Here is a 57671-nt window from a genome sequence, read left to right on the forward strand (position 1 = left end):
GGTTGCTAACACCACAGTAGTAGGTAAGGCAGATACGGTAAGTTTTAAAACTACCGGAAAAGAAATTTTAGAAAAAGGTTGGCGTGTAGTTTTTGAAAATCCTGATGCTAAAAACAAACCAGAAAAAGGCATTTTACCAACATTTGTAAAGGGCGAAAAAGGACCGCATGAGCCATCGTTTTTAGAAAAGGAAACAAAGCCACCAAATCAGTTCACAGAGGCTAGTTTGCTGCGTGCAATGGAAACCGCAGGTAAGCAGGTAGATGATGATGAAATGCGAGAGTTGATGAAAGAAAACGGTATTGGAAGACCGTCTACCAGGGCAAATATTATAGAAACACTTTTTAGACGCAAATACATAGAGCGTAAAAAAAAGCAGTTGTTGCCTACGCAAACCGGCATACAACTTATAGCGATTATAAAAAACAAATTGTTGACTTCTGCCGAGCTTACTGGTATGTGGGAAAAACAATTAAAACAAATTGAAAGTGGCAATTACCATGCTGGTGTTTTTATAAAGAACATGAAGCAAATGATTGATGATTTGGTGTACGAGGTGCGTACAGAAAAAAGGCACGTAAAAATATCGCATGCAGCAGCAAAAGCAGCAGCTCCAAAACCCAAAAAGGAAAAGAAAACGGCAGCAATGCAGGGCAAAACTTGTCCTAAATGTAAACAGGGGCAAATTTTAAAAGGAAAAACAGCTTACGGTTGTAGTGCTTATAAAACGGGATGTACATTGGTATTGCCTTTTGTTTTTAAGGATAAAAAAATATCAGAAAAACAATACATACGTTTACTAGATAAAGGCTGTACGGTAAACTTAAAAGGTTTTAAAACAGATAACGGAACCACAGAGGGCTTGTTGCGTTTTAATGATGATTTTAGCTTGGTTTTAGAAGAAAAAAAGACTGTTGTAAAACAGAAAAAAGAGCAACAACAAGAGGTTCCAGACCCAATGCCGTGCCCTGTTTGTACTACAGGTAGTGTGCTAAAAGGCAAAACAGCTTATGGTTGTAGTAATTATAAAAATGGCTGTGATTTTAAGTACCCTTTTAGTTTGCTAAGAGAAAAAGCAGCAGACAAGCCTTTAACCAAAGAACTGGTGTATAAATTATTAAGCAAAAAGTAGTAATGCTTTTTTAAGCATTACTAGCAGTAGTTTTTACAAGCTTGTATTTTGTCATTAAAAATATGCCGTAAATAAAACAAGGCAAGGCTAATACTGTAATTAGTGCAGCAGTCTCTAAAGACATAAGTTCGCTTATTTTTTCTTTAATAGGCATACCTACAACATCTAAATCTGCTACAAAATCTATTATGGTGTGCACAATAATTAAAGGGTATAGTCTTTTTGTTATTACTAATAAAAAGCCAAACATTACACCAATAAAAGTAGCGTAAATAAGCTGTGCCAACTCGCCATAAATACCGGTATCAAAATTTAAAAGATGAATAACACCAAAAAAGAGTGCTGCGGTAAAAACAGAGATGATACTATTTTTACGTGTGTTGCCTAAGTAATTTATAAGGTGAGATTGTAAAAAACCTCTAATGCTTAATTCTTCTGCAAAGCCTATAGAAATACAGTATGTTAAAAAAAGCAATACGTTTGGCAGCAATGTTTGTATATCTACAACATCTATAATTAGTATGTTTAAGAGTACTAAATATATTAGAGGAAATAGTAACAGGTACCATTTGTTTACTTTTCTTTTTTGAAGCCCTGCTAATTCTCCAAGCTTATTTTTTTGAATAAAAAAGTAAGAAACAACAATTAAAATTAAATTGGCACAAATATTTAAAAGTGTGTGTATGGCATAGGATTCAATTTTTTTTTGAATGAAAAGGTATGATAGGTATTCTCTTATGCTTAAAATTAAAAGTAGAGCTGTAATAAAAAGTAATAGCTGATTCCAGAACTGTTTTTTGGTCATAACAAATGGTCTTAGTAAGGTTGTTTACTTACTAGACGTTAATAACGCTTATAACGTTGCCTAAACAAGGTTGTTTTTAGTGTATTTTGTCTTTAAGTTCTAGTAATGCAGCATACGGGTCTCCTTTTAAACCTAATAATTTAGCAAAAGCGGGTTCTGTTTTTATGCCGCTATTTTTTAATTCTTTTATTTGTTGCTTAAAATCAACTCCCTTTTCTTGTAAAATCTGATGCTCTATAACCATATGCAGGTATGCATTTTGCTTGGTTGTAGGTATATCTTGACCAAATATTTCAAACAAAAAATGCTCTGTTCTAAACTCTGCAATTGTAGCTGTAATGTTGTTTTGTAAAGTGGTATAAACTTTAAAGTTTTTATAAGTAGAAAACTCCTGTTGCAAGTATGCTAAAAACTCAGCGTTATTTTTACATTCACAAATAATATCTAAATCACTCTCTTTAATATCAATATCTATTGGTATTGTACCAGTTAAAATAGGATTGTACTTTTTAAGTTTTTCTAGAATTTTATATTTGTTTAACTCAGAAAAAGCCAATCTTTGTCTTTGGTTTCCGTGTTTAAGGTATGCTATGTTTTTAAAGTTTATTGCCAAGCCTTTATGCTTTAATCGTAATACTCGTTTCCGTTAGCGTCTATATAACCTGTTTTATTATTGGTGGTTGTAAATTTAGCCAATCCGTTAACAAAAGGCTCTACATCTTTGTATTTAACTTTTGTAATGTTGTAATACCCAACCTTATTGTTTGTCTGTACTTTTAAAATGCCGTTTGCGTAGGTTACAGCATCAAAATAACGTACCGTATTGTTGTATAAAACACCTTGTTTTTTGCCTTTGTTAATTAATACAGCATTTAAAAATATTTCTGTAGCGTAAAACATAGATTCGTTAGCATCAAACGTTACTTTTTTTGTTCCATTTGGAAAATTAATTTTATCAATTCCCTCAGCACTTATACTTTCAATTTCTTTGGGTGCAACGTTTTCTTCACCATCGTAACCCACTAATTCTGTTACAATAAATGTATTGTTTTTGCGTAGTATTTTATAGGTGTAATTTGGTACTGTGCCACAAACTTCTGTTATTAAGTTAGCTTCTTTTACTTTAGCGCCATTTTCGTTAATATAAAACATACTATTTTTTTCATCTAAAACTTGTAAAAAACCATTTAAGCGTACAGCTGTTTTTAGGTTTTTAAAAATCACTTTTTCATCATTCTTATGTACCTCAAAAGTGTTTGTATTTAAATTTTTATACAGCTTAAAATTGGTTCCAAAAGCAGAAATTAACGAATCTTTTTTTTGTGCAAAAGAACTCATTGTGCTTATTGTTAAAATAAAAATAAAAAGTGTTTTCATAGGTTGTTTTGTTACACTAAGCTAACAAATTAACAGGAGTAACCATATCATTATTCTTATAGCTTAATACGTAAACAGGTTTTTCTTTTTTTAATGGATTTGCTATTACAAACTCTATAGTGTTGTTTGTATACTTCTCAAATATAATATTAGCTTTTGCAGTAGCTTCTTCTTCGGTTATAGTGTTTGCTTCTAGTTCCTTATTAAGAGCTTCTATTTTAGGATTTACATCTTTATCGTTTACAATAAACTGCTCAAGAGCAATATTTTTTTTAGCTAAAATTTTAGCAGATTTATTAGCAATTATAACACCTCCAATTTGCCATTCTTTTTGACCTTGACCATTGGTTTCAAAAACAATATACCCAACAGTTCCAGATATAGAATATACAGGCGTATTTCGTTCTAATTTAATCTTGTATAGTTTTTTTAAACTGTCTATTTCTTTTTCTGTGAGGACTCTATCATGGGTTAAGTTTTCTAAAATGCTGGCTTGTGTCCTTTTCATATCTCCTTTGCCTTGGTAATAGTTAATGATACTTATAATACCTACAACTAGCATAATAGCAAATAAGATTAATTTAATGTAACCCATAATTTTTGGTTTTTTTAAAGCAGTAATATGCTTTTTTACAGTTTGGTTAAGGTGTAATTTGTATACACTACAGTAGTAACTAACGCTTTTTTAGTAGATTAGTTGTGTGTTAAATGATAAATTTAGGAGATTTTGTTTAAATGTTTTTTCAATTTTTTCTTAATTGATGCTCTCCTTTTACTAATTTCCAAACTCCTAAACCAAAAAGTAATATTGCAGGTATACTTATGCTTCCTTTGGTAAGTAAAAAAATATTAATTAAAATAGAAACAACCAGTAATACAATACCAATTGTTATGTTCTTTTTTCCTTTTTCTCTTAATTTATTTTTTACTTCATTTAAATAATTAGAGTCAACATTAAAGTTTTCTTTCAAATCATTATCTATTGTTTCTTTTGATTCTCCTTCAAGTTTTTTAGATTCAATATAGTTTACAATTATATTTTCTTGTGACTGTTCTTTCTTTATAACATCAAACATATCTATGCCCATTGTATTCAGCTTAAATTTGATATTTTCAATAGATTCTCCAGCTTCTAATTCTTTTTTAATATAATTTTCAGGATCAAAATTGTCTCTTAGTTCTTGCTCGTTCTTTTGGTTTATAAGGTGTTTGGTTATTTTAGAAGCTTCCTCTAACTCATTTCGCTTAATTAACTCTTCTTGTAGTAATACAATAGCTTCAGGTTTTAAACCGTCTATTTCTTTAGCAATATTTAATAGCTTATCGGTAGTGAAAACTGAATAATTTTTCCTTATTTCGTTTAAGTTAGACATTGTAATACGATTATTTTTTGGTTAAGAATTTGAGATCCTAATTTAGAATATAAAAATTAAACCAATTTTAAAGGGTGTAATATTTTAAATGAAGAGCTTAAAAGATAGTAGATTGTTTAGCCAAGCTGTTTTTTACTTCTTAAAAAGCACTTCTTTAAACGTATTTTGGTTATCCTCTGTAATTGGTGGTAGCTCTAGGTGAGCGTGACCTTCATCAAACATTTTACCAGTCACTTTTTTAACTTTATACCATGATTCTTGCGTTTCAGATACAACACTAATGTTGTAATGGTTTTCTTTTTCTAAAATGCGCATACTACCATTAAAATTGGCTATATCTGCGTAATTAAAAGAGTCTATGGCATTACATACAAACGCTACGTTTTTTTTAATTGATTCTGTTTGTAAATAATAAGGTGTTTTTTCTTGAGTATTATAACCTGCAGGATTAGCAACGGTGCTTTTGTAACCAGATCCAGTAGTTAAATTTACACCAACACCGTCATAAAAAACAGTATTTAATGGCAAGTACATAACAGGATTAGAAAAAGCAACATAAACCTCTGTGCCGTTACTTTGTACACTAGTTTTAGAAAAATTTTCTAAGCTTACATTTTTATCGACCAAAGGCAGAGCCAGCTTAATAATAGAATCTCTACCTAATTCTATCAATTGCTTTACTTCTTTAGTCATTTTAAACTTGTTTGTTTTTTGGGCATAACTAGCAGAAGAAATAAGAGTAATTAGAATTAAAATTGATGAAAATTTTATTTTCATAAAACTCTATTTTAAAAGACCTATTCCAAACGGACTTTCTGCATCTTCTGAGTAATCTCTAAAAAATCCCCATCTGGTTTTGCTAGTAATATTTTGCTTTTTAGCTCCACCTTTAAATCCATCATTACAGTCAACATCAAATGAAATAGCTATTAATTCATTATTCTCATTAAAATCAAACGACTTATAAGTAAGAGTAATTCCGTTAGAAGCTAATTTCTTCTTTATATTAATTAAATCATCAGGCTGTAAATTACTATTAAATATAATTTCAATTTTTAGTCCGTTTGGCTTTGTTTCAGAATTTTTTTCATTAGTGTTAAACGCACTAAAGGTTACAAATAATAGTAGAATTGGTAATGTTTTTAATAGGTTTTTCATAATAATTATCGTTTTAAAATTTAAAAAATATGATAATACACACTAGTATTAAAGGCGTGTGCAACGGTTATTTTTATTAGTTATAGCAATTACTCACCAACTAGTCCTAATTCTTTCTTTATATCTGTTCGTTTAGATAATACAGTAGGATTTACACCCCATTTACCAGCAATCTCCATAACTAACATTTCATCTGCATAGGTTAAATCTTGTCTTTCAAAATATGCTTCATTCTCAGCATCTTTAGAGAAAGAATTAAATAGAGTTAATTGGTCCTCGGCATCAGTTGGTTGTCCAAACACTTTAATGTTTTCCATACTTTCACCAAGATACGAATAAATTCGTTCCATTTTTCCATTCTTAGACTTCATCCAACTATGGTATTCTACTACTCGGTTGGTACCAAAGAATTGTGCTTCTCCAAACTCTGCACTTAAATAATTTAAGAGAGTTTCTAATGTAGCCATATTTTCTTTGTTATCTCCTTTGTTTACCAATCTATTTCCGGTAATTAAGGTCTCCATTCTCCAATTTGCGGAGTAATGTAAATTCCGTCCTCATAAGCTGTTTTAATACCACTTTTCCAATTTGCCGGTTTAATGCTTTTTAATTTAATAATTTCAGCAAGTTTTTTTTTCTGATTTGTTTTTACAGCAATCCAAACCATCTTGTATCCAAAATCTAAAGGATTATCTATAGTGTCAGAAACAGTTAGTGCTTTTTGTTTATTGTGAAATTCAGAATTTACACCAGTTTTTTTAGCATACCAAACAGAAATTATAATCAGTAAAACTATTCCAATGATAATTAAAAACTTCATTTTTTTGTGTTATAGCAAGTGGTTAGTATTATAGTTGGTATATGAAATTAGTATTTAACTTAGATTAAATGTCAAAAATTATATCAATTAAGATCATTATTGCCTGTTTTTTTTATTCTAAAAGCACATATCAATACCCAAGTTAAAATTAATAATTCAATAACTCGTTGGTATAGGCCTAAAAAATCTGATTGAAGATTAGAAAATAATAAAAAAACCAAACCAGCACTTAGAGTACCTAAAATAATAGATGAAAAAGAAAGAGCCTTGTAATTAGAGAATTTTGTTAAACCAATACCCGCTATAATAATGCTTATAGGAACAATAGCATATATTAATAAGGCTGATAAATTATGTATTACTTGCGAAATACTTGGGTTTATAAATTCGGGATTACAACCGCTATCACAAGCAAATATAGACGTTACAATAGTTCCAATACCATAGAATACACCAACACCCAAAAATCCAGTTTTTATTAATTTAGAAGAAGGGAAATACTTAATTGCAACAAAGCAAAAAATAGTAAATAAGATGCCACTAGGTATGTAACCTAAGATTCTTAACCATACCCCATATTCTGTATCTACTGCATAAGTTTCACTTATGTATTGGCTAGTAACACTATAATCATCAATTAATAAACCTCCAATAAGAGCGCTACTTATAAATATGATTGTGGCTAATACACCTATTAAAGATACTGTTTTGTTACTCATTTATTATTTTTAAATTGTTGGTAAGGCGTTTATGTATAAAATTTAGTAGGGATAATAAGTACTCTAGTTTTGGTTTGTAACTTAGCTAAAAACAAATATTATGTATTGGGTTTAAATAGCTAATTTCACAAAGGTTAATTTATGTTTAAAGCGGCACTAACTTCAGGTATTACAATTATATAGTCAAAGCCTTTTAATGTTTTTAGCAATACCTTATTGTCTATTTTTATTTTGTTAGAATTTACACCTTTTAAAATTTTAGATGTGTTAAACAAGTGCCATTCTTTTCCTTCTGTATTTTCAAAAAACACGCTATAATGTTTTAAATCTTTGCTATTTAAATCTATTTTTTGAACTTCCTTACTAAAAGGAATTCCTTGTGTTCCATTTTTGCCTATTATCATTACATGTAAAGAAGAGTCAAAATTTGCATCAGTTATATTAGAAACAAAATTACCAATGTCATAACCACCTAATATACTCTCGCCTTTATTTATATGAATTGCTCCATATTTAAATAAATTTTTATGTTCTTTTAAAAGTTCAATATTTTTGAAAACATTATTTTTCATTAATTGAATTCTTAGATAGTGATTTTGTGTAATATATATTTCTCTAGATAACTTTAAATCTTTTATAATCAATTTTTCTTCTAAACTTAATTTAAGTGTTTCCAGTTTTTTAAGGTTTTGTTCAAACTTTTCAGAAAAAAAATAGGGACCTCCTTTTTTATTTATAAATAATTGAAAATGTTCATCAGACCTCTTTTTTATATCTTCATATATTGTTTTAGCAACTTCATTCTTTGTTATCTCAAGTAATTTTATTGCCATTAGTTTATCTGCAGTTAACATAATTTGGTCTGTGCCAATTATGTTTGTATTAGCTTGGACTAAATCTTTTAGCATATTAAATTCAGGTACCATAGAATAAAAAGAAAATGAAAGATTATTACTTAGGTCACTTACATATTGTGTAAGTTCATTTTCATTTAAGGTATGTATCTTTTGTTCAATTATTTTTGCAGAATAAGGATCTATTTCGCAAAAAAAGTTGTCAAATTTTACTTGTGATGTTGCTTTAGAGATAAATAACGGAATTTCATTAAAGAAATGATCTTCACCAATTAGAACATTCTTGTGTTCTTTTATTTGACCCAATATTTCTTCCCATCCATCTCCTTTAAACTGATTATCCTGATAATGAAAAGTTGAAGTATTTTTCTTTATTATTTCGGAGAGCGTTTGCTGAGAATATGCATTAAATAGTGTAAATAATAATGCAATAGTTAAGTATAAGTGTTTCATGTGTTAGTTTATTCATAAGACAATTAACTAGCTAAAATGTTACAGTATATTTTTGTTAATTGTATTTTGTATAAACGTAGCGTGTAAAAAGACACTCATAAGGGTAGCAGAAAAGAAAATAGGATTAATAATGTAATCTTCTTCATAATTGTGTAAAACCACCTAATAACCTCAATGTATTACGTTTATTCTTCTCATATGCTATAAACACACGCACTTAGATTTTTAAGCTTTATTCACTTCACAAATGCAAATAAATGTAAAAGTTCTTTTTTTTTGTTATAGTTGATAAAACGTACATTTTTAAAAACAAAAAATCCAGAGAAGCTAGCTCCTCTGGATTTTGTAATTAAAATTATTAAGCTGTACTAAGTACAGTGTTATGCTTAAAAGGCGTAGCGTTGTGGGCCACCTCTTCTAATTTCTTCATTAGCGTAAGACTCAAACTTGGCAAAGTTTTCGCGGAACGCGTTAGACAATTTAAAAGCAGTTTTGTAGTATGCTTCATCATCATTCCAAGTTGTTCTTGGGCTAAGTACCTCTGTAGGTACACCTGGGCACTCTCTTGGTTGTGCAACACCAAATACAGAGTGTATGTGGTATTTATCATAAGAGTATAAACCTAAATCGCCATTTAATACAGCATTAATCATAGCACGTGTGTACTTCAATTTCATACGTGTACCAACACCGTAAGGTCCGCCTGTCCAGCCAGTGTTAACCAACCATACATTAACCCCAGCTTCTTGCATTTTTGCACTTAGCATTTCTGCATATTTAGTTGGGTGTAATGGCATAAAAGGTGCGCCAAAACAAGCAGAAAAAGATGGTACCGGCTCTACAACACCAGCTTCTGTACCTGCAACTTTAGCAGTGTAACCAGATATAAAGTGGTAAGCAGCTTGTGCAGGAGTTAGTTTAGATATTGGAGGCAGTACACCAAATGCATCTGCTGTTAAAAAGAATATATTTTTAGGGTTAGTACCTATAGATGGTTCTTGTATGTTCTCTATATTATAAATAGGGTAACTAACTCTTGTGTTTTGTGTAATAGAAGTGTTTGCAAAATCTACAACACCTTTATCATCCATTACAATGTTTTCTAAAATGGCACCTTTTTTAATTGCACCAAAAATTTCTGGTTCGTTTTCTGCAGATAGGTTAATTACTTTAGCGTAACAACCACCTTCAAAATTAAAAACAGAATTTTCGTTTGTCCAACCGTGCTCATCGTCACCAATTAATTTTCTGTTAGGATCTGCAGACAGGGTAGTTTTACCTGTACCAGATAAGCCAAAGAAAATAGCAGTGTCACCATCTTTACCAACGTTTGCAGAACAGTGCATAGGCAATGTGTCTTTGTAAACAGGTAAAATAAAGTTTAACGCAGAAAAAATACCTTTTTTAATTTCTCCTGTGTAACCAGTACCACCAATTAAAGCAATTTTTCTTGTAAAGTTTAAAATTGCAAAATTGTGTTGGCGTGTACCATCTACTTCTGGGTCTGCCATAAAACCAGGGGCATTAACAACAGTCCATTCTGGATCAAAGCCATTTAGCTCTTCTACAGTTGGTCTTAAAAACATGTTGTAAGCAAACATATTAGACCAAGGGTACTCGTTAATAACTCTAATGTTTAACTTGTAATCTTTATCAGCGCATGCGTAAGCATCTCTAACATAAAGTTCTTTTTCGTTTAGATAATCAATCACTTTGTCATAAAGTGCATCAAATTTATCTGGTGCAAAAGGAATGTTAATATCTCCCCACCAAACTTTGTCAGCAGTTACATCATCCTTTACAATAAATCTATCCATAGGAGATCTACCTGTAAATTCGCCAGTATTAATTGCTAAAGCTCCAGAAGAGGCTTCTTTACCCATATCTTTTTCCAAAGTTATTTTGTGCAATTCTGACGGAGATAATTGATAATTAATGTCAGTGCTTGTAATACCATATTCCTCCAACGAAATCGTTTTCGTGTCTGGACTATAAGTGCTCATAGTTTTAGTTTTAATGTTAATGCAAAGCTAAAAAAAAAATACAGTTATATGGTTTAATTATCAAATGTTTAGTTAAAATGTTTAAAAATGCGATAACCTAATAAAAACCATCCAATTATTAAAAATAATCCACCAATTGGAGTTGCAAAAGCAATAGATTTTGCATTAAATCCTAAAATAGTATCAATACTTAAAACATATATAGAGAAGCTAAAAAGAATAATACCTATTACTAAAACGTAAAAAATTGGTTTCTTTTGCTTTACTGTAAGCTGCGGTAATAGGCCTAAAACAAGTAAAAGCAAGGCGTGATACATTTGGTATTGAGCTCCGGTTTTGTATGATGCAATAGACTTGGCATCTACTAAATTTTCTAATCCATGAGCACCAAATGCACCAATGATTACAGCCGTAAAACCAAAAAATACTCCTGCACTTAAAATTGTTTTGTTCATAACAAAAAACGTTTGTAAATTTATAAATGTAACAAAACTGATGTTTTCATCAGTATCACTATCAAAAGTAATAAAACATATGTTAAGACAAATACTTGTATTGGGAGCCGGAAAATCTACAGCTTATTTATTAGATTATTTACTTGGTAAGGCAAAAGAAGAAAACTTACATATAACTATAGGAGACCTACAACCGCAAAATATAGCTCCAAATATTGCAAACCACAATGCGTGTACAGTTGTTGGTTTAGATATTTTTAATATTGAAGAGAGACAAAAGCTAATACAAAGTGCTACTATAGTAATATCTATGCTGCCTGCTAGTTTACACATATTAGTAGCTAAAGATTGTGTTGGTTTTAAAAAGCACTTAGTTACAGCATCTTATGTTAGTGATGAGTTAATGGGCTTAGATAAGCAGGTTAAAGAAAATAAACTTGTTTTTATGAACGAGATAGGATTAGATCCTGGTATAGATCATATGAGTGCCATGCAAATTATAGATGATATTAGAGAGCAAGGCGGTAAAATGTTGTTGTTTGAGTCTTTTACTGGTGGTTTAGTAGCGCCAGAGAGCGATACTAATTTATGGAACTATAAGTTTACTTGGAACCCAAGAAACGTTGTTGTTGCGGGTCAAGGTGGTGCAGCAAAATTTATACAAGAGGGTACTTATAAATACATACCTTATAACAAACTGTTTAGAAGAACCGAATTTTTTAATGTAGAAGGTTTTGGTAGGTTTGAAGGCTACGCAAACAGAGACTCTTTAAAATATAGAGAAGCTTATGGCTTACAAGATGTACTTACTTTATATAGAGGAACAATGCGCAGAGTTGGTTTCTCTAAGGCTTGGAATATGTTTGTAGAACTAGGAATGACAGATGATAGTTATACTATTGAAAACTCTGAAAATATGAGTTACAGATCGTTTACCAATTTGTTTTTGCCATATTCACCAACAGATTCTGTGGAGCTTAAATTGCGTCATTACCTAAAAATAGATCAGGATGATGTTATGTGGGGTAAGCTGCTAGAACTTCATATTTTTGATGATTCTAAATTTATAACTTTAAAAAATGGTACTCCTGCTCAAATATTACAACAAATTTTAGAGCAAAGCTGGACGTTAGATAAGGATGATAAGGATATGATTGTGATGTATCATAAATTTGGCTACACACTTAACGGAGAACAAAAACAAATAGACTCTAATATGGTTGCCTTGGGTAAAAACCAAACGCATACTGCAATGGCAAAAACTGTTGGTTTGCCAGTTGCCATAGCAACCTTGCTAATTTTAAATAATAAAGTTAAAAATTACGGTGTGCAAATACCTATAACTAAAGACATTTACGAGCCTATTTTAAACGAGTTACAAGAGTATGGTATTGTGTTTAAAGAATATAATACAGAGTATAAAGGGTACAATTCTACAGTAGAACATAGTTAGCATTTAAAGCTATATTGGTATATTTACGGTTAATTTATAACTAGACTTATGAAATTTGATAACGATAGAATAAAAATTGACGGAATAGACAAGAAAATTATAAGGTATCTAATGCAAGATGCTCGTAAGCCTATTTTAGAAATTGCTCGTAAAATAGGAATTTCTGGTGCTGCAATTCACCAACGTTTACGTAAGTTAGAAACGTCCGGACTTATGTCTGGTTCTAAGTTTGTTATAAACCCTAAAGTTTTGGGCTATACCACAATGGCATATATTGGTATTTTTTTAGATAAAGCTATGAGTAACCCAAGTGCAGTTAAAGAGCTAGAGAAAATTCCAGAGGTTTTAGAGTGTCATTATACTACGGGTAACTGGTCTATTTTAATAAAAGTTTTGTGTAAAGATAATGAGCACCTTATGCAGGTGTTAAATAAAGAAATACAACAAATACAAGGTATTTCTAGAACAGAAACCTTTATATCATTAGATCAGCAAATAGATAGGCAAATACAGATATAATTGTAGCTATTTATGACAAATGTTCTAGTTTTAAACTCATTTTAATAGTAAATTTGCGGCGTGAAACAAACGTTACTCATAATAGCATTTATTATATGTCTTAAACCAATATTCCCGTTTATGGAGTATGTGGTTAATTATGATTATATCTCTAAGGTTTTGTGTATAAATCAAGACAAGCCAGAGTTAGAGTGTAATGGTAAGTGTGCTTTAATGAAATCTATAGAGAAGTCTACCCAGGAAGAGCACAATGAGCAAGGTGTTGTAAAATCTGAGTTTCAGTTGTTGTTTCATCAAAATAGTGAAGATCTTTTTTTGAGTTCACAATCTACTTTAGAAAAAAAATCGAAAATACTTTCTGCAGAGAGTACCTATAACTACAAATCGGTTTTTGGCCTTTTACGTCCTCCTATTTCTTAAATTTTATTAGTTAAGCTTCGTATTAATGTGATTTTTCAGTCTTTGTAAAATCATAATTTCTTTGTGTTGTTTATTATCAACCTAAAGCTTAACAACGCCGCTGTTTATTTTTTTAAAAAAGTCAATACTCCCATTTCGTTTTATAGAAATATGGTGCTGTAATATGATTTTTTTAGAACTAAACGCACAATAAAATCATACAAAATAGAATAAGAAATAAGTAAAAGTTTAAAATGAAAACAAATTTTTTAAAATCGATAGTAGTAAGTTTTAGTTTAATAGCATTAGCATCTTGTTCGTCTGATGATGACGGAGAAATGGATAATGTAAATCCAGGACAGGTTACTTTAGAGTTTGATAGTGGCTTTGCAGGAAATGAGTTAACACTAGGAACAGCTAATACAGCAAATGCAAACGGTGAGGCTTTAACGGTATCTCGTTTAAACTACATAATAAGTAACATTGTTTTAATAGATGAAGACGGTATGGAGTATTCATACCCAAAAGAAAGTAGCTATTTTATTATTAGTGAAGATTCTAATGATGAGCTTGCTGATAATACAGAAATAGTTTTAGAAGGTGTGCCAGCAGGTACATACAAAGCTGTTAAGTTTGGTATTGGTGTAGATAAAGAAAAATACGATCAAGGTTTAAGCGGAGCAGGAGATTTTTGGGATGCTGCTAGTGAGTATGATATGACATGGTCTTGGGCTTCTGGTTACAAGTATATCAATTTTGAAGGAGCTTATACATCTGGTACAACTACAGATGAAAATTTTAAAGTTCACTTGGGTAGAGCTAGTGATGAGGTTACTAATTACACAGAAACTACTATAGAGGTACCAACTGGTTCTGCAATTATTGTAAATGAAGATATGGCTCCAGAAGTACATATTATTACAGATGCAAATGCACTTTTAACAGCTAAACAAGCAGTAAGTTTAGAGGCTTATGGCAATGCAATTATGGGTGGCGAAGGTGCTGTAAAAGTAGCGGCTAACGTACCATTAGTTTTTAAGGTAGATCACGTACATAATAATGAAGCTGGTAACAGTAGTCATTAAAATTTAATAGTGTGTTACGGGCCTGGTTTTAGTTTTGGTTTTAGCTGGGCTTGTAGCTCCTATTTTTTATTTAGTTGATATGAAGAAAATTAGTTTCTTTTTAACTTTGTTAGCTGTTGTGGGTTGTCAAAATAGTGATGATGGTTACACCAATGTTTCGGTAGAATTAGAGGTGCCAGCTCATTTTCCGGAGGTAACGTACAACTTAACTAACAACCCGTTAACAGAAAACGGAATAGAGCTTGGTCGTAAATTGTTTTATGATGGTGCAGTATCTTCTACAGGTACAATTTCTTGCGGATCTTGTCATGAACAAAAATATGCATTTACACATCACGGACATACATTTAGCCATGGCGTAAACGATTTAGAGGGAACAAGAAACACGCCGCCTGTGCAAAATATGGCTTTTTTAGAAAATTTTGCCTGGGATGGTGCAACTGGTCATTTAGACCTTTTTCCTGTAATTCCTATTACTACAGAGGTAGAAATGGATGAGACGCTAGAAAATGTTATAGAAAAACTGAAGAACAAATCTGGTTACAAAAAACTGTTTGCTGAGGCTTTTGAAGATGGAGAAGTGAATTCTGAAAACTTTTTGTTAGCATTATCGCAGTTTATGGTAACTATGATTTCTGCAGATGCAAAGTATGATAAGTATATAAATAAAGAAGTTCAACTAACCGAAGTGGAAGAACAGGGTTTAGCTCTTTTTGAGCAAAAATGTGCTAGTTGCCACGCTACAGCATTGTTTTCTGATGGAAGTTTTAGAAATAATGGCTTGCAACCTAATCCTAAATTAGATGATATAGGAAGAGGAAAAGTAACTGGTTTTGTGGCTGATAATTACAAATTTAAAGTGCCAAGTCTTAGAAATATAGCGGTAACAGCGCCATATATGCATGATGGGCGTTTTGGATCTTTAGAGGCGGTATTGGCTTTTTATAATGAAGGAGTTGTAGATTCAGAAACGCTAGATCCGTTGTTAAATAACAATGGTAATTTAGGTATTGCTACAACAGAGGATGAGAGGGTTGCAATTATTGCTTTTTTAAATACCCTTACGGATAATACCTTTTTAACAGACGAACGATTTTCAGAAAAATAGAATATGAAAAAATTAATAATAATAGCATGTCTATTGGTTGTGTGCAATGTGTTTGCAATACATAAAACGGAGCCAACAGATAGTTTGCAAACGGTGACAACTACAAAGCATTACATTTTTGAGGACTTTTGTGACACTTGTGGTTGTAGTGGTAATGGCGGTAGTATGGGGTTTGGTACTGGTTTAGATACTAATTTTGCAGGAGTGCGTTACATATCTCAAAGTTACCAATCTAGAGATGGTATTTTTAACGACTCTCCTTGGATAGATGAAAACTTTAATACACTACAGGCTTGGGGTAGAGTGCCAATTGGTAAGCGTTTTTTAGTAAATGCAATTGTGCCTTATCATTTTCATAATAGAGAGTTTGCAAACAAATCTTCTCAGAATATTAATGGTTTAGGAGATATAACAGTTTTAAGTTTTTACAAAATATTAGCAAAACAAGATAGTATTATGGTGGTTGGCCCACAACACTCTTTGCAAATAGGTGGTGGTGTAAAAATGCCAACCGGTAGTTTTGATAGAGCTAATAATACAGGCAGTGTAAACACCAGTTTTCAGCTAGGAACAGGGAGTTGGGATTATGTTACGGCGGTAAATTACGGACTTTCTCATAACAATTGGGGAATGTCTGCAATGGTTAATTATACTTTTAAAACAAAAAACTCTAAAGACTACCAGTTTGGTAATCAGTTAAATTATGGGTTAAATACTTATAAAACATATTACTTGTCTACTAATTTTGCGCTAACACCTGCAATTGGTGTTGGTGGTGAAAATTATAGTGAGGATGAGTCTTACAACTTAACGGTTTTAAATACGGGGGGCGATGTATTTTTTGGTAAGCTAAGCGTAGAGGCTAGTTATAAAAAGTACTCTTTAGGTGTTACAAGTATGTTGCCAATAGATCAGGATTTAAACAACGGAAAGGTTGAGGTTAAAAACAGGTTTTCATTGTATTTAAACATTAACATATAGCAAAGTAAAGTTGGGTGTAGTGAGCAACGCTAACTAGAGTTGGTTCTAATGGTTTGGGGAATTTTTTAGAGCAACATTATGCCCAATAAAAAAGGGTGTCTTTTAAAGACACCCTTTTGCTTTTTATGTACTGTAAATAGTTAATCTCTAGCAAATACTTGGTAAGCCCAGTATATTAAAGAGGCTAATGCACCTAAAGCAGCAACTAAATATGTTCTGGCAGCCCATTTTAAAGCGTCTTCAGCGCCAGCATATTCTTCTTGGCTAAGCATATTTTTATTTTTTAACCAAGCTAATGCACGGTTACTGGCATCGTACTCTACAGGTAAAGTAACAAAACTAAATAATGTAGCAAAACCCATCATTACCAAACCGGCAACTGCTATCCAAAATCCTACACCACCAGCAATACCAGACACTGCCATTAAAACAACGCCCCCGTAAACTACCCATTGAGACATACTAGATGTTACACTAACAATAGGCACTAATTTAGAGCGCATTGTTAGCCATTGGTATGCTGTAGCGTGTTGTACTGCGTGTCCGCATTCGTGAGCTGCAACCGCTGCAGCAGCTGCATTGCGTTGGTTGTAAACACCTTCACTAAGGTTTACTGTTTTATTTGCTGGGTTATAATGGTCTGTTAACATACCAGGAGTAGAAATCACTTTTACATCTCTAATGCCATTATCTGCTAACATTTTTTCAGCTATTTCTGCACCACTCATTCCGTTGCGTAATTGCACCTTAGAGTACTTTTTAAATTTGCTTTTAAGTCTATTGCTAACAATCCAGCTAACTAAAGCAACTGCACCAATAATAATATAATATGTATACATAGTTTGTGTTTAAAAAAATAAATATAACAATTAAAAAGCAAAAACCTCGCCAAATTTAGCGAGGTTTATTTTACTGACATGTGTTTAAGTTTATGCTAATGCTTCTTCCCAACCAAAAGCTTCAAGAATTTCATTGTAAACTATTTTACCTAATACAATGTTTAAGCCTTTATGTAAAGAGGCGTCTTTTTTACAAGCAGCTTCCCACCCTAAGTTGGCTAGTTTTAAGGTGTAAGGCAGTGTTACATTGGTTAATGCCATTGTAGAGGTGTAAGGTACAGCTCCTGGCATATTTGCAACAGAATAATGTACAACATCATCTATAATATAGATTGGGTCTTCATGGGTAGTTGGTTTGGTAGTTTCTACACAGCCGCCTTGGTCTACGGCAACATCTACTATTACAGTACCGGGTTTCATTTCTTTTAGCATATCTCTGGTGATAAGGTTAGGAGCTTTAGCGCCTTTTAAAAGTACACCGCCAATAATAAGATCATGTGTTTTAATGTGTTTTCTAATGTTAAACTCGTTAGAAAATTCTGTTGTAACATGTGGTGGCATTACATCATTAACATAACGTAAGCGTTTCATGTTTACATCTAGTATGGTGACGTGCGCGCCCAAACCAGCTGCCATTTTAGCAGCTTGTACGCCAACAACACCAGCGCCTAAAACCAAAACTTTGCCCGGAGCAACACCAGGTACGCCACCTAAAAGTACGCCCCTACCTTTAACTGGTTTCTCTAAGTATTTTGCACCTTGTTGTATTGCCATTCTTCCTGCAACTTCAGACATTGGAGTTAGTAGTGGCAAAGTGCCGTCATTGTCTTCAACAGTTTCGTAGGCAATACATATAGCTTTTTGCTTTATCATAGCTTTGGTTAATGCTTCACTAGATGCAAAATGAAAATATGTAAATAAAATTTGTCCTTCTTTTATAAGCTCGTATTCTTCTTCTATAGGTTCTTTAACCTTTACAATCATTTCACTCATTGCGTATACTTGTGCAATGGTGTCTAAAATTGCTGCTCCTGCTTGTTGGTAGTCTTTGTTGCTAAAGCCACTGCCTAAGCCTGCGCCAGATTGTACGTATACGGTGTGATTGTTTTTTGTTAACTCAAAAACTCCACCAGGTGTCATACCAACTCGGCTTTCATTATTCTTAATTTCTTGTGGGATACCAACAATCATAATTAACTATTTTAGATTTTGGTGCTAAATTAAATTAATTATTAAAATTATTTCTAATTAATCGATAAAATTAAGGGGTGTGTGGTTAAAATTATTATTTAAATAAAAAACACCCCTATAAAAATAGGGGTGTATATAAAATATATTGTTTTTTTAAGGTTTTTACCCCACAATGTTTATTATTTTTCCTGGAACTATAATTACTTTTTTAGGTTCGCGACCTTGTAATTGAGCAATAGTTTTTTCATGTGCCATTACTGTAGCTTCAATTTCGTCTTTAGATAAGTCTAATGGCAATTCTAATTTAAAGCGCATTTTACCATTAAAAGAAACAGGATATTCTTTGCTGCTTTCTACAAGGTGTGATGCATCAAACTTTGGAAAAGGAGCTGTAGCAATAGAAGTTGTGTGTCCTAATTGCTGCCATAATTCTTCTGCTATATGTGGTGCATAAGGAGAAACTAAAATGGCTAAGGCTTCTAAAATTTCTTTACTAGTGCATTTTTGACTAGACAACTCGTTTACACATATCATAAAGGTAGATACAGACGTGTTAAAAGAGAAGTTCTCTATATCTTCTGCAACCTTTTTAATGGTTTTGTGTAATGTTTTTAAGTTGTCTTTTGTTGGTGTAGCATCTGTAAATTTAGCGCCGTTATCATCTAAATATAAACGCCATAGTTTTTTTAAGAAACCGTGAGTACCTGTAATACCAGCAGTGTTCCAAGGTTTAGATTGCTCTAATGGGCCTAAAAACATCTCATACAAACGTAAACTGTCTGCGCCATAATCTTCGCAAATACTATCTGGACTAACCACATTGTATTTAGATTTAGACATTTTTTCTACCTCACGCTTAACCTTAAAAGTACCATCTTCTTCAGTAATAAATTCAGCGTCTTTGTATTCTGGTCTCCAGTTTTTAAAAGCTTCAATGTCTAACTCATCTGAAGCATTTACGAAAGAAACATCTGCGTGAACTCCTTGACGGATACTTATCTTGAAGTTTTCTATATCATTTATTATTTCGTTATAAGCTTTGATTGCATTACTTTTTTCAGGTTTATTTGCTTTTAATAAATCTTTTAGTAATTCTTGATCATTGGAACGACCAGCTGAAATATAAATATCAGATTTTACGTTATAGGCTCCCCCGTAATATCCTTTTGCTCCCCACGTACCTCTCTCGTATTGGAAGCCATCAACTCTACCGACAAAAGCACTAGTACCTGTAATCATTCCTTGGTTAATCAGTTTTTTAGCAAACTCATTTTTAGGAACTACGCCTTTATCAAACAAAAATTTCTGCCAAAAACGTGCATATAATAAGTGTCCGGTTGCGTGCTCACTACCACCAATGTATAAATCTACATCTTGCCAGTAGTTAATTGCATCATCAGAAAATATGGCATCTGTGTTATTTGGATCCATATAACGGTTAAAGTAAAAACTACTACCTGCCCAACCTGGCATTGTGTTTAACTCTAACGGAAATATAGTGTCATTGTTTATTTCACTATTGTCTAGAACTTTATTTTCTTTAGTGCACCAAGCCCAAACGTTAGCGTTACCTAATGGTGGCTCACCAGTTTCGGTTGGTAAGTATTTTTCTACCTCTGGTAATGTAATAGGTAAATGTTTGGCATCTATCATTTGTGGCATACCATCTACGTAATACACAGGAAAAGGTTCTCCCCAGTAACGTTGTCTGCTAAAAACAGCATCGCGCAAGCGGTAGTTAATTTTGCCTTTACCGTGACCTATTTTTTCTAGCTCGTAAATGGCTAGTTTCATTGCTTTTTTATAAGCTAATCCGTTTAAGAAATCTGAATTGGCAATTAAAGTTTTTTCTTTATCTGCATAAGCTTCTTCAGAAATATCTACACCTTCAAAAACATTAGGGATATCAATATTAAAATGTTTAGCAAAATCATAGTCGCGCTGGTCACCACAAGGTACTGCCATAACAGCTCCTGTTCCGTAGCCGGCTAATACGTAATCTCCAATCCAAATAGGAATAAGTTTTTTTGTAAAAGGATGTTCTGCGTAAGCACCAGTAAAAGCACCAGAAATGGTTTTTACATCTGCCATACGCTCGCGCTCACTACGTTTTGCAGTGGCTTGTATATAATCTTCTACTTCTTGTTTTTGCTCTGGTGTTGTTATAGTTGCAACAAGCTCATGTTCTGGAGCAAGAGTCATAAAACTAACTCCAAAAATAGTATCTGGGCGAGTAGTAAAAACATCTATTTGCTCTTTATGGTCTTTTACATTAAAAGTAACAGATGCACCTTGACTTCTTCCAATCCAGTTGGTTTGTGAGTCTTTTAAAGGTTGTGGCCAGTCTATTGTATTTAAATCATCTAATAAACGTTGTGCGTAAGCAGAAATACGCATACTCCATTGTGTCATTTTTTTACGAATAACAGGATGTCCGCCACGTTCTGACACTCCGTTAACAATTTCATCATTAGCTAATACAGTACCAAGAGCAGGACACCAGTTTACTTCGGTTTCTGCTAAGTATGTTAGTCTGTATTGTAATAAAATTTCTTGTTGCTTTTTAGTGTCGTATGCTTGCCACTCATCAGCAGAAAAAACATTAATATCATCATCAGAAACAGCATTTACGGTTGCGTTTCCTTCTTTTTCAAAAACCTGAATTAAAGTAGAAATATCTTCAGCCTTATTGGTGTTGTTATTGTACCAAGAATTAAATAACTGAATAAATATCCACTGTGTCCATTTGTAATAATCAGGATTAGAAGTACGTACCTCACGACTCCAATCAAAAGAAAAACCAATTTTATCTAGTTGTTCTCTGTACCTGTTAATATTTGTTTTAGTAGTAACTGCAGGGTGTTGCCCTGTTTGTATAGCATATTGTTCTGCTGGTAAACCAAAAGAATCGTATCCCATTGGGTGTAACACATTAAACCCTTGGTGTCTTTTATAACGAGCATAAATGTCACTTGCAATATACCCAAGTGGATGGCCAACGTGTAACCCCGCACCAGAAGGGTAAGGGAACATATCTAAAACATAAAATTTTTCTTTATCAGAATTATTTTCTGCCTTAAAAGTTTGGTTTTCTGCCCAATATTTTTGCCACTTGGCTTCAATTTCTTTAAAATCGTAGTTCATATGCTTGTCTTCTGCTATTTAGAATGGGGCAAATTTAAGAATTACAAGCCAAACAGCCTACTATTGCTTTTACTAGTATGTAAAAACTTAAACACCCTGCAAAACAAGGTGTTTAATGATATTTTTTAAAAGATATAGCCTAATGAAATTTGTAGCACGCCGTTTTTAATATCTGGGTTTTCTGCAACTGTAGTAATGCCAAAATTATACCTTGCTTCTGTAAAAATACCAGCACCTAAATTAAGTCCAAAACCGGTGTTAAAACCAAAATCTACACTTTTGGCATCTGTATCTAAAGTGCCAATATTGTCGTCATAAAAAACAGCTTTATCAGAAACTAAAAAAGAAACCTGTGGGCCGGCTTGTAAAAACAACTTAGGTAATACGTTGTATTTAAATTGAATAGGAATAGCTATGTAGTCTAATTTTGCTTTGTACAGACTGTTTAAATCTGCACCTTGCCTAGAGTACAGTAGTTCTGGTTGAATATTTAGCTTTTCTGAAATTTTGATTTGAGTAAATAAACCAGCGTGAAAAGTAACAAGGCTATTTTTGTCTTGATTGTTGCCGTACAAATTAGAAACATTTAAACCTGCTTTTGCGCCATAATTTATTTTTTGAGCAATGGCATTACTGCTGTAAACAAAAAGAGCTGCTAAAAGTAAAAAGGTAATTTTTTTCATAATTATATGTTTTTTGTTTTGTAGGATTTTACAACTACTATGCCAAAAAGTGTTAATTTACAATAGGCTTATTCTTGTTTTTTGTAGATTACTAATTACAAATACCTTTAAAATGTATTATTACAAATTACTTTACTATTTTTACGTATTGTTATAAGTTATGAGTAAATCTTTTGAACGTTATCAAAAAAGGAAATTAATTTCCTCTTATTTTTCTGTAGTGCTTAGTATAGCTTTAGTATTATTTTTACTAGGTATGCTTGGCTTATTGGTGCTTAATACCAAAAAAATGGCAGATCATTTTAAAGAGCAAATTACGGTTTCGGTATTTTTAAAGGACGAGGCAAAACAAGTAGAAATAGACCAATTGCAAAAAAGTTTAGCAATGGCAGATTATACTAAGCAGGCTATTTTTGTATCTAAAGAAGAAGCTGCCGAGCAACAGACAGAGGTAATAGGAGAGAATTTTATAGAATTTTTAGGGTACAATCCTTTAAAAAATTCTATTGATGTACAATTAAAAGCAGACTTTGTATCGCCTACCCAAATTGAAGAAATAGCAGAAAATATACAAGCAAAAGATTATGTTGAGGAGGTAAGTTATGATAAACCCCTTATTTCTTTATTAAATGATAATGTAAAAAAAATTAGTTTGTGGATATTAGTAGCTAGTGGCATATTTGCATTTATTGCATTTTTACTAATTAACAGTTCTATACGTTTGTCTGTATACTCTAAGCGTTTTATAATAAAAACAATGCAAATGGTTGGGGCAACAAAACGCTTTATACGTAGGCCTTTTTTATGGACAAATATAAAGTTAGGAATGTTAGGTGCGCTAATAGCAATGATAGGTTTGGCTATAACTATATATTATGTAAACGATTTTTTTCCGGAATTAACTTTATTTCAAGATCCATTAACATTAGGGTTGTTATTTGCTGCAATTTTTGTTCTGGGTGTATTAATTTCGTTTATAAGTACATTTTTAGCTACACAACGTTTCTTAAATCTTAGGACAGACGATTTATATTATTAGATTTGCACTGTTAAAAATTAGATAAGGATTAAATTTTTTACAAAATGAAAAAAAATAGTAATACCACAGGAGAAGATTCTAAAAGAGAATTTATTTTTCAAAAGAAGAATTATATTTTTATGGCTGTAGGTCTTGCTTTTTTAACGCTTGGTTTTGTGTTAATGAGTGGTGGTGGTAGTGATGATCCAAATGTTTTTAATCCTGAAATATATAATTTTAGAAGAATTCGCCTTGCACCAACTTTGGTGTTAATTGGTTTAGGTATAGAGGTGTATGCCATTTTGTTAAATCCACACAAGAAGAAAAACTAAATTTTGGACATATTACAAGCAATTATTTTAGCAATTGTAGAAGGTATAACGGAGTATTTACCGGTATCATCTACAGGGCATATGATTATAGTTTCTTCTTTTTTTGGGATTGCCCAAGAAGAATTTACAAAATTATTTACCATAGTAATACAATTAGGAACCATACTATCTGTATTTGTACTTTACTTTAAACGCTTTTTTCAGAGTGTAGATTTTTATTTAAAATTACTAGTTGCATTTATACCCGCAGTAGTTTTAGGTTTGTTGCTTAGCGACGTTATAGATTCTTTGTTAGAAAGTCCAATAACGGTAGCCATATCTTTAGTATTAGGAGGTTTTATTTTATTGCGAGTAGACCATTGGTTTGCAGACTCTGAAGAAAAAGAAATTACATACCTAACAGCACTAAAAATTGGCTTTTTTCAGTGCTTAGCTATGATACCTGGTGTTAGTAGAAGTGGAGCAAGTATAGTAGGTGGTATGTCTCAAAAACTATCTAGAACAGTAGCAGCAGAATTTAGTTTCTTTTTAGCGGTACCTACAATGTTAGGTGCAACTTTAAAAAAGAGTTACGATTTTTATAAGCTAGGATATACATTAACAGGGGAGCAGGTTAACTTGTTAATTATTGGTAACGTAGTTGGTTTTTTAGTAGCCTTATTTGCTATAAAAACTTTTATTGGTTACTTAAGTAAACACGGCTTTAAAATGTTTGGTTACTACCGTATTGTAGTTGGGTTAGCAATATTGGCAATTCACTATTTTGTATACCCATTAACAGTAATCTAATTTTTAAAGCGTGACAACCAAAGAAGAATTTTTAGAAGGGCAAATATTGCTTATAGATAAGCCATTAACCTGGTCATCTTTTCAGGCAGTAAATGCTTTAAAATGGGGTATTCGCAGAAAATTTGAATTAAAAAAAATTAAAATTGGCCACGCAGGTACATTAGACCCTTTGGCTACAGGTTTATTAATTATTTGCACTGGTAAATTCACTAAAAAGATACCAACACTACAAGGTCAAGTTAAAGAATATACAGGAACTGTAACATTGGGCGGTACAACACCATCTTATGATATGGAAACTGAAGTAGACCAAAGTTACCCAACAGAACATATTACAGAAGAGCAAATAAACGCTGCTACTGCTAATTTTATGGGGAAAATACAGCAAGTTCCACCCGTTTTTTCAGCATTAAAAAAGAATGGTAAACGTTTGTATGAGTATGCAAGAGAAGGACAAGCTGTAGAAGTAAAATCTAGAGAAGTAGAGATTACAGAATTTGAAATTACAAAGATAAATTTACCAGAAGTAGAGTTTAGAGTAGTGTGTAGTAAAGGCACCTACATACGTTCTTTAGCAAACGATTTTGGTAAAGCATTGCAAAGTGGCGGATACTTATCTGCCCTTAGAAGAACCAAAATAGGTGATTTTAACGTAGATAAAGCAGTAACCCCTGCAGATTTTCATACCATAGTGTTGGGGATGCCTAAACCAAAAGAGTAGTTAAATCTATATTTTTTAAAAAGAGTATAAAATATTTTTTTAAAAAACGGGTTATTAGTTATATGCTTAAAGATAGTAGATACTTATCATTTTTAATCACATTCTTTTCTATGTCTATTGTAGTATTGTCTTTGTACAATATACACTTAGGAGCAAAGGAGAAGGAAGAGTATGTGGTAGAACTAGCAATGCTAGAAGAAGATGAAGAGTTAGAGGAGATGCAGAAAGAAGAAGAACAGCAGCCTACCCAACAAAAAGAGATTAAAAGCCATATGGCGTATAATGAAAAGGCAAAGCCAACTTATGGTAATCCAGAGCCTTTAAAAACGCTAGAAGAATTAATGGAGGAAGCTAAGTCTGATGCAGAAAGCGACCCAAACTCCAAACTAATAAGTTCTGAAAATGGTTACGCAGCTAGTCTAAAAGAATTAGCAAAAAAACGAGAAGAAGCCAAGCAAAAGTTAGGTGAAAAAGATGCAAAAAAAGATGAGGTTTCTCATAACTTAGCAAAACGTAAAACATCTATTTCTTTTTCTTTAGTAAAGCGAAATGCTTATGATTTACCACCACCAACATATACGTGTATAGAAGGTGGTAAAGTGGTTATAAACATAGAGGTAGATAGCTTTGGTAATGTTACAGATGCAGAATTTAATAAAAAGAGTTCTGGCACTAGTAATGGGTGTTTGGTAGATAATGCTATAGAGTACGCATTAAAATCTAAATTTAGTAACTCATCTAAAGAAAAGCAAAAAGGAACAATTACCTACCTATTCCAAGGCAAGTAATTGTGTTAAGTCTTCAATAGTATTTTGGCCTTTATCTTTATTGTACCAAACTTGTAACTCTTGTTTAAATTCTGGTGTTAAACCGCCATTTTTAGCCTTAAAATCTTCAACAATTTTAGTTAGTTTACTAGGTCTTGGTCCCCAATCACCTATAACTTCTTGCGTGTCTTCATTAAAGGCAATAAGTCTAGGAATAGATAATGTGTTATTGTATAAAAAATGATTCATCAACTCTAGGTTTTCATCTCTAAAAATCACTTTTACATCAATATTAGGATTTTGATCTGCAAATTTTTGCATTACAGGCATAGACTGTGCAGCGTCTCCACACCAGCTCTCTGTTAAAACCAACCACGTTGTTTTGGCTTTAACTTGTTTTATTTTGTTAATAGTAGCATCAGGTAGTTTTGTTGTTTTATCTAAACGCTTCATACGTTTATCATTAAGCATAGTGTAATTTGCTAAAGCATCTGTTTGTACAATACCAGTAGATTTGTTGTTAGCAACCAAATTACGCATTAGTTCTCTATACTCTAAGTAAGGCATAGCAGAAGAGATTGCATTGGTTAATAATGTGGTTACTGTATTATTTATTGTGTTTGTAGAATTCATAACTAAAGGCTTTACTTTTTTATTCAAAATAATATAGAAACTATTTTTATAAGCTGATAATCGTCATATTGGTAGTAGAAAATTATAAAAACTTACATACCTTTAAAACATATAACTAATTAAAATTATGGAAAAACATAGATGTGGTTGGTGTGTAGGAGATGACTTGTATGAAGCATACCATGATGAAGAGTGGGGAACTCCTGTAAAAGATGATAAATTGTTATTTGAGTTTTTAATTTTAGAAACTTTTCAGGCTGGGTTAAGTTGGATAACAATTTTACGCAAGCGTGAAAATTTTAGAAAAGCCTTTGATAATTTCGATTATAAAAAAATTGCAAATTACAAACAAGATAAAATAGATGTTTTGCTACAAGATGCAGGCATTATTAGAAATAAGCTAAAAGTGAACTCTGCTATAACCAATGCAGCTGCTTATATAAAAATACAAAAAGAGTTTGGTAGTTTTAGTGTGTACATATGGAGCTTTGTAAACAACAAGCCAATAAAAAATGCGTTAACTAATTATAAAGAAGCACCTGCAAACACGCCTTTGTCTGATGCTATAAGTAAAGACTTAAAAAAAAGAGGATTTAAATTTGTTGGTAGTACAGTTGTTTATGCTTTTATGCAAGCAACTGGTATGGTTAATGATCATGAGGTTAATTGCTTTAGATATAATGAAGTATAGTATGTTTAGATTAAAAAATATTGGTTTCTCTGTTGTTCTACTTTTTTTCTGTGTGATAACAGTTGCAGCTCAAAATAAAATAGAAAGAGAACACAGAATTTTAAAATCTCAGTTCCCAGAAATTAGCTACACCAAAGAATTGTTGGGTAATGATGTAAAAAAAATAAAATATTACAAAGAAATTGGTGCGCAAGAAGTTGTGTACAGAGCCAAATTTAAAAAGGTAAAATTGCAATATCAAATGCAGTATTCTGCAAATGGAGATTTACAAAATATAGGATTTAGAATAAAGCAAGTAGATTTTCCTTTTGAAGCTTTTACCGCCATAAATAATCAGTTAGTAGAATTTTTTGATCAATTTAAAATTAGAAGAATGTACCAGCAGTATCCTGTAAAATCTAAAGAAAACGAAGATTCTGTGTACAAAAGTGCTTTTATGAATTTAATGGTGCCAAATATGGAGTACAAACTATTGGTTAAAGGTAAAAAAGATAATAAAAAAGTATATAAAGAGTATTGGTTTTCTGCAACTGGTAAACTTATAAAAACAAGAAATATGTTACCAGCTAATTTTGATAGGGTTTTATATTAACGACTAAAATAAAAATATGAGAAATAATTTTTTAATGCTTGTTTTATTACTAACATTAATAAGCTGTGGTAATAGTGAGAAATCTGATCTTAGCAAGCGATTAGATATTTCTGATGCAAGCGAAAAGTATTTATCTGGCAATTCTGAAGTTGCTAGTCAGTTAATGGAAACTTATGTTTTAAGCGAAAAAGAGAATGAGTATGCTTGGGCACTTTTAGGTAATACGTATATTGATTTGGAGGAGGATGCTAAAGCTAAAAATGCCTTTGAAAATGCAGTAAGAGTAGATCCAAAAATGGAAGAAGCAATTACAGGTTTAGGAATTGTTGCTCGTATAGAAGGTGATTATGAAAAAGCAGCTGAGTTGTATGAAAAAGCAATAGCAATAAACCCTAAATACGCAGAGGCTTACTCTAGTTTAGTTGTAATTTATTTAAAACAGAAAGAGTTTCAAAAAGCAACAGAGGTAGGAGTTAAAAGTTATGAGTTAGATAAAGGAAATCCTGTTATAGCAGCAAATTTATGCGTTGCCTTTCATTATGCAGGAGATTCAATTTCTAGAGAAAAATATTTTAATGAAGCCAAAATTAATGGATACCCTAATCTGGTAGGGATAAGAAACATTATAGATGGTGAATTAACTGTTTTTGATTAGTTTATAATACTAATAAATTACATCCTCTAATATCAGAATTGTCAAACCTACCAATAATTTCAAAGCTTTGGTCAGGGTGTACTTTACCTAAATCTTGTGTGGCAATAAACGAGCAAGAGTTTACATTGGCTAAATCTATAATATTAATTCCGCCTGTTTTTCCTGTTTTTTGTAGTGTTAGCGGATCTTCTGGGTCTCTAGTTAGTACTTTCATCCATGGTGGAGTATTAAAAATACCATTTCCTTTAGAATACCCTTGAGAAAGTAACTCGGTCATTCCGTACTCAGAATGTATGTTGTCAACGCCAAAACCATTTTTTAATTCTTGGTGTAGCTCTTCTCTAATTAATTCTTTTCTTCTTCCTTTCATACCACCAGTTTCCATAATAATGGTGTTTTTAAGGTGTAGTTTGTATTGTTCAGCAACATCTAATAGAGCAAAAGAAACGCCAATTAAAAGTACTTTTGTGCCTTTTTCTTCTAGTAATTTTAGTTTGCTAACCAGAGCATCAATATTATGCAAGTAAAAGCCGCTATCTGGGTGTTCACTTTTTTTAATAAGATCGTCTGCCATATATATTAAAGAAGATCCTTCTCGTTCTAAATAAGACGGTAATAATGCCAAAACACAATATTCTTTTATGTTACCGTAAAAGTGCTTAAACCCTTTTAAGTAGCTATCTATATAAACTTGCACATTAGTTACGTAGTGTTTGCTGGTGACCATACCAGTGGTACCACTACTACTAAAAGTTATTTGAGGAGTAGTATTATTTATAAGTACCTTTTTACTTTTAAAAAACTGAATAGGTAAAAAAGGAATATCTGTGTAATTAATTACGTTGCTACAATCTTTGTGTAGATGATTACAAAATTCCTGATAGACTAAATTATTGTTGTACTGAAATTTAAATACATCTAATGCCGTTGTATTAAAATCTTCTTTAGTCTGTATGTTAAAAATAGTTTCTGTATTCATTTTTACAAATAATAGTACAAAAGTAAGCAACTACTTAGTTGTAAAAAACAAAAAGCCCTAACAAGTTGTTAGGGCCTTTATGTGGTTGTTTGGGTTTAATTTTTATTTCACGACTAATTTGCGTGTCACTGTTTTTTTATTTTCTGTTACTTGCATTAAATACATTCCAGGAATTAACTTAGAAATATTTAATTGTTTAGCAATTAACCGTTGTTTTAAAACTACTTCGCCAAAAATATTATAAACAACAATGTCTTTAGCTCTGTTTTCTTTAGTAGTAATATAAACGGTTCTGTCCGCTACCGGATTAGGGTATAGTTTAAAATCTGCAATTTGGGGAATATTGCTATTTTGCATAGGTAAGTTAACTACCTTTTCTTGGGCAGAAACTAGCAAGCAAAACGTCATTAAAAACAAAATGTAGATTTTCTTCATTTTTTTTGCTGATTTGGGATTAGCTGTGTAAATGTAGAGTAAGTGTAAGCTTAAAAATATTTAATGTTGTGAAAAAGGTATTATTGTAGGTTAAATCACCTTTTTTAAGTTGTTAAGAAATAAAATTTTGAAAAATGCGTTGCTCGGATGAACTGCAACTCTCTATTTAATAATAAGTTTACGTGTGGCAACTTTATCTTTTTCAAAAATGCGTATTACATATACGCCAGCATCTAAATTAGAAACATTTAACTCTTTGCCAATTAATTTAGTATCTAGTGCTTTTGTTCCTAAAACATCAAAAACTAATATTTTTTTAGGAGCATTTTTTTTAGTACTAATGTAGATTTTGCCATTAGTCACAGGGTTGGGGTAAAGCTTTAAACCTTCAATATCAGACACCTTTTTAGTGTCTTGCCCAAAGGCAACCACTGTAGAAAAAGCAAAGAATAATACAAGGTATAATTGTTTCATATAAAGCTGTATACAATAAATATACTACAAATATACTAAACTGAAGCTTTTAACGTTGCAATAAATTTAACATTTTCGATAAACGGAAAAAACTTTTTTAAAAGAAAGAAAAAACTTCACAAACTATGAGTCTGTTTTAATCATAAAAAAACCGCCTAAACTGTGTTTAGGCGGTTAATCATTTATTCTTTATGTCTCTTATAATCCAACTGTCCAACCGGCTGCCCAGTCAGGAGCAGCAGCACCATTACCAGCACCAGTTGCAGTACCTTCTGTGTAGAAGTCTTGCTTAGCACCTGTGTAATCAGTTTCAACAAAACCAGTTGCTTTTGCATCAAATTGGATGTTAGTAATTACTAAGTTACCAGCTTCAATTCTTGTTGCTGCAGGAGTATCAGAATCTTTTACAGATATTCCTTTGTTTACGCCACTAGTGTAAAAGTTGTCTATTGTAAAGTTTCCTCCACCTTCTTTGTAAAATAATGCCCCCTCTGTTACAGGACCAACAACAGTAATGTTACTTAATGTAGTTGTAGTTACAGGATTTACAGAAGCAGTTTCGTTTTTAAGATTAGAGCCTTCTAAACCAGCTTTAGCAGAACCAGAAACATACCAGAATTCACCGTTGCCATTCCATCCATCAGCAAAGTCAATACCATCATCACCAGCATTAGTAGAAACTAAATATTTACCGTTAACAGTACCACCGAAGAACTCAATACCATCATCTTTACCATTATAAGATTGTACATATTCTACAGTTGTTCCAGAACCAACACCAAATAAAGATAAGCCGTTAAATTGTTTTTCAGCAGAGAATTCAGCTCCAGTATATTCTAAGCGTAAGTATGTAATAGAACCAGAGTTATCATCAGTAACAGTACCACCATAAGTAAGACCAGCAACTTCAGAAGTAACAGAAGCGCCTTTGTTTGTTGGTGCGTTACCACATACAACTAAACCACCCCAGTTACCTGGTTCTGGTGTAGCAGCTCCAGAAGTCATAACTACTGGGTTACTAGCAGTACCATTAACAAATATCTGACCACCTTGTGCAACAGCAATATATGATGCTGTACCGCCAGTAGCTTTAATTACAGTACCAGCAGGAATTATTAATTTACCACCGTCTAATATTTCTAATTTACCTTTTAATTCGTATGCTACAGAAGCATCTAAATTTAACTGATAATTAATTTCTCCTTCTAAGCTAGATTCTGTAACACCGCTGTTATCTAAACCTCTTGTCCAACCTGCAGCCCAGTCAGGAGCAGCAGCACCATTACCAGCGCCAGTTGCGACACCTTCAGATATAAAAGATTGGTTAGCACCAGTGTAATCTGTTTTTGCAAACCCATCTGCTACATTTGCAAACTCCATATTAGTAATTACTAAATTACCAGCTTCAATTCTTGTTTTAGCAGGAATATCAGAATCTTTTACAGATACACCTTTGTTTACACCACTAGTGTAAAAGTTGTCTATTGTAAAGTTTCCGCCACCTTCTTTGTAAAATAAAGCACCTTCACCTACAGGACCAACAACAGTAATGTTGCTTAATGTAGTTGTAGTTACAGGGTCTACAGAAGCAGTTTCGTTTTTAAGGTTAGAGCCTTCTAAACCAGCTTTAGCAGAACCAGAAACATACCAGAATTCACCGTTACCATTCCATCCATCAGCAAAGTCAATACCATCATCACCAGCATTAGTAGAAACTAAATATTTACCGTTAACAGTACCACCGAAGAACTCAATACCATCATCTTTACCGTTATAAGATTGTACGTATTCTACAGTTGTTCCAGAACCAACACCAAATAAAGATAGGCCATTAAATTGTTTGTCAGCAGAGAATTCGGCTCCAGTATATTCTAAACGTAGGTATCTAATACTACCAGAGTTATCATCAGTAGCAGTACCACCATAAGTAAGACCAGCAACTTCAGAAGTAACAGAAGCACCTTTGTTTGTTGGTGCGTTACCACATACAACTAAACCACCCCAGTTACCTGCTTCAGGTGCAGTTTCACCAGAAGTCATAACTACTGGGTTACTAGCAGTACCATTAACAAATATCTGACCACCTTGTGCAACTGCAATGTAAGAAGCAGTACCACCAGTAGCTTTAATTACAGTACCAGCAGGTATTGTTAATTTACCACCGTCTAATACTTCAAATTTACCTTTTAATTCGTATGCTATAGAAGCATCTAAAGTTAATTCATTAGATAATTCCCCTTCTAATTCTGCTAAAGCACAAGGCTGACAAGAAGAACCTCCACAGTCAACTCCTGTTTCATCTCCGTTTTTTATTCCGTCTGAACAAGTGTTAGTATTTGCGTCATCATCACTATTACAAGATGTCATTACAGTTCCAAGAACTGAGGCTGCCATCATAAATTTTAAGAAAGTTTTTTTCATTTTTCCGTTTGTTTAATAATTTAATGCGAATTAAGGCTTTGGCTGTTAACCAGTTGTTAACTCAGTTTTATATAAGTGTAATTATATTATTAATTAAAAGTTGTATGAAAAGGATAATTTTACATTGGATCCTTTTTTATAAGAAAGTACAGTAACGTCTTGAGTATCCTGAAACCTTTCTACAGAAGGGTTTAATAAATTTTTAGCAGATAAACCTAATTGCACATTTTTAGATAATTGTGTTTTTACAATTAAATCTAAAGAACCGATTGCTTTGTCAACTAGATTTCCTTGGCCTTGTGTGCCTAGTGAAAATAGTCTGTCTGAAAAATAGTTGTAAGCAACTGTAGCCTGAATGCTTTTGTTGTTTTTATATTCTTTTGAAAAAGAGATATCACCATTAAGTAATAGATCAGAGGCACCAGTTAGTTCTTCTTCTTCTTTTGTGAAATCTACACTTAAAGGAAAACCAGCTTCTGTAGTTTCTGTTAATACCTTTTCTTCATTTAATTCTTGGTTTGTTGTCATATAGGATGCATTAAATCCAAGAGACAAAGATGTTTCTAGAATATTTGTTTTTGTTTCTTCTGTAGAAGAGAATAAATCTTTTCTAACTTCCAGTTCCACTCCTAGTGCAGTGGCATAATCACCAGAGTTTACATAGCTAATATCGTTAGATGCAGAGTTAACGGTAATTTCGTTAATAGGATTTTCTATATATTTTCCAAAAACACCAACAGAAATTATTTCAGAGTTTTTAGGGAACATATCCCATTTTAAATCAAAATTATAATCTGTAGAAGCATATAAAACAGGATTACCAAAAGATGTTTGTGTTACGTCTTCATATAAAAAAGGAGCTCTTTCTTTAAATTGTGGTAAAGTATACGTTTTACTAGCTGCAAATTTTAAATTATGTTTTTCGTTTAGTTCGTATTTTAAACTTAAAGATGGTAGAATTTCTGTTGTTTCAAATTCAACTTCATCTCCGTTAGGGTCTAAAGAAGTACTCCAGTTAACAGTTTGATTAATTTGCTCTGCGCGCACACCAGCTAGCATTTTCCATTTAGAAGAAAAAGCATATTCTAGAGTAAAGAAAGCTGCGTGGATATTTTGGTCTCCTCCATAAGTTTGAGGGTCTAATGCATTTGATTGGTTTAGGTTGCCTCTAAATGTGTTAATAGCAAATAATCCTGCGTCAAAATTAGCTTGATTAAAATATGAATCTAAATCATATACACTATTGATTATAGGTTGTCTTTGAGATGTAATAATGTCAAAGTTGAATTGTGTTGCTTTAAAGTCTACTTCTTTGAATCTTCCGCTATATCCTAATGTTAATTTACCATCATATAAATCATCTTCATTTTTTTTAAATTTAAATGATGTAGCTAAATTAGCTGCTAATTCATCTTCATTTAATTCTTGATAAAATCTATGATTGTCAGTAGTACTTAAAACTTGCTGAAAAGATTTAGGGCCTTCCGGAACATCCCAATTGTCTGGAGATAATGTAGATTGTAATCTATTAGGGATATTATTTTTTACTTTGTTGTATGATGCTGCCCAGTTAACTTCTAATTTGTCAGTTAATTTATGATCACCTAATAATTGATTTACAAAAAGAGATGTTCTTTCAAAAGTACCTCTTTGTATAAAACCACCACCGTTTGGAGCATAATCAAAAACATCTATAACTCCATCATACTCTTGATGTTTTTGGTTTGATGTATTTACATATAAAGAATTATACTTAAATGAAGAAATACCTTTTCTGAATCCAATATTTCCTAATAATGTAGTGTTTGTATTGTATTCGTAACTACTAAAGTCATAATCTTTAGCGGTAAGCCCTAAAGGTGATGTACTACCTCTAGCTACTCCTTCTTTAAATTTATACTCATTGTCATAAGAGGCAACAGCAAAAATGCTCAATTTTCCATCTTCTCCAATGTTATAAGTATCTCCAGCCTTTAATGATAGACTAGAATTAATTGGAGTAGGCCCTTTTTCACGATCCCAACTAGTGGTAAAGTTGTAATTATTTAATGGAAAATCGGGATACTCTTTATTGTAAAATCCAGATGCGTTAGGACCATCATTTAAATAAAAATCTTTTTCTGAAATGGCTTCAGAATTTGCTCCAACTCCAACACTTAAATTCAAGTAGCCAGAGCCCTTGTACTCTTTAGAAGAAATATCTATGTTGGCACCAGCAAAATCTCCATAGTTTTTAACACTATACGTTTTATCTATTCCAATAAACTCAACAATGTCAGTAGAAAAAATATTTAAGTCAATATTTTTTCTAGAAGGATTGTTAGATGGCAAAGGTAAACCGTTCATAGTTGTTGCGTTGTAACGATCTCCTAAGCCACGCACAAATATGCTACCAGAACCTTCTTGTTTAGATATTCCGGTTACTTTAGTCACGGCAGTAGCAACATCACTGACGCCTTTTTTTGCTAGTTCTTGTGCGCCAATAGCTGTTTTCATCTCTACAGCTTTCTTTTGGTCTAATAATAAAGCTGTTTCAGAATCTTTTCTTGTTACTGTTGTAATAACAATTTCATCTAGCATCATACCTTCGTTAGCTGCCATTGGTACATTTATTGTGGTAACCTTACCAGCAACAATTGCTACATTAGGTATTTCTACAGTTTCATAACCTACATAACTAAACTGTACAGTGTATGTTCCTGGCTCTAGATTTGCAATTTCATATAAACCATCAAAATCTGTTGTAGTCCCTTTAGTTGTTCCTTTAATTAGTACGTTAGCAAATGGTAACGGGTCATTATTCATTTCTTTGTCTGTTAGTTTCCCAACAATGCTTCCTGTTTCTTGTGCCTTTGATACTAAGCACGTTAGTAGGCAAAATGTCAATAATAAAAGTCTCATTAATTTCGTTTAATAGTTGGCGCAAAGAACGTGTCAACCTGTGAACGCGATGTTATCTACGTGTTAACAATTTAAAACCTAATTGTTATTTAAATGTTACGATATTAAATGAATGTTAAGCGGCTTTGAAGTATAAGTATTATCTTTACTTTTGGCGAACCAATCAATAAAATATAAAAATGAAAAAGAAGGATATTAAGATACTTTTAGTAGACGACGAACCAGACATTTTAGAAATTGTTAGTTACAACCTTTCATCAGAAGGATACGAGGTTTTTACAGCAAAGAATGGGGTTGAAGCCGTTGCAAAAGCTAAGAAAAAACATCCTCATTTAATTATTTTAGATGTAATGATGCCAGAAATGGATGGTATTGAAGCGTGTGAAATTATACGTAGCACTCCTGGTTTGCAAAACACTATTATTACCTTTTTAACAGCTAGGGGAGAAGATTATTCTCAGGTTGCTGGTTTTGATGCTGGTGCAGATGATTACATTACAAAGCCTATTAAACCAAAAGTATTGGTTAGCAAAGTAAAAGCCTTGTTAAGAAGACTAAAAGAAGATAATGCTGCAGAGCAAGAAGATATAGTTAAAGTTGGTAACATTGTAATTAATAGAGAAGAGTACAAGGTTATTAATGATGGTGAAGAAATAGTATTGCCAAGAAAAGAATTTGAGCTTTTAGCTTTACTAACTTCTAAGCCTAACAAAGTTTACAAAAGAGAAGTTATTTTAGACAAGGTTTGGGGTAACGAGGTTGTTGTTGGTGGTAGAACCATTGATGTACACATTAGAAAATTAAGAGAAAAAATAGGAGACGACCATTTTAAAACTGTAAAAGGTGTTGGTTATAAGTTTGTTTTATAATGGCAAAAAGACTAAAAAAGTCATATAAATTCGCATTCCGTTCATCATTTTTTATTGTAATAACACTAACACTGTTGTTAGGATTGTATATGTATTATGCAGCTGCTGTAGAGTGGCTGTTTTTGTTGTGTTTTGCGCTTGCTAGTTTTTGTATATCTTTCTTAATTATACAACATAGGGTAGAGCGTTTTATATACCGAAGAATTAAAAAAATATATGATGATGTTTCATTATTAGAATCTACTTCGTTTTCATCTGCTCCTATTACTACAGATATTAAAACTTTGACCGAGGAAATTGAAAAATTTGCCAAAGGAAAAAAGATAGAAATTGACACACTTAAAATTAGAGAAGAATACCGAAAAGATTTTTTAGGTAACGTATCTCATGAGTTAAAAACGCCATTATTTACTGTACAAGGCTATATTTTAACCTTGTTAGATGGTGCTATGGACGATAAAAAAGTGCGCGAAAAATACTTAGAGCGTGCCAATAAAGGTGTAGAGCGTTTAATATACATTGTTAAAGATTTAGATATGATTACCAAGTTAGAAGCTGGTGGTTTAACAATGGAGTTTGAAGATTTTGATATTGTAGAGTTAATACAAAATGTGTTTGATTTGCTTGAAATGCGTGCAGCAAAAAAACAAATTACATTAACTTTTGATATGGAATATAAGGAACCTATAATGGTTAGGGCAGATAAGGAGCGTATGCAACAAGTGGTGTCTAACTTACTGGTAAACTCTATAAAATATGGTCATACTAACGGTACTACAGAGGTTAGTGTAGAGAACCTTATAAAAAGTAAAGTAATTGTGCGCGTTACAGATAACGGTGAGGGTATATCTAAAGAACACCTATCTAGACTTTTTGAACGTTTTTACCGTGTAGAAAAAAGTAGAAACAGAGAAGTTGGTGGTTCTGGTTTAGGTTTGTCTATAGTAAAACATATTATTGAGGCGCATAACGAGAAAATTTATGTAGAAAGTGTTGTAGATGTTGGGTCTGAGTTTTCTTTTACTTTAGAAAAAATAGAGAACAAAACAGCATAATCTAAGTTGTTTTTAAACTTGGTTAACCCTTTGTAATCCTTTACTTTTTTTAATAATTCTAGCGTAAAATCATCTTGTTGGCAAGTTGGTGCAATTCCTTTTTTGTCTAAACGCTTGGCTAAGTATTCTTGCTCAAACTGTCCAGGAGTTGGTATAAAAAAGGCTTTCTTTTCTAGCTTTGCTAAATCCATTACAGTGGTGTAGCCAGATCTGCAAAGTACCATTTTGCTCTCATTTACAGCGCGTTCTAAAGCTTTAGAGCTCATAAAATTATAAATAATAGTATTACCTCTTAAAGATGATATTTTTTGTTCTTCCTCTATAATGCCTTTTACAAAAAGCACATCATTGGGGTAGCCAATAAGCTCATCAAATATCTTTTCCTCAAGCATAGAGCGTTGCGGTTCTGGCCCAGATAAAAGCACCATTAAATCGTACTTTTTAGGAACATCTGTTTTTGTAAATCTACTCAACGGTCCTAAGTATTTAATTTTAAGCTTAGAGTTTTTTAAATGTCCTAATTTGCCCGATAGGTTGGGTTGTTTTTTTGTGTCAGGAACCCAGCACTCATCAAATTTTTTAATAATATTTTGGTGTAATTTGGTGGTCATCCAAGTGGTATTGCCAGTTAGCACATTTAGCTGGTGTGTAATAAAAACACTAGGTACTTTTTTGTAACATACTCCCAAGCGATTATCAGAGATAATACCATCAATATTAAATTCCTTAACCAGTTTTTTGGTTTGTTTTTTTTCTTTCTGTATTGCTTTTAGCATTTTAGGAGAATCCCAAAGTAGTTTTATTTTAAAATTTTTACCGTTTTTAGCATATTTTATTTTGTACGATGGTAATTCGTGAAATTCTAAACCAGGAAACTCCTTCTTTAAAAGGTTAAGTGCGTCACCATCTGACGCAATAACAGGAGTAAATCCTTGGTCTAACAAAGCATTTATTATAGGAATGCACCTTGTGGCGTGCCCTAAACCCCAGTTTAATGGGGCAACTAGTATACGTTTGCTTTTATTCATACCTATAAAGAAACTACTATAAAAACATAAATAGATTTCCTTAGCTTTGCCAAATCATTAAATTTATGTTGTGGGAAGTAAAAACAAGCTAAAGAGGTTTAAAGAGAACGAAACGTTTGATAACGTAATTCAGCCAACCAGAGAAGAAATTGTAGACCAGACTTTTGCATTAAAAGGCAAGTGGAATACTTTTTTTAAAAACGATAATCCAATTATATTAGAATTAGGTTGTGGTAAAGGAGAGTACACTGTTGGTTTAGCAAAACAAAGTCCTGACAAAAATTTTATTGGTGTAGATATTAAAGGAGCTCGTTTTTGGAGAGGTGCTAAAACCGCAACCGAAGAAAGTATGAATAATGTTGGTTTTATTAGAACTCAGATAGAGTTGATAGACCAACTTTTTGCAGAAGGCGAAGTTTCTGAAATTTGGATTACTTTTCCTGATCCTCAAATAAAATACAAGCGTACCAAGCACAGATTAACTAACGAGGCTTTTTTAGCTAAGTATAGGCAAATATTAAAACCAGACGGTGTAGTTAATTTAAAAACCGATAGCGAGTTTATGCACGGTTACACACTTGGTTTGTTACATGGTAAAGGTTTAGAGGTAATTTATGCCAATCATGATGTATATAAGAACGAAGGAAGCCCAAAAGAGGTGTTAGAGATTCAGACTTTCTATGAAAATCAGTATCTTGAAAAAGGAAAACCAATCACCTATATAAAATTTAGAGTCAATTAACCAATGACACACTTACTTATACTCTTTTTTGCAACATTTTCTGGTGCCTTTATGGCAACAGTACCACCTGGGTTGTTAAATATGAATGCTGCAAAAATTAGTGTAGAAAAGGGTAAGTTAAACGGGATTATTTTTAGTATTGGAGTGTCTGTAACTGTAATTCTACAGGCATACATTGCTGTAATGATTTCTAAATTTTTACACAATAATCCAGATTTTGTGGGAGTGCTTTTAAAAATTGCCTTAGGAGTATTTGCTTTGTTAGGAATTTATTTTTTTGCAATGGCAAAAGAATGGATTAAGCCAAAAAAGAAGGCAAAGCCAAAAATTAGCAAGCGAAATAGTTTTTTTAAAGGTGTTTTTTTGGCAGCAATTAACCTGCTAACTATTCCGTATTACAGTGGAATGAATGCAATGTGGAAAGCATCAGGTTGGATCAAGTTTCAGTCTTGGGATATTCTTGTGTTCATTTTTGCTGCAGGTTGCGGTACATTTGGTGTGCTGTATTTATACACCGTATATTTTAATAAGCTAGAGAAAAAATCTAACGGATTTTCTAAAAACTCAAACTACATTATAAGTGCTTTAATGTTATTATTATTTGTAATAACGTTGGTTAGAGTCTACAATCACTAAATATGGCGGCAGATAATCAAAATTTTTTTGAAAGAGTCTATGCTGTAGCAAAGCAAATACCATATGGCAAAGTAACTTCTTATGGTGCTATTGCAAAGTATTTGGGTGCTGCGCGTAGTGCACGTATGGTTGGCTGGGCAATGAATGCATCTCACTTAAAAGATGAAATACCAGCGCACAGAGTTGTAAACCGTAAGGGTTTGCTAACAGGTAAACATCATTTTGACGGTACCAACTTAATGCAGCAGCTTTTAGAGAATGAAGGTGTTGTGGTTATAGATAGCCAAATACAAAATCTAGAAGACTATTTTTGGGATCCGTCTACAGAGTTAGAATAGCGTATAATATCAATTTCTAATTTGTTAAAAGTTAGTCAAAAATATAGCATCAACTAAACTTATAAAAGTATGTTATATTTCAATTCTGCGGCTTCTTAATCTCATATCGATACACTATCTTTGCAATTTAGAATCAGTTTAAGTAAAAAGCTGAAAAAGAAAGTAATACACATGAAGCTAAATAAACAAGATGTCTTAAAGGCATTAGAAAAGATAACAGTTCCTGGTGAAGGTAAAAATATGGTTGAAAGCGGAGCTGTAACTAACGTTATGGTTTTTGGAGATGAGGTTGTTGTAGATGTTACTATAAACAATCCTAGTTTACAAGCGCGTAAAAAAACCGAAGTTGAGATTTTAAAAGCAATACATGCAGAAGTGTATGAAAAAGCTAAAATTAAAATTAACGTAAAGGTAGATGCTGAGGCTGCTAAGCCAAAAACAAACGAAATTAAAGGGAAACCACTTCCTGGAATTAAAAATATTATAGCTGTTGCCTCTGGTAAAGGAGGAGTAGGTAAATCTACAGTAACAGCAAACCTTGCAGTAACTTTAGCAAAAATGGGCTTTAAAGTTGGCTTGTTAGATGCAGACATTTACGGGCCATCTATGCCAATTATGTTTGATGTTGCCCAAGAAAAACCATTAGCAGTAAATATAGATGGTAAGTCTAAAATGAAACCTGTAGAAAGTTACGGAGTTAAATTACTATCTATTGGCTTTTTTACACAACCAAACCAAGCAGTAATTTGGAGAGGACCAATGGCATCAAAAGCATTAAACCAAATGATTTTTGACGCACATTGGGGAGAAATAGATTTTATGCTTATAGATTTACCTCCAGGAACAGGAGATATACATTTAAGTATAATGCAAGCAATGCCAGTAACTGGTGCTGTTGTTGTAAGTACACCGCAAGAAATAGCTTTAGCAGATGCACGTAAAGGTGTTGCAATGTTTCAGCAAGATTCTATTAACGTACCTGTGTTAGGAGTAATAGAAAATATGGCGTATTTTACACCAGAAGAATTACCAGAAAATAAATATTATATTTTTGGTAAAGAAGGAGCTAAGCATTTGTCTGAAGACTTAAAAGTGCCATTTTTAGGAGAAATTCCTTTGGTACAAAGCATTAGAGAAGCTGGTGATGTTGGTAGACCTGCAGCAATGCAAGAGAGTACGCCTATAGAAACTGCTTTTAACGAGCTTACAAAAAATGTAGTGCAACAAGTGGTAAGCAGAAATACAGATTTGCCACCAACAGAGGCTATTAAAATAACAACTATGGCGGGTTGCTCGCCTGTTAATAAGCAATAAAAGATGACAACAGAAGAGGTAAGAACTAACGTAGAAAAAGCATTAGAAGAAATTCGTCCATTTTTACAGAGTGATGGTGGTGATATTTCTCTAATTTCAATAGATAATGATACTTCTGTAAAAGTAAAGTTAGAAGGTGCATGTGTTGGTTGTAGTGTTAACCAAATGACACTTAAAAGTGGTGTAGAAATGACCATTAAAAAATATGTGCCACAGATTGAAGAAGTAATTAACGTTGGTTAATTAGTGCTGATAATTGTCATATTATAAACGTATCAACTTCTGTAATTTTACATTTATTTTTAAGACTACTTTTACATGATTAAGACAGATATACTAATTATAGGTGCTGGTCCAACAGGATTATTTGCTGTTTTTGAAGCCGGATTATTAAAATTAAAGTGCCATTTAATAGATGCCTTGCCACAAGCAGGCGGGCAATGTTCTGAGATTTACCCTAAAAAACCAATTTATGATATTCCTGGTTTTCCAGAAGTATTGGCTGGTGATTTGGTAGATAATCTAATGGAACAAATAAAAGCGTTTCAGCCAGGTTTTACTTTGGGTGAACGTGCAGAAACTATAGAAAAACAAGAAGACGGTTCTTTTATAGTAACTACAAATAAAGGTACAAAACACCACGCGCCAATTGTTGCAATTGCAGGTGGTTTAGGTAGTTTTGAACCACGTAAACCGCTGTTAGAAAACTTAACAAAGTTTGAGGATAATGGTGTTGCTTACATGATAAAAGACCCAGAAGTTTATCGTAATAAAAAAGTAGTTATAGCTGGTGGAGGAGATTCTGCTTTAGATTGGAGTATTTTTTTAGCTGATGTAGCTGCTGAGGTTACTTTGGTGCATAGAAGAAATGAGTTTAGAGGAGCTTTAGACTCGGTAGAAAAAGTACAGCAACTTAAAAATGCGGGTAAAATTAATCTTGTAACGCCAGCAGAAATAGTTGGTTTAAAAGGTGGTGATACACTTACTGCTGTAGAAATTAAAAAAACAGGAGAAGAAGAAAACATTGTTTTAGAGGTAGATAATTTTATAGCATTATTTGGACTGTCTCCAAAACTAGGTCCAATAGGAGATTGGGGATTAGAGATAGAAAAAAATGCAATAAAAGTTGACAATGCTTTAGATTACCAAACAAACATACCTGGTATCTATGCTATTGGAGATGTAAATACATATCCAGGAAAATTAAAATTAATATTATGTGGTTTTCATGAAGCTACATTAATGTGTCAAAGCGCCTACCAAAAAATATATCCGGATAAAAAATATGTTATGAAATATACTACCGTTGGTGGTGTGTCTGGTTTTGATGGTACTAAAAAAGAAGCACCTAAAGCAGTTGTAAAAGCAATAGAATAATGAGTGATATTAAATTAAAAATAACAGACAGAGAAGGTGTTTTACACGAGGTAGATGCACCAACTGATATGAATATGAACTTAATGGAGGTTGTACGTTCTTACGAGCTTGCTCCAGAGGGTACAATTGGTATTTGCGGTGGTATGGCAATGTGCGCTTCTTGTCAGTGTTATGTTAAGTCTGCTCACAATTTGCCAGAAATGTCTGATGATGAGGATGCAATGTTAGCAGAAGCTTTTAATGTAGAAGATAACAGCAGGTTAGGTTGTCAAATACATATGACGCCAGATTTAGATGGCTTAGAAGTTGAGTTGGCTCCAGAGAGTTAAAATCAATTAAACTAAAAATATAAAAAAGCTCAAATTCTTAATTTTAGAATTTGAGCTTTTTACTTGTAATAGTCTTTTTTGTTATATCCTTGCTTGGTAAGTAAACAAGTTAAAGTAACGTCCTTCTTTTGCAATAAGTTCATCGTGAGTACCGCTTTCTGCAATTTTACCATTTTCTATCACTAAAATCTGGTCTGCCTTGCGTATAGTGCTTAATCTATGTGCAATAACAAATGTTGTTCTTCCTTGGGTTAATGTGGCTAAACTTTTTTGTATTAAGGCTTCACTCTCTGTATCTAAATTAGAGGTGGCTTCATCTAAAATTAATATTTTAGGATTGGCCAAAATAGCTCTAGCAATAGCAATACGTTGGCGTTGTCCGCCAGATAATTTAACTCCACGTTCTCCAATTAAAGTTTCTAAACCATCATCAAACCTGTCTGTAAATTCATTTACATAGGCAGCATTAACGGCGTTTAAAAGTTCTTCTTCTGTAGCATTTGGCCTAGGAAAAAGGATGTTATTACGTATGGTTCCTTCAAACAAAAAGTCGTCTTGCAAAACCACACCTAAATGTTGTCTAAAACTATTTAAATCAACCTTAGATAAATCGTTCCCATCTATAGTAATTGTACCGCTATCCGGATTTAAAAAACTAGCAGCTAGGCCAGCAATAGTAGATTTTCCAGAGCCAGAACTACCAACCAAAGCAACTACTTTACCAGAGTTTACAGCAAAATTTACATTGGTAATAACTTCTTTATCTTCTTCATAAGCAAAAGATACATTGCTAAACGCAACATCACCCTTAATATCATTTAATACAATTGTACGGTCTTTTTCATCTGCTTCTGCCGTCATATTCATAAGTTCCTCTGTACGGTCTAAACCAGCTAAAGCCTCGGTAAGCTGGCTACCAACATTACTCATCTGTACAATAGGAGCAACCATAAGAGCAAGTAAAAATGTAAACTGAAAATACTCACCCGTTGTTAAGTCGCCCGTAATTAATAAATAACCGCCATAGCCCATCATAATCCCTGTGGTTGCAAGTCCTAGTAAAAAAGTAGAAGAACTTGTCATTACAGCAGTTGCCGTTAAGCTCTTTTTTACATTTTTATATAATTTGGCAACGCCTTTTTCAAAAATTTTATTTTCTTGTTCTTCGGCATTAAAACCTTTAATAACCCTAACTCCGCTTAAAGTTTCTGTTAACCTACCTTTTACTTCTGCATTTATTTTTCCTCGCTCTCTAAAAACAGGACGTATAATTTTAAATGCTTTTATAGAAATAAAGGCAAATAAAATTAAGGGTGCAAATGCCATTAACGTCATTGTTAAACTAATTTGCACCAATAAAACAACAGATACTACTGCGGTAATTGTACCGCCAACTAGTTGTACCAAGCCTGTGCCAATTAGGTTACGTACGCCTTCTACATCACTCATTATTCTAGATACCAATGCGCCAGACTTGTTATTGTCAAAAAAACTAATAGGTAAAGACAATACTTTTTTCTGTACTTGAGCTCGTAACTCAGATATTAAATACTGTGCCTGTATACTTAATACTTTGGTAAGTAAAAATGATGTTATTGCTTGTGCCAAAAAAGCAGCAATTACCAATGCAACTAAAATCTTTAAAAAAGGAATGTCTTTATTTGGTACAATATCATCCATTAAATATTTAAGAGATATTGGCGCAACAAAACTTGCTGCTTTGCTTATCACAATTAATAAAAGACCAATAAAAACAAGTTTTCGTCTAGGCCAAATTATAGTTTTAAATGCGGTTAAAATGCTTACTTTTTTCTCTGCCATCGTTCTATTTTCAATTTATATGCAAGGTAATTTAAATCTATCTTAATTTTAGTTATCTGCTTTATTAATAAGGTTATCAACTTAAAAAAACCTTTAAAATTAGTTTTTAAAACAGAAGTCTAGTATTTTCACACAAACCATTTTTAATAGCTCTTTCAGATGAAAATTAGTGTATTTACCCTTGTGTTTTTAAGCTTGTTAGTCGGTTGTAAACAAGCAACCAAACAAAATGAAAATTTTAACCGTTGGCAAGCACATGCAGACAACACTACTATAATTAGAGATACATTTGGTGTGCCACATATTTATGGTAAAACAGATGCTGATGCTGTTTTTGGCTTGTTGTATGCGCAATGTGAGGACGATTTTAACCGTGTAGAACAAAATTACATTTGGGCAACTGGTAGGTTGGCAGAGGTAGATGGTGAAGAAGCTTTGTATAGTGATCTGCGAGCTAAATTATTTATGACAGAAGAAGAGGCAATTGAAAACTATAATAAAAGCCCAGAATGGTTAAAGGAGTTGTGCAATGCATTTGCAGATGGCATTAACTATTATTTACACACGCACCCAGAGGTTACACCTAGGTTGTTAACTAAGTTTGAGCCTTGGATGCCAATGTATTTTAGTGAAGGCTCTATTGGTGGTGATATAGAAAGAATTTCTACACGAAAAATAAAAGCTTTTTATGAGGGTGATATGGAAATTCCTGAAGCAACAGAATTAAAAATTGAAGAAGAAAAAGCAGAGTTAGAACCGCAAGGATCTAACGGAATAGCAATATCTGGCGACTTAACACAGTCTGGTAATGCAATGCTTTTGATTAATCCGCATACCTCATTTTTCTTTAGAGGAGAAGTTCACGTGGTTAGTGAAGAAGGTTTAAATGCTTACGGAGCAGTTACCTGGGGACAGTTTTTTGTATACCAAGGTTTTAATGAAAAAACAGGTTGGATGCACACATCTACATACACAGATGTTATGGATGAGTTTAAAGAAACTATTGTAAATCTTAAGGGCGATTTAAAATACCAGTACGGAGAAGAACTTAGAGATGTTGCTCAAGATTCGGTTACTTTAAAGTATAAGGTTGGTGAATCTATCAAACAAAAAACATTTAAAACATACAGAACGCATCACGGACCAATTACACATAAAGCTGATGGTAAATGGACAGCTTCTGCTATGATGTGGGAACCTGTAAAAGCATTAGAACAGTCTTACATTAGAACTAAACAAAATGGATATAAGGGTTTTAGAGAAATGATGGATATACGTACCAACTCATCTAACAATACAGTTTACGCAGATACAGAAGGCAACATAGCTTATTTTCACGGTAATTTTGTGCCAGTGCGCGATACTGTTTTTGATTATACTAAGCCAGTAGATGGTAGTAATCCGCAAACAGATTGGAAAGGGTTGCATACCGTAGATGAGAATATTTTGCTTTTAAACCCTAACAACGGATGGTTGCAAAACTGTAATTCTACACCTTATACAGCAGCATTAGAAAACAGTCCAAAAAGAGAAAATTATCCTAAATATATGTCTAAAGATCAAGAAAACTTTAGAGGCGTACACGCAATAAGTTTATTAAAAGACAGAAAAGAGTACACATTAGATAGTCTTATAAAATTAGCACACGATCCTTATTTACCTGCTTTTAAAGCTTTAATTCCGGGTTTAATTGAAGCGTATGACAAAACAGACAGAACTAAACTTTTAAGTTTGCCAATAGAGGAGCTACGCAACTGGGATTATAAAACTTCAAAAGAATCTGTAGCAATGACATTAGCACATTATTATGGCACCCTGTATGGTAGAAACGGAAAACGACCACATAAAATGAGTGATATGGAGGCAATGATCTACTTTGGGTCTGCTTCACCAATGGCTGAGCGTTTATCAGTTTTTAGAGCTGTTATTAAAAAATTAGAGTCAGACTTTGGAACTTGGAATATTCCGTGGGGAGAGGTAAACAGATATCAACGTTTAAATGGCGATATAAAACAAGCTTTTAATGATAATGAGCCGAGTGTTGCAGTTGGTTTTGCATCGGGTCGTTGGGGAGCTTTAGCAGCTTACGGTGTTAGCTATACCAATAATACTAAAAAAATATATGGTACTCGTGGTAATAGTTTTGTTGCAGCGGTAGAGTTTGGAAAAAAAGTAAAAGCTAAGACAATTTTGGCTGGCGGACAAAGTGGAGATCCTGCTTCGCCACATTTTAATGACCAAACTGATGCGTACATAAATATGAAATTTAAAACGGTAGCTTTTTACAAAGATGATGTTTTAAAACAAGCAGAAAAAACATACCATCCTGGAGAAGTAGAGTAATTAAGTATGATTAAAAAAATAGTTTTTTTACTTCTTGTTTGTTTTACTGCTATTGGTTCTGCACAAGATTATGAGTATCCTGTAATTAAAGATATAGTAACTGATAATGCAGAGGTATTTGAGACAGAAGCAGTACAAATTTTACGTGATAAACTGACTAATTTTGAAACAGAAACAACTACGCAGTTGGTGGTGCTTACAGTCAATTCTTTAAACGGACAAAACATAGAAGATTTTGCAAATAAAACATTTAACCAAAATAAACTAGGGCAAGCAAAGGAAGATAATGGTATTTTAATTCTGTTTTCTAGTTATGATAGAGAGGTTAGAATAGAAGTTGGTTACGGTTTAGAACCGTATATTACAGATATAGTAGCAAAGAGAATTATAGAGGATACTATGATTCCTGAGTTTAAAACAGGAGCATATTTTACCGGTATAAACAAAGCTACAGACCAATTGATAAACTTTATTAAAAACCCAGAAGCTTTAGATAAATTTAAAGAGCTAATAAAAGACAGAGATCGTAAACAAAATAGAATTGCAAACATAGTATTATCCATCTTTGGTTTTTTCTTTTTAATTGCAGGTGGTTTTATTATTTATCAGTCAGTAAAAACAGCACTAAAAATTTTTAAAAAGTTTTTTACAGCAGAAATTGGATTTATTTTTTTTACAATAAACTTACTAGTTTATACACTGTATTTTTGTGTTGGCTTTGTACTGCTGGGAGTTGTTGTTTTTGGAATATTACAAAAAAATGGTTTTAATGTTAAGCCATTTTTAGAATCTAATACAGTATTACTTTTGTGTGTTTCTGTTGGCTTGTTTGTTATAACTTGTACAGTAATTGCAGTTATAAATCTTGTAGTAAAAAATAAAACTAAATTGTCTTTTTCATTATTTAAGAGCGATTATGATTCTTTTATTACGTCAATAAAAAGTATTGGCTCCACAAGAGTTGGTGGTGGTTCTTCAGGCAGCTCATACAGTAGTTACAGTAGTAGCGGCTCTAGTAGTAGTTCTAGTAGTTTTTCTGGTGGAGGAGGAAGCTCCGGTGGAGGGGGAGCAAGTGGTAGTTGGTAAGTTTTTATCACGCAAAAACTAGAAGTAAAAAGCTATCTTATTTTTATATCTTAAAATTTATAATGATATTGTAAATTGGAATAATATCAAGGTTATTCTGCATAACACATAAACCATTGCAACAACAAAAAGCACTAGCATTATTAAAATCTGGTAAAAATGTATTTTTAACAGGTTCTGCAGGTACAGGTAAAACATATGTTTTAAACCAGTACATTACCTATTTAAAAAAGCGTAGAATACCAGTTGCTATAACAGCATCTACAGGTATTGCGGCTACGCATATGAATGGAATGACCATACATTCTTGGGCTGGTTTTGGTATAAAAGAACAACTTACCAGAGCCAATCTAAATTCTATGAAGGAGAAAAAGTACCTTAAAGAACATTTAGAAAATGCAAAAATTTTAATTATTGATGAAATATCTATGCTGCATAAAAAACAGTTAGATATGGTAGATACTGTTTTACAATTTTTTAAAGAAAATGATGAACCTTTTGGAGGTATACAAGTTGTGGTCTGTGGCGATTTTTTTCAGTTACCACCAATAGGTAATCAAAATGAAAAAAGTAAAGATAAATTTGCGTTTATGTCTGCTGCTTGGGTTGCTGCCAAATTTAATGTTTGTTATTTAACAGAGCAATATAGACAAGCAAATGAAGATATTTTAAATACTATTTTAAACGAAATTAGAATAGGAAAAATATCTAAAAAGAGTATTGAAGAACTTAAAATGGCAGAACAAAATACTTTTAGTAAAGATGATGAGCCAACCAAATTGTTTACACACAATTATGATGTAGATCAGATTAATAACGAGCATTTACAACAATTAAAAGGTAAGGTTAAAAGATTTAAGGCTACAACTAAAGGAAACAAAAAACTGGTAGAGACTTTAAAAAAATCAGTTTTAGCTAAAGAAGAATTAGAGCTAAAAATGCATACCAAGGTTATGTTTGTGCGCAACAATCAAGAACAAGGTTATGTAAATGGTACTTTAGGTACTATTGTTAGTTTTAATGATGATGGATTTCCTGTTGTAAAAACTGCTCAAGGGAAGCGAATTTCTGTAAAGCAAGAGAATTGGGGTGTGCAGGACGATACCGGAAAAGTTTTGGCTAGTTTAGACCAAATACCTTTGCGTTTAGCTTGGGCAATAACAGTACATAAATGTCAGGGTATGACGTTAGATGGTGCACTTATAGACCTATCTAAAACCTTTGAAAAAGGTCAGGGTTATGTAGCCTTGTCTCGTTTAAAAAATATTGAGAATTTAAAGCTTTTAGGTTTTAATGAAATGGCTTTGCAGGTAGATGGTTTGGCGCACAAAGCAGATAGGCGCTTTTTAGAACTATCTGATGAAGCAGATAAAAAATATACCTTAGATGGTTTAGAAGAAGAAGCAATTAAATTTGTAGTCGATTGCGGTGGCTTAACCAATATAAAAGCTATAGAAAAGCACGCTAAAAAAATTATAGACAAGAAGCTTAAAAAAGATTCTACCTATGATGTTACCTTAGATTATTTTAGAAAAAAGCTAACTCTAGAGGAAATTGCAGATCAAAGAGGACTGTCTACTGGGACAATTGCAGGACATTTAATTAAATTGTGTAAAGATTATCCGGAGGAGGATTTTAGTTTTTATCAACCTAAAGAACAAATAATTAAAGATGTAGAAAAGGCTAAAGGCAAGCAGAAAAAAGGTGAGCCTGTTAGTTTAAAAGCTATTTTTGAAGCCTTAAATAAAAAAGTAGATTATAATGATATTAAGCTTGCATTAGCTTTTATTGGTAGGGAGTGACTTACTCTTGTATTACAATAATAGTAGCTTTAGACCCTGTAGAAAGCAACCATTTTTTAGAGGATATAACTTTTCCAGTGTCGTCATAAATATTTACTTGTGCAGTATTTGGTCCAGATGTACCTTGGTTTAATGCTTCAAAATCTATGCGATTAAACCCTTTTTTTAATGTATGGTTTACACCTTTAAAAGCGCCGCCTAGCATTAGGTTGTGTTCTATTACTTTGCCGTCTGCATAAATTTTTACGCGGTCGCCATCTACATATTCGTGATCTCTACAAACAATGCCAACAAATTTTCCAGTAGTTTTTACATCACCTAAATATTGGTCTCCGTGAAAAGATTTAGAGTCTTTTTTTTCTTCAAAACCTAAACGCGGATTTAATTTAACATCACGCCCAGGTTTAACAAGTCTGTTATCTGGAGTCATATCTATCCTAGGTTTCATCATAGAATCTAAAAAGTTAGTATTGTTGGGTTGCTTTTTAGGCTCTGGAATTATGATAGTAACAGGCGGAGCTGTTTTTACTTCTTTTTTTGCTTCAATTTTTAAAGGTATCACAGTCGTTTCTTGTGCCACAACTGGTGCGGCAAAAAATAGAACTATTAATAATGTGAGGACAGAAAAACGCATTAAATAACTTTAAAAATTTTAAGATAAAGATAGCAAATACCTTGCCACGTAGTAAATTTTTGTTGTTAAATTAACAGTTAAGAGTTATTTATTAGACGAACTACTTATTGTTTTTAAACCAGTTTTTTAGCTTTGGTTTTATTATAAATTAGCCAGCTAATTTATGTAGTACAAAAAAAATAAAAATTGCTTAGACTTTAGGGTTTTTAAGATGTGTAATAAATGAGCCTTTTTTAAAGTTCATTTAACATTGGTTGGTTTGGTTCTGCTTTTTTTGGAATACGAGCTACATTTTATTTAAAAAACATATTTGCTAATAAACGAGTGTTAAAAGAAAATTCTCTTAATTATTAAGCAAGGGTCATACTATTTTTATTAGCTTCAATTAAATTACTAATGGCATCCCAAAGAGATATGCGTTGCTGCAATGCTTCTTTGGCTACGGATAAAGTTTCTTGCCATTTAGTGTCGTCATCACCACATAATTCAGAAATCATTTGTAAAGATAAAGGTCCGTGTTCATCACCATCTAACTCTATGTGCCTTTCTAAGTAATACGTTAACTTGTTGTAATGTTTATTTTCTGCATCAGCATTTTTAAGAATTTCTACAAACATATCTGGTATAAGATCCTCTCTTCCAAACGTAAATGCCGAAGCAATTAAATGTGGTTTATTTGTGCCAATTATTTTAAAAGTATAGTTTACAAAACTAGCTACAGTAGTGTCTAGGTTTATTTTTTTTAAAGCAGATGAAACAGGTTCTTTTTGAAGTATAAGATTGATGAAGTTTTCAATAGAATTGGTATTTGCTCCTATTTGGTGCATTGCATCTAAGTACATTGTAAAATGGCTTTTAGGTTCACCAAGTTCATTAATGTCACTTTCTTCTCCGTGTACAATTTCATTAATAAACCGTGCTAATGTTGGATTACTAGCAGGTACCCAAGGAGTATCTGTGCAAGTTAAGTTTTTTTGAAGAGCTTTTAATAGAGACATAAAATCCCATACCGCGTAAACGTGGTTTTCCATAAAAACTTTAATATCGTTTACATCTTTTAAATTGGTATAAAGCTTATGGTTTTGAAGTGCTTGTCTTAATTCAGAAATTTCTTTTTCTATGTTCTCAATTCTACTCATTTTCTCTAAAATTAAGGTGCAAAATTAAGTCATACTATTTAGTTTAAAGCATTTTTAAAAGCAAAAAACTCTATTCTTCATCTAGAATAGAGTTTCCTGTAGATTTGTCTCCAGAGGTCCATTGCCATTTTTCGTGCAATCTAATTTTTCCATTTGGTAAAATTTCTGGCGTAGACGTACATTTTCCGGTCATTAATTGGTTATCTGTGTTTACTTGGTGGTATCTCATTTCAATAATACCACTAGCATTAACCAAGCCAATTAAATGCCCTTTTTTTATTTTTCCACCTGTATAGTTAGATGTTACTATGGCGCCATCTTGTTTGTATATAAAAACGGTGTCATTAGAAGTCTCAGAATTTACAGAACTATTAGCGGGTCTAAATATTTTACCGTTATAGTTTATCATCAATTTTAATTTCTACTAAGTTTTTTCATTACAACCCATTGTTTTAGCATATCTCTAGAGTCTTGTGCAGGGTAGCCTAGAACAGTTTTTCCAGGTGCAATATTCCCCATAACTCCAGATCCTGCGCCAACAATAGCACCAGAACCAATAGTAGTATGGTCTTTTATAGATGCGCTACCACCAATAATAACACCGTCACCTAAAGTAACAGAACCAGCTAAACCACTATGGCCTGCCATAATACAAGACCTGCCCATTACACAGTTGTGAGCAATTTGTACTAAGTTATCTATTTTACAACCGTCACCAACCACTGTAGAGCTAAATTTACCACGATCTACGCAAGAGTTGGCTCCAATTTCTACATCATTACCAATAACTACATTTCCAATTTGTGGTATTTTAACTAAGCCTCTACCGTCATCACTTGGTCTGTACCCAAACCCATCTGCGCCAATGCTAACATTAATATGAAAAGTACAACGAGCTCCAATTTCACTACGTTCTCTAACAACAGTTCCAGACCACATTACTGTTTGGTTACCTATAGTAGAATCATCTAAAACAGTAACATTTGGGTATAAAATAACACCCTCTCCTAAAACAACATTTTTGCCTACATAGCAGCCGGCACCAATTTTTGTTCCCGCCCCAACTGTTGCAGTACTATCTACAACAGCAGTTGGGTGTATGTCTACATCAAAAACAGGTTTTCCAGGATCAAAAGCTTCTAAAAGTTTAGCTAAAGAAATGTCGGCATTTTTTACTTTTATTAACGCTGTATTTTCTCTTGGTTCTATTTTTAAATTATCATTTACAATAGCAACACTTGCGTTAGAGTTTTTCCAAAGACGAACATATTTTACACTACCTATAAAAGTAATTTGATTTTCGGTAGCCTTTTCTATTTGCTCTGCGCCTTCTATTTTATGTGTAGTATTACCTACTAATTCTCCTTCTAAAAGTTCGCTGATTTCTTGTACTGTAAATGATTTCATTCTTAAATTATAAGATATTAATGGTTAAGGTTATTTAAATATGATAAGCTTTAAAAGTACTTATAAAAAGTAATTAAAGTTTATATTTTGACTGTTTTTGTCATAAAAACTACAGTTTTTTAGATTTTATTGCATCGTAAATTACAATACTAACTGCATTTGCCAAATTTAAACTTCTAATATGCTCGCTAAAAAGAGGTATTTTGTAAAGGGAATCTTTGTATTTTTCTACAACGCTTTTAGGTAAACCTTTAGATTCTTTTCCAAAAACAAAAAACATATTGTCCTCGTAATCAATTTCGTAATAATTTTTTTCTGCTTTTGCTGATAAAAATGCAAACTTTTTATCAGAATGAACTTCAAAAAAATGGTCAATACTATCGTAAATTTTTAAATCTAGATGTTTCCAATAATCAAGACCAGCGCGTTTAACTCTTTTATCATCCAACTCAAAACCAAACGGCTTAACCAAGTGCAATGTAGAACCAGAAGCTAAACTTAGCCTACCAATGTTGCCTGTGTTATTAGGTATTTCGGGTTCAAATAATACAATGTTAAAGCTCATAAATAGTTTTTGCGTTTAAGCAAAGAAACGCAATAGAAATAGAATAAGGAAAATGTTATTTTAATTTAATTCATTTTTTCATGTAAAGCTTGCTGCATAAAACTAACATTATCTAATGCTTTTTTAGAAAAATCAAAAAGACTAAAACATCTATCTAAATTCTGGTTAGGATAAGCAACTTTGTAATAAGCATCATTCTGTAAGTAATCTGTAAGTGCACGTAAGCCGTGTATAAAAGGCATAAATACTGCCCCAAGGGGTAAACTATCTATTTCTTCTTTGGTTAGTATACTTTTATGGAGACTTAAACCGTCTATAAAAGAGATGAATAGTTCTTTGTTAAATGTTATTTTAGATAAGTCTTTTTCGTCTTCAAGCGCTGTGTTTACAATAGTGCGTACGGCATCACCAAAATCATAATAAAAGTAGCCCTTCATTAAAGTATCTAAATCTATTAAACATAATGCTTTATCTGTTGTTTTAGAAAATAAAATGTTATTTAATTTAGTATCATTATGGCAAACCCTAATTGGTAATTCTGTAAAGCAAAAATCTAATAAGTCTGGTAACAACTCTTCAGCAAAATCTATAGCTTCTTTTGCTGCAGAAACACGATTTTTTTTGGCTTTTTCTAAAGCATCAAAAAACTGATTATTTCTGTGTATTAAATTATGAAAATCAGGAATTGTATCTTGATAATTTGTTACATCTTCAGAGGTTAATAAGTAGTGAAATTCTCCTATAATTTTACCTGCTTCAAAAGCAATACTATTCTTAGTTGTTGTGTTATAGGTTACACTGTCATCAATATAAGAAAGCACTCTCCAAAACCCATTTTCTTTGTGGTAACTTGTGTTTTTTTTAGTCTTAACTACAGCAACGCTAGTATAGTTTTTACTATTTAATACATTTAGTGCTTTATCTATATTTTGCATTATACCAGCTACATTTTTAAACACATTATTATTAATGCGTTGCAAAATATATACAGGTTTGTTGGTATTTAAAACCAAATACGTGTCATTAATAAGCCCGTTGTTTATAGTTTTAAAAGCATACTTTTCTTTAGGAATAGCAAAATGACTTAAAATTTTAGCAGGTTCTATTGACATAGTTTTTAATTTATGTTCTATAAGTTAAATGGGTAATCCTCATTTTTCGTCATTTCAGCAAGCTTGGAAACCGCCATTGCTCTGTCTTCTGCATAGGTAACGCCAAACCAATTACTTTCAGAATTTACTACAGGTACGTTTAGTTTGTGTTTGCTAATCATTTCCTGGATAATAAAAGGCAAGAAAACTTCACTGGATTTGATCTTTTCTTCGTCTTGAAGAAACAATTTAAAAGCTTGTTCTATAGTTCTAAATATAGAGGTGTCACAAACCCAAAAATTCATACTAACTTCTTCGTTCCCTGTAAACTCAATTCCTGTATTGGTATCTATTATTTTTTCTCCTTGCTGTTCTAGTTTTAAACGTTCTTCAACCTTAGTCAAAATACCATTGTCTATTTTGCAAACACCTCTAGATACAGAGCCGTGAGTAGACAATGTATCTTTTAGTGTGTAAGATATTAGTCCGTACGTGTCAGCAGTACTAGTTTGCATAATTTTAGCTGCATTTTTAAAAGCTAAACTGCCGTAAAAATCATCAGCATTTAACACAGCAAACGAACCGTTTATTACATTTCTTGCAGTCCAAACTGCGTGTGCAGTTCCCCATGGCTTTAATCGTTCTGTGGTGTAACTTGTACCTTCTGGAACATCAGAAATTTCTTGAGCTAAAACATCTAACTTTATATTGCTTGGCAAGCGTTTGGCTAAATGCTCCTGTAAATAGTCAACTTTATCTTTTTTAGTTATAGCAACTATATGTGTAAAGCCATATTTAATAGCATCAAAAATGCTAAATTCCATAAGAAATTCGTGGTGTGGGCCAAGATCATCAAATTGTTTTAATTTTCCGTATCTGCTACCATTACCTGCAGCCATTAAAAGTAGTGTCATTGTTTTAATTTTGTGCAGCAAAAATAAGGTTTTGGAATGTTCTAATGGGTGGTATTTTAGTTAAATACTGTAGTCTAAATGGTTTTTTTTGATTGAAAAATAACTTAATAAAAAAGAGGTAAAACGGGTATTTTACACATAAAACTTTAAATATTAAAAACCTTTACTATCTTTGTGGTGTTGTGTTGTGTCTCAATTAATTTTGAGGCAATGTTGAAAACCATTTTAGATGGTATCAACCAATGAAAGGCTTTCCTATTGGAAGGCTTTTTTTATACCCAAAAATCTTTAATTTATTAATTATATAATTTTAGGCTTATTTTTTAGATAAAGTTCAAATTATTGTACTTTTATTGTCTATTTACAAAGAACAATAGAAATATGCCGTTATATCATAAATTAGGAAAAATACCACCTAAAAGACATACCATTTTTAAAAAAGAAGATGGGACTTTGCATTACGAGCAACTGTTTGGAACCATTGGTTTTGACGGTATGTCATCGTTAATGTACCATATGCACAGGCCTACAATGGTAAAAGAGGTTGGTGAAACTATAGATGTATCTCCAAAAGCTGCAGTGGCTCATAATATTAAATCTAGATTGTTAAAAGGTTTTGATATTAGACCAGAAGATGATTATTTAGAAAGTAGAAAAACCGTGTTGTTTAATAATGATGTACACGTTGGTTTGGCTGCCCCAAAAAAATCCTTGACAGATTATTTTTATAAAAATGCAGATGCAGATGAGCTTTTGTTTATTCACGAAGGTACCGGAACATTAAAAACAATGTTGGGTGAAATTCCTTTTGAATATGGAGATTACATTGTTATTCCGCGTGGAATGATATATCAGATAGCTTTTGATACAGAAGAAAACCGTTTGTTGGTAACAGAATCTTATCACCCAATTTATACACCTAAAAGATATAGAAACTGGTTTGGACAGCATTTAGAGCATTCTCCTTTTTGTGAGCGCGATTTTAAACTGCCAGAAAATTTACAAACATATGATGAAAAGGGCGACTTTCTAATAAAAGTGAAAAAACAAGGACAATTACACCACTTAACATACGCATCTCACCCGTTTGATGTTGTTGGTTGGGATGGTTACAATTTTCCGTATGCTTTTTCTATTCATAATTTTGAACCTATAACTGGGCGAGTACACCAACCGCCACCAGTGCACCAAACTTTTGAAACTAGCGCTTTTGTAGTGTGCT

60 protein-coding genes (2 of these 60 only partly in view) are annotated in these 57671 nt (G+C 32.5%); 28 read left to right on the plus strand and 32 right to left on the minus strand.

The genetic code is table 11. The features are described from left to right. Window positions 1-1132: the end of a DNA topoisomerase 3 gene (locus tag AX016_RS06155; protein ID WP_100894780.1), read on the plus strand. The gene continues 1181 nt to the left of window position 1, outside the view; 1132 of the gene's 2313 nt are visible here — the last part of the coding sequence; its start codon lies off the left edge, out of view; the stop codon is at window positions 1130-1132. Window positions 1133-1142: 10 nt separating this feature from the next. Here the strand turns inward: AX016_RS06155 and AX016_RS06160 are convergent, their stop codons facing one another. The 13 genes from AX016_RS06160 to AX016_RS06220 form a co-directional block, all read right to left on the minus strand. After that, complete coding sequence (locus tag AX016_RS06160; RefSeq protein ID WP_100894781.1) at window positions 1143-1937, minus strand: CPBP family intramembrane glutamic endopeptidase; 795 nt, start codon at window positions 1935-1937, stop codon at window positions 1143-1145. Window positions 1938-2013: 76 nt separating this feature from the next. Next, the gene (locus AX016_RS06165; protein WP_100894782.1) at window positions 2014-2550 is read right to left on the minus strand and encodes a DUF4269 domain-containing protein; all 537 of its coding nucleotides are present in this window, start codon (window positions 2548-2550) and stop codon (window positions 2014-2016) included. A gap of 11 nt (window positions 2551-2561) precedes the next feature. Further along, entirely contained in the window at window positions 2562-3314 is a 753-nt protein-coding gene (locus tag AX016_RS06170) for a hypothetical protein (protein WP_100894783.1), read from the minus strand. 16 nt (window positions 3315-3330) lie between these two features. Next, window positions 3331-3909: a hypothetical protein gene (locus AX016_RS06175; RefSeq protein WP_100894784.1), complete on the minus strand. Its 579-nt coding sequence runs from the start codon at window positions 3907-3909 to the stop codon at window positions 3331-3333. 148 nt (window positions 3910-4057) lie between these two features. Further along, window positions 4058-4687, minus strand: coding sequence for a hypothetical protein (locus tag AX016_RS06180; protein WP_100894785.1), 630 nt, complete (start codon window positions 4685-4687; stop codon window positions 4058-4060). 132 nt (window positions 4688-4819) lie between these two features. Then, a complete protein-coding gene (locus tag AX016_RS06185; protein WP_100894786.1) occupies window positions 4820-5464 on the minus strand; it encodes a hypothetical protein in 645 nt (214 codons plus the stop codon). A gap of 6 nt (window positions 5465-5470) precedes the next feature. Continuing rightward, window positions 5471-5845: a hypothetical protein gene (locus AX016_RS06190; RefSeq protein ID WP_100894787.1), complete on the minus strand. Its 375-nt coding sequence runs from the start codon at window positions 5843-5845 to the stop codon at window positions 5471-5473. An 89-nt stretch (window positions 5846-5934) separates the two neighbouring features. After that, on the minus strand, window positions 5935-6369 hold the full coding sequence (locus AX016_RS17275; RefSeq protein WP_100894788.1) for a hypothetical protein: 435 nt from the start codon (window positions 6367-6369) through the stop codon (window positions 5935-5937). Beyond that, on the minus strand, window positions 6357-6665 hold the full coding sequence (locus AX016_RS06200) for a hypothetical protein (protein ID WP_100894789.1): 309 nt from the start codon (window positions 6663-6665) through the stop codon (window positions 6357-6359). Before AX016_RS06200 ends, AX016_RS17275 begins: the two co-directional genes overlap by 13 nt. Before the next feature lie 83 nt (window positions 6666-6748). Next, on the minus strand, window positions 6749-7384 hold the full coding sequence (locus AX016_RS06205) for a DUF998 domain-containing protein (RefSeq protein WP_100894790.1): 636 nt from the start codon (window positions 7382-7384) through the stop codon (window positions 6749-6751). Between the two features lie 134 nt (window positions 7385-7518). Beyond that, the gene (locus tag AX016_RS06210) at window positions 7519-8691 is read right to left on the minus strand and encodes a hypothetical protein (protein WP_100894791.1); all 1173 of its coding nucleotides are present in this window, start codon (window positions 8689-8691) and stop codon (window positions 7519-7521) included. 386 nt (window positions 8692-9077) lie between these two features. Continuing rightward, entirely contained in the window at window positions 9078-10694 is a 1617-nt protein-coding gene (gene pckA / locus AX016_RS06215) for a phosphoenolpyruvate carboxykinase (ATP) (protein ID WP_100894792.1), read from the minus strand. A 68-nt stretch (window positions 10695-10762) separates the two neighbouring features. Next, a complete protein-coding gene (locus tag AX016_RS06220; RefSeq protein WP_100894793.1) occupies window positions 10763-11149 on the minus strand; it encodes a DUF423 domain-containing protein in 387 nt (128 codons plus the stop codon). 79 nt (window positions 11150-11228) lie between these two features. Between AX016_RS06220 and AX016_RS06225 the strand changes: the two genes are divergently transcribed. The 6 genes from AX016_RS06225 (at window position 11229) to AX016_RS06250 (ending at window position 16694) form a co-directional block, all read left to right on the plus strand. Continuing rightward, window positions 11229-12602, plus strand: coding sequence for a saccharopine dehydrogenase family protein (locus AX016_RS06225; protein WP_100894794.1), 1374 nt, complete (start codon window positions 11229-11231; stop codon window positions 12600-12602). A 48-nt stretch (window positions 12603-12650) separates the two neighbouring features. Then, the gene (locus AX016_RS06230) at window positions 12651-13121 is read left to right on the plus strand and encodes an Lrp/AsnC ligand binding domain-containing protein (RefSeq protein WP_100894795.1); all 471 of its coding nucleotides are present in this window, start codon (window positions 12651-12653) and stop codon (window positions 13119-13121) included. Between the two features lie 120 nt (window positions 13122-13241). Continuing rightward, window positions 13242-13541 (plus strand): hypothetical protein, encoded by a 300-nt coding sequence (locus AX016_RS06235; protein WP_100894796.1) that lies wholly within the window; start codon window positions 13242-13244, stop codon window positions 13539-13541. A 233-nt stretch (window positions 13542-13774) separates the two neighbouring features. Continuing rightward, window positions 13775-14605 carry an MbnP family protein gene (locus tag AX016_RS06240; protein ID WP_100894797.1) on the plus strand — a complete coding sequence of 277 codons (831 nt, stop codon included), beginning with the start codon at window positions 13775-13777 and terminating at the stop codon, window positions 14603-14605. Between the two features lie 79 nt (window positions 14606-14684). Beyond that, on the plus strand, window positions 14685-15713 hold the full coding sequence (locus AX016_RS06245; RefSeq protein WP_100896813.1) for a cytochrome-c peroxidase: 1029 nt from the start codon (window positions 14685-14687) through the stop codon (window positions 15711-15713). Window positions 15714-15716: 3 nt separating this feature from the next. Next, window positions 15717-16694: a transporter gene (locus tag AX016_RS06250; protein ID WP_232732601.1), complete on the plus strand. Its 978-nt coding sequence runs from the start codon at window positions 15717-15719 to the stop codon at window positions 16692-16694. Between the two features lie 140 nt (window positions 16695-16834). On the opposite strand, the gene AX016_RS06255 is transcribed toward AX016_RS06250, so the two are convergent. The 4 genes from AX016_RS06255 to AX016_RS06270 all read right to left on the minus strand — a co-directional run bounded on the left by AX016_RS06255 (window position 16835) and on the right by AX016_RS06270 (window position 22551). Beyond that, window positions 16835-17533: a zinc metallopeptidase gene (locus AX016_RS06255; RefSeq protein WP_100894798.1), complete on the minus strand. Its 699-nt coding sequence runs from the start codon at window positions 17531-17533 to the stop codon at window positions 16835-16837. 90 nt (window positions 17534-17623) lie between these two features. Then, window positions 17624-18724, minus strand: a complete 1101-nt coding sequence (ald, locus tag AX016_RS06260) for an alanine dehydrogenase (protein WP_100894799.1) — start codon at window positions 18722-18724, stop codon at window positions 17624-17626. Between the two features lie 162 nt (window positions 18725-18886). Then, window positions 18887-21868, minus strand: a complete 2982-nt coding sequence (locus tag AX016_RS06265; RefSeq protein WP_100894800.1) for a leucine--tRNA ligase — start codon at window positions 21866-21868, stop codon at window positions 18887-18889. A gap of 125 nt (window positions 21869-21993) precedes the next feature. Then, the gene (locus tag AX016_RS06270) at window positions 21994-22551 is read right to left on the minus strand and encodes a porin family protein (protein WP_100894801.1); all 558 of its coding nucleotides are present in this window, start codon (window positions 22549-22551) and stop codon (window positions 21994-21996) included. Window positions 22552-22711: 160 nt separating this feature from the next. Here AX016_RS06270 and AX016_RS06275 point away from each other — a divergent pair, with 160 nt between their 5' ends. From AX016_RS06275 to AX016_RS06295, 5 genes are all read left to right on the plus strand, one after another. Further along, on the plus strand, window positions 22712-23590 hold the full coding sequence (locus AX016_RS06275) for a cell division protein FtsX (RefSeq protein WP_100894802.1): 879 nt from the start codon (window positions 22712-22714) through the stop codon (window positions 23588-23590). 44 nt (window positions 23591-23634) lie between these two features. Beyond that, window positions 23635-23901: a DUF3098 domain-containing protein gene (locus tag AX016_RS06280; protein ID WP_100894803.1), complete on the plus strand. Its 267-nt coding sequence runs from the start codon at window positions 23635-23637 to the stop codon at window positions 23899-23901. A 3-nt stretch (window positions 23902-23904) separates the two neighbouring features. Next, window positions 23905-24690 carry an undecaprenyl-diphosphate phosphatase gene (locus tag AX016_RS06285; RefSeq protein WP_100894804.1) on the plus strand — a complete coding sequence of 262 codons (786 nt, stop codon included), beginning with the start codon at window positions 23905-23907 and terminating at the stop codon, window positions 24688-24690. 10 nt (window positions 24691-24700) lie between these two features. Next, window positions 24701-25411 carry a tRNA pseudouridine(55) synthase TruB gene (gene truB, locus AX016_RS06290; protein ID WP_100894805.1) on the plus strand — a complete coding sequence of 237 codons (711 nt, stop codon included), beginning with the start codon at window positions 24701-24703 and terminating at the stop codon, window positions 25409-25411. Window positions 25412-25473: 62 nt separating this feature from the next. Further along, a complete protein-coding gene (locus AX016_RS06295; RefSeq protein ID WP_100894806.1) occupies window positions 25474-26199 on the plus strand; it encodes a hypothetical protein in 726 nt (241 codons plus the stop codon). Here AX016_RS06295 and AX016_RS06300 read toward each other — a convergent pair. Next, complete coding sequence (locus AX016_RS06300) at window positions 26182-26811, minus strand: thioredoxin family protein (protein WP_100894807.1); 630 nt, start codon at window positions 26809-26811, stop codon at window positions 26182-26184. The two genes, AX016_RS06295 and AX016_RS06300, sit on opposite strands and share 18 nt — an antisense overlap. 127 nt (window positions 26812-26938) lie before the next feature. On the opposite strand from AX016_RS06300, the gene AX016_RS06305 reads away from it, so the two are divergent. The 3 genes from AX016_RS06305 to AX016_RS06315 are packed head-to-tail and all read left to right on the plus strand — an operon-like array spanning window position 26939 to window position 28749. Beyond that, complete coding sequence (locus AX016_RS06305) at window positions 26939-27502, plus strand: DNA-3-methyladenine glycosylase I (protein ID WP_100894808.1); 564 nt, start codon at window positions 26939-26941, stop codon at window positions 27500-27502. Further along, window positions 27462-28094: a hypothetical protein gene (locus AX016_RS06310; protein ID WP_198519408.1), complete on the plus strand. Its 633-nt coding sequence runs from the start codon at window positions 27462-27464 to the stop codon at window positions 28092-28094. Before AX016_RS06305 ends, AX016_RS06310 begins: the two co-directional genes overlap by 41 nt. A gap of 16 nt (window positions 28095-28110) precedes the next feature. Next, window positions 28111-28749, plus strand: coding sequence for a tetratricopeptide repeat protein (locus AX016_RS06315; protein ID WP_100894810.1), 639 nt, complete (start codon window positions 28111-28113; stop codon window positions 28747-28749). 1 nt (window position 28750) lies between these two features. Here the strand turns inward: AX016_RS06315 and AX016_RS06320 are convergent, their stop codons facing one another. The 5 genes from AX016_RS06320 to AX016_RS06340 form a co-directional block, all read right to left on the minus strand. Next, window positions 28751-29728, minus strand: a complete 978-nt coding sequence (locus AX016_RS06320) for a LuxE/PaaK family acyltransferase (RefSeq protein WP_100894811.1) — start codon at window positions 29726-29728, stop codon at window positions 28751-28753. Window positions 29729-29830: 102 nt separating this feature from the next. Continuing rightward, a complete protein-coding gene (locus AX016_RS06325; protein ID WP_100894812.1) occupies window positions 29831-30163 on the minus strand; it encodes a T9SS type A sorting domain-containing protein in 333 nt (110 codons plus the stop codon). A gap of 162 nt (window positions 30164-30325) precedes the next feature. Next, complete coding sequence (locus AX016_RS06330) at window positions 30326-30637, minus strand: T9SS type A sorting domain-containing protein (protein WP_100894813.1); 312 nt, start codon at window positions 30635-30637, stop codon at window positions 30326-30328. A gap of 198 nt (window positions 30638-30835) precedes the next feature. Continuing rightward, window positions 30836-33058: a hypothetical protein gene (locus tag AX016_RS17280; RefSeq protein ID WP_198519409.1), complete on the minus strand. Its 2223-nt coding sequence runs from the start codon at window positions 33056-33058 to the stop codon at window positions 30836-30838. A 93-nt stretch (window positions 33059-33151) separates the two neighbouring features. Further along, the gene (locus AX016_RS06340) at window positions 33152-35959 is read right to left on the minus strand and encodes a TonB-dependent receptor (RefSeq protein ID WP_100894814.1); all 2808 of its coding nucleotides are present in this window, start codon (window positions 35957-35959) and stop codon (window positions 33152-33154) included. A gap of 179 nt (window positions 35960-36138) precedes the next feature. Here AX016_RS06340 and AX016_RS06345 point away from each other — a divergent pair, with 179 nt between their 5' ends. Further along, window positions 36139-36828 carry a response regulator transcription factor gene (locus tag AX016_RS06345; RefSeq protein WP_100894815.1) on the plus strand — a complete coding sequence of 230 codons (690 nt, stop codon included), beginning with the start codon at window positions 36139-36141 and terminating at the stop codon, window positions 36826-36828. Next, a complete protein-coding gene (locus AX016_RS06350) occupies window positions 36828-37883 on the plus strand; it encodes a sensor histidine kinase (protein ID WP_100894816.1) in 1056 nt (351 codons plus the stop codon). Before AX016_RS06345 ends, AX016_RS06350 begins: the two co-directional genes overlap by 1 nt. Here AX016_RS06350 and AX016_RS06355 read toward each other — a convergent pair. Beyond that, window positions 37808-38911, minus strand: coding sequence for a glycosyltransferase (locus tag AX016_RS06355; protein WP_100894817.1), 1104 nt, complete (start codon window positions 38909-38911; stop codon window positions 37808-37810). The genes AX016_RS06350 and AX016_RS06355 overlap by 76 nt on opposite strands. Window positions 38912-38981: 70 nt before the next feature. On the opposite strand from AX016_RS06355, the gene trmB reads away from it, so the two are divergent. The 7 genes from trmB (at window position 38982) to AX016_RS06390 (ending at window position 43647) form a co-directional block, all read left to right on the plus strand. After that, window positions 38982-39653 (plus strand): tRNA (guanosine(46)-N7)-methyltransferase TrmB, encoded by a 672-nt coding sequence (trmB, locus tag AX016_RS06360; RefSeq protein ID WP_100894818.1) that lies wholly within the window; start codon window positions 38982-38984, stop codon window positions 39651-39653. A 3-nt stretch (window positions 39654-39656) separates the two neighbouring features. Beyond that, window positions 39657-40289 carry a LysE family transporter gene (locus AX016_RS06365; protein ID WP_100894819.1) on the plus strand — a complete coding sequence of 211 codons (633 nt, stop codon included), beginning with the start codon at window positions 39657-39659 and terminating at the stop codon, window positions 40287-40289. A gap of 2 nt (window positions 40290-40291) precedes the next feature. Then, complete coding sequence (locus AX016_RS06370; RefSeq protein WP_100894820.1) at window positions 40292-40627, plus strand: MGMT family protein; 336 nt, start codon at window positions 40292-40294, stop codon at window positions 40625-40627. Between the two features lie 171 nt (window positions 40628-40798). Continuing rightward, window positions 40799-41941, plus strand: a complete 1143-nt coding sequence (locus tag AX016_RS06375) for an Mrp/NBP35 family ATP-binding protein (protein ID WP_100894821.1) — start codon at window positions 40799-40801, stop codon at window positions 41939-41941. Between the two features lie 3 nt (window positions 41942-41944). Next, a complete protein-coding gene (locus tag AX016_RS06380) occupies window positions 41945-42184 on the plus strand; it encodes a NifU family protein (RefSeq protein ID WP_013620460.1) in 240 nt (79 codons plus the stop codon). A 75-nt stretch (window positions 42185-42259) separates the two neighbouring features. Beyond that, entirely contained in the window at window positions 42260-43318 is a 1059-nt protein-coding gene (locus AX016_RS06385; RefSeq protein ID WP_100894822.1) for an NAD(P)/FAD-dependent oxidoreductase, read from the plus strand. Beyond that, window positions 43318-43647, plus strand: coding sequence for a 2Fe-2S iron-sulfur cluster-binding protein (locus AX016_RS06390; protein WP_100894823.1), 330 nt, complete (start codon window positions 43318-43320; stop codon window positions 43645-43647). Before AX016_RS06385 ends, AX016_RS06390 begins: the two co-directional genes overlap by 1 nt. Window positions 43648-43728: 81 nt before the next feature. Here the strand turns inward: AX016_RS06390 and AX016_RS06395 are convergent, their stop codons facing one another. Next, complete coding sequence (locus AX016_RS06395) at window positions 43729-45468, minus strand: ABC transporter ATP-binding protein (RefSeq protein WP_100894824.1); 1740 nt, start codon at window positions 45466-45468, stop codon at window positions 43729-43731. Between the two features lie 159 nt (window positions 45469-45627). Between AX016_RS06395 and AX016_RS06400 the strand changes: the two genes are divergently transcribed. The 3 genes from AX016_RS06400 to AX016_RS06410 all read left to right on the plus strand — a co-directional run bounded on the left by AX016_RS06400 (window position 45628) and on the right by AX016_RS06410 (window position 50699). After that, window positions 45628-47811: an acylase gene (locus AX016_RS06400; protein WP_100894825.1), complete on the plus strand. Its 2184-nt coding sequence runs from the start codon at window positions 45628-45630 to the stop codon at window positions 47809-47811. 6 nt (window positions 47812-47817) lie between these two features. Next, entirely contained in the window at window positions 47818-48897 is a 1080-nt protein-coding gene (locus AX016_RS06405) for a TPM domain-containing protein (RefSeq protein ID WP_100894826.1), read from the plus strand. Between the two features lie 116 nt (window positions 48898-49013). Next, window positions 49014-50699: a helix-turn-helix domain-containing protein gene (locus AX016_RS06410; protein WP_100894827.1), complete on the plus strand. Its 1686-nt coding sequence runs from the start codon at window positions 49014-49016 to the stop codon at window positions 50697-50699. A 1-nt stretch (window position 50700) separates the two neighbouring features. Here the strand turns inward: AX016_RS06410 and AX016_RS06415 are convergent, their stop codons facing one another. The 7 genes from AX016_RS06415 to AX016_RS06445 all read right to left on the minus strand — a co-directional run bounded on the left by AX016_RS06415 (window position 50701) and on the right by AX016_RS06445 (window position 56449). Beyond that, window positions 50701-51333, minus strand: coding sequence for a hypothetical protein (locus AX016_RS06415; RefSeq protein WP_100894828.1), 633 nt, complete (start codon window positions 51331-51333; stop codon window positions 50701-50703). Between the two features lie 350 nt (window positions 51334-51683). Further along, window positions 51684-52472, minus strand: coding sequence for a DUF3050 domain-containing protein (locus tag AX016_RS06420; RefSeq protein ID WP_100894829.1), 789 nt, complete (start codon window positions 52470-52472; stop codon window positions 51684-51686). A 70-nt stretch (window positions 52473-52542) separates the two neighbouring features. Continuing rightward, on the minus strand, window positions 52543-52881 hold the full coding sequence (locus AX016_RS06425; RefSeq protein WP_100894830.1) for a n-acetylglutamate synthase: 339 nt from the start codon (window positions 52879-52881) through the stop codon (window positions 52543-52545). A 5-nt stretch (window positions 52882-52886) separates the two neighbouring features. Then, a complete protein-coding gene (lpxD, locus tag AX016_RS06430) occupies window positions 52887-53879 on the minus strand; it encodes a UDP-3-O-(3-hydroxymyristoyl)glucosamine N-acyltransferase (protein ID WP_100894831.1) in 993 nt (330 codons plus the stop codon). Window positions 53880-53988: 109 nt separating this feature from the next. Further along, a complete protein-coding gene (locus AX016_RS06435) occupies window positions 53989-54444 on the minus strand; it encodes a tRNA (cytidine(34)-2'-O)-methyltransferase (protein ID WP_100894832.1) in 456 nt (151 codons plus the stop codon). Window positions 54445-54509: 65 nt separating this feature from the next. Beyond that, complete coding sequence (locus tag AX016_RS06440; RefSeq protein WP_100894833.1) at window positions 54510-55556, minus strand: phosphotransferase enzyme family protein; 1047 nt, start codon at window positions 55554-55556, stop codon at window positions 54510-54512. Window positions 55557-55573: 17 nt separating this feature from the next. Beyond that, window positions 55574-56449 carry a sugar phosphate nucleotidyltransferase gene (locus tag AX016_RS06445; protein WP_100894834.1) on the minus strand — a complete coding sequence of 292 codons (876 nt, stop codon included), beginning with the start codon at window positions 56447-56449 and terminating at the stop codon, window positions 55574-55576. A 381-nt stretch (window positions 56450-56830) separates the two neighbouring features. Between AX016_RS06445 and AX016_RS06450 the strand changes: the two genes are divergently transcribed. Beyond that, a protein-coding gene (locus AX016_RS06450; protein ID WP_100894835.1) for a homogentisate 1,2-dioxygenase crosses the window boundary here: on the plus strand, window positions 56831-57671 show its 5' portion. 317 nt of this gene lie beyond the right edge of the window; 841 of the gene's 1158 nt are visible here — the first part of the coding sequence; the start codon lies at window positions 56831-56833; its stop codon lies off the right edge, out of view.

The sequence above is a fragment of the Cellulophaga sp. RHA19 genome, assembly GCF_002813425.1.
Classification (GTDB): domain Bacteria; phylum Bacteroidota; class Bacteroidia; order Flavobacteriales; family Flavobacteriaceae; genus Cellulophaga.

Coding starts and splice junctions, on each gene's coding strand:
- AX016_RS06385 (WP_100894822.1), top strand. CDS start 42,260: ATGATTAAGACAGATATACTAATTATAGGTGCTGGTCCAACAGGATTA.
- ald (WP_100894799.1), bottom strand. CDS start 18,724: ATGATTGTTGGTATCCCACAAGAAATTAAGAATAATGAAAGCCGAGTT.
- AX016_RS06245 (WP_100896813.1), top strand. CDS start 14,685: ATGAAGAAAATTAGTTTCTTTTTAACTTTGTTAGCTGTTGTGGGTTGT.
- AX016_RS06375 (WP_100894821.1), top strand. CDS start 40,799: ATGAAGCTAAATAAACAAGATGTCTTAAAGGCATTAGAAAAGATAACA.
- AX016_RS06190 (WP_100894787.1), bottom strand. CDS start 5,845: ATGAAAAACCTATTAAAAACATTACCAATTCTACTATTATTTGTAACC.
- AX016_RS17280 (WP_198519409.1), bottom strand. CDS start 33,058: ATGAAAAAAACTTTCTTAAAATTTATGATGGCAGCCTCAGTTCTTGGA.
- AX016_RS06320 (WP_100894811.1), bottom strand. CDS start 29,728: ATGAATACAGAAACTATTTTTAACATACAGACTAAAGAAGATTTTAAT.
- AX016_RS06185 (WP_100894786.1), bottom strand. CDS start 5,464: ATGAAAATAAAATTTTCATCAATTTTAATTCTAATTACTCTTATTTCT.
- AX016_RS06325 (WP_100894812.1), bottom strand. CDS start 30,163: ATGAAGAAAATCTACATTTTGTTTTTAATGACGTTTTGCTTGCTAGTT.
- AX016_RS06350 (WP_100894816.1), top strand. CDS start 36,828: ATGGCAAAAAGACTAAAAAAGTCATATAAATTCGCATTCCGTTCATCA.
- AX016_RS06440 (WP_100894833.1), bottom strand. CDS start 55,556: ATGTCAATAGAACCTGCTAAAATTTTAAGTCATTTTGCTATTCCTAAA.
- AX016_RS17275 (WP_100894788.1), bottom strand. CDS start 6,369: ATGGAGACCTTAATTACCGGAAATAGATTGGTAAACAAAGGAGATAAC.
- AX016_RS06370 (WP_100894820.1), top strand. CDS start 40,292: ATGGCGGCAGATAATCAAAATTTTTTTGAAAGAGTCTATGCTGTAGCA.
- AX016_RS06405 (WP_100894826.1), top strand. CDS start 47,818: ATGATTAAAAAAATAGTTTTTTTACTTCTTGTTTGTTTTACTGCTATT.
- AX016_RS06230 (WP_100894795.1), top strand. CDS start 12,651: ATGAAATTTGATAACGATAGAATAAAAATTGACGGAATAGACAAGAAA.
- AX016_RS06275 (WP_100894802.1), top strand. CDS start 22,712: ATGAGTAAATCTTTTGAACGTTATCAAAAAAGGAAATTAATTTCCTCT.
- AX016_RS06235 (WP_100894796.1), top strand. CDS start 13,242: ATGGAGTATGTGGTTAATTATGATTATATCTCTAAGGTTTTGTGTATA.
- AX016_RS06305 (WP_100894808.1), top strand. CDS start 26,939: ATGGAAAAACATAGATGTGGTTGGTGTGTAGGAGATGACTTGTATGAA.
- AX016_RS06445 (WP_100894834.1), bottom strand. CDS start 56,449: ATGACACTACTTTTAATGGCTGCAGGTAATGGTAGCAGATACGGAAAA.
- AX016_RS06295 (WP_100894806.1), top strand. CDS start 25,474: ATGCTTAAAGATAGTAGATACTTATCATTTTTAATCACATTCTTTTCT.
- AX016_RS06330 (WP_100894813.1), bottom strand. CDS start 30,637: ATGAAACAATTATACCTTGTATTATTCTTTGCTTTTTCTACAGTGGTT.
- AX016_RS06160 (WP_100894781.1), bottom strand. CDS start 1,937: ATGACCAAAAAACAGTTCTGGAATCAGCTATTACTTTTTATTACAGCT.
- AX016_RS06265 (WP_100894800.1), bottom strand. CDS start 21,868: ATGAACTACGATTTTAAAGAAATTGAAGCCAAGTGGCAAAAATATTGG.
- AX016_RS06340 (WP_100894814.1), bottom strand. CDS start 35,959: ATGAGACTTTTATTATTGACATTTTGCCTACTAACGTGCTTAGTATCA.
- AX016_RS06170 (WP_100894783.1), bottom strand. CDS start 3,314: ATGAAAACACTTTTTATTTTTATTTTAACAATAAGCACAATGAGTTCT.
- AX016_RS06425 (WP_100894830.1), bottom strand. CDS start 52,881: ATGATAAACTATAACGGTAAAATATTTAGACCCGCTAATAGTTCTGTA.
- AX016_RS06415 (WP_100894828.1), bottom strand. CDS start 51,333: ATGCGTTTTTCTGTCCTCACATTATTAATAGTTCTATTTTTTGCCGCA.
- AX016_RS06355 (WP_100894817.1), bottom strand. CDS start 38,911: ATGAATAAAAGCAAACGTATACTAGTTGCCCCATTAAACTGGGGTTTA.
- lpxD (WP_100894831.1), bottom strand. CDS start 53,879: ATGAAATCATTTACAGTACAAGAAATCAGCGAACTTTTAGAAGGAGAA.
- AX016_RS06280 (WP_100894803.1), top strand. CDS start 23,635: ATGAAAAAAAATAGTAATACCACAGGAGAAGATTCTAAAAGAGAATTT.
- AX016_RS06180 (WP_100894785.1), bottom strand. CDS start 4,687: ATGTCTAACTTAAACGAAATAAGGAAAAATTATTCAGTTTTCACTACC.
- AX016_RS06175 (WP_100894784.1), bottom strand. CDS start 3,909: ATGGGTTACATTAAATTAATCTTATTTGCTATTATGCTAGTTGTAGGT.
- AX016_RS06240 (WP_100894797.1), top strand. CDS start 13,775: ATGAAAACAAATTTTTTAAAATCGATAGTAGTAAGTTTTAGTTTAATA.
- AX016_RS06255 (WP_100894798.1), bottom strand. CDS start 17,533: ATGTATACATATTATATTATTATTGGTGCAGTTGCTTTAGTTAGCTGG.
- AX016_RS06310 (WP_198519408.1), top strand. CDS start 27,462: ATGATCATGAGGTTAATTGCTTTAGATATAATGAAGTATAGTATGTTT.
- AX016_RS06200 (WP_100894789.1), bottom strand. CDS start 6,665: ATGAAGTTTTTAATTATCATTGGAATAGTTTTACTGATTATAATTTCT.
- AX016_RS06225 (WP_100894794.1), top strand. CDS start 11,229: ATGTTAAGACAAATACTTGTATTGGGAGCCGGAAAATCTACAGCTTAT.
- AX016_RS06210 (WP_100894791.1), bottom strand. CDS start 8,691: ATGAAACACTTATACTTAACTATTGCATTATTATTTACACTATTTAAT.
- AX016_RS06315 (WP_100894810.1), top strand. CDS start 28,111: ATGAGAAATAATTTTTTAATGCTTGTTTTATTACTAACATTAATAAGC.
- AX016_RS06380 (WP_013620460.1), top strand. CDS start 41,945: ATGACAACAGAAGAGGTAAGAACTAACGTAGAAAAAGCATTAGAAGAA.
- AX016_RS06365 (WP_100894819.1), top strand. CDS start 39,657: ATGACACACTTACTTATACTCTTTTTTGCAACATTTTCTGGTGCCTTT.
- AX016_RS06205 (WP_100894790.1), bottom strand. CDS start 7,384: ATGAGTAACAAAACAGTATCTTTAATAGGTGTATTAGCCACAATCATA.
- AX016_RS06270 (WP_100894801.1), bottom strand. CDS start 22,551: ATGAAAAAAATTACCTTTTTACTTTTAGCAGCTCTTTTTGTTTACAGC.
- pckA (WP_100894792.1), bottom strand. CDS start 10,694: ATGAGCACTTATAGTCCAGACACGAAAACGATTTCGTTGGAGGAATAT.
- AX016_RS06390 (WP_100894823.1), top strand. CDS start 43,318: ATGAGTGATATTAAATTAAAAATAACAGACAGAGAAGGTGTTTTACAC.
- AX016_RS06400 (WP_100894825.1), top strand. CDS start 45,628: ATGAAAATTAGTGTATTTACCCTTGTGTTTTTAAGCTTGTTAGTCGGT.
- AX016_RS06250 (WP_232732601.1), top strand. CDS start 15,717: ATGAAAAAATTAATAATAATAGCATGTCTATTGGTTGTGTGCAATGTG.
- AX016_RS06345 (WP_100894815.1), top strand. CDS start 36,139: ATGAAAAAGAAGGATATTAAGATACTTTTAGTAGACGACGAACCAGAC.
- AX016_RS06300 (WP_100894807.1), bottom strand. CDS start 26,811: ATGAATTCTACAAACACAATAAATAATACAGTAACCACATTATTAACC.
- AX016_RS06420 (WP_100894829.1), bottom strand. CDS start 52,472: ATGAGTAGAATTGAGAACATAGAAAAAGAAATTTCTGAATTAAGACAA.
- AX016_RS06220 (WP_100894793.1), bottom strand. CDS start 11,149: ATGAACAAAACAATTTTAAGTGCAGGAGTATTTTTTGGTTTTACGGCT.
- AX016_RS06435 (WP_100894832.1), bottom strand. CDS start 54,444: ATGAGCTTTAACATTGTATTATTTGAACCCGAAATACCTAATAACACA.
- AX016_RS06395 (WP_100894824.1), bottom strand. CDS start 45,468: ATGGCAGAGAAAAAAGTAAGCATTTTAACCGCATTTAAAACTATAATT.